Raw genomic sequence first — 42,989 nt, 5'->3', positions numbered from 1 at the left:
CCGGTCGAGTTCGAGGACGAGCACTACCGGCACAGCCCCGCGCCCACTACCGTCAGCGCGTCACTTCAGAGCCTCTACTGAACCCGGCACGCGACAACGCTCCGCGTGACGATCCCGCACTGGTCACGCTCCGCGAGCCCATCATCACGCGGAGCGTGACCAGAATGGGATCCGGCTGTGGTCACGCTCGGCGTGACGATCCGGATCCTGAAGCCATACGCAGCCGCCGGTTCGCAGGCCCGACAGCGACGACCTGTAGATGACCACACGGATGGTTCCTTGCACTACCTGTCCGTCGCCATCAGGGCCCAATGGGCAGCTCACGGCCTACGCGTCGGCGTGGCATCACTCGGCACCTGGGCCGGTAACGAGCAAGCGGTCAGGTTGCCGCTGTTGACGGCGCTATCAAAGGTGGGCTAATCGGGGCTTGCGTCTTTCCAGACACGGCTTGCGGGGCGGTGGCGTTGCCGTTCGACTACAAGCCGGCGCAGCATCAGTCCCTGAGCGCAAGGGGTCCTGGGTGACGCACACAGAGCTGAGACCACGGTCTAGCCCGCCAACGAGAAAACTGCCGTTGCGTTGGAGTCCAAAAGAAACATCCGCCAAAGATGTCTGTGCCACCCCGCGTTCGTCACACCATCGGGCCGACAGGCACAACGGGAGTTCGAATGACTATGCCGGACACGTCCTCTATCGCCAGCGTGTGGGTCGCCGACAAGCCAGGCGGTGTGCCCCGTGTGCCCCATCAGGCCCGACCACAGGACCGGGGCACGGGCGCAGACGGTTCTACTGCGGCAAGTCTGGCGTCCTCCCGGTCAACAGGTCGGCAATGCCGCGTCCTTATTGTGGACGATGTTGCCGAGATGCGGGAACTGGTGCGGCTGCAGCTGACGATGCGGCCGAACGTGGTCGTCGTTGGAGAGGCTGAGACGGGAGATGCAGCCGTCAGCTTGGCCGCGCACCTACGTCCTGATCTGGTCATCCTGGACGTGTCGATGCCCGGGATGGACGGCCTGCAGGCACTGCCGCGCATCCGAACGGCCACGCCGTCGACCCGGGTGATGGTCATCTCGGCACACCACAACGAGGTCATGGAGGATCAGGCCCTCGAGGGCGGGGCGGTCGCGTACCTCGTCAAGCCGGTGCGGTCACGTCAGCTGCTTGCGATAGTTGACTATCTGACTGACGAGGAGACCTGACAGCCAGTCGGCGATCGCCAACGGTCACCTAGCGCACCGTGCCCGTCCCATGCGGGAGACGGCGTGACAGAATCGTAGTGTGGTGACCGACGCGAGCAACCAAGACGACATCCATGCGTTGGAGGAGAACCTCGCGCGCCTTGACAACAACCCCGTCATGGCCTCGTTCCCGCCCAGCTCTGTGTTCGCGTTCGACACACAGCTTCGCTTTCTCGGTCCGGCGACCGGTGGTGACGCGACTACTTTCACCCGTGGGGTGATCGCTGGCCGAACGATCGACGAAGTGTTCGACCCAGCTTGCCTGGCGAACGTCGAGCGACACTATCGGGCAGCGCTCGCCGGCGAGCGCGTCAGTCTCGTCGTGCCTTACCTGGGTCGGCACTATTCTCACCAGTTGACTCCTGTCGCGGGGACTGATGGCGAGACGGTGGCAGTGGTGGGCTTTTCCACCGACGTCACCGAGGCCCGTCGCGTGCAAGCAGAGCTCCGCCAGTCTGAGCAGCAGCTGCGTCTGACGGCGTACAACGCTCCGATCGGTCAAGCGATCGTCGACCTCGACGGGCACTGGCGAACTGTCAATCCCGCACTTGCCGCGCTGACCGGGTACACACCCGAACAGTTGCTCGGCATGACGTTCCAAGACATCACGCATCCCGACGATCTAGACCTCGACCTGGATCTGTTGCGACGGCTGCTTGAACGTGAGATCGACTCCTACCGCATGGAGAAGCGCTACTTTGACGCCGCCGGCGACATCATCTGGGTGTTGTTGTCGGTGGCCCTTGTGCGCGACGACGACGGCGACCCGCTGTACTTCGTCTCGCAGATACTTGACATCACGCGGCTGAAGCAGCACCAAGCAGCACTGCAGGACCTCACCGCGATGCTGGCTCACGACTTGCGCACACCCACCGCAGTGGTGGCCGGCTCTGCGGAGACGCTGTTGTCGGCGTGGGATGTCATTGGCGATGCAGAACGACGAGCGGGGTTGCAGCGCATTTCTGACGCAGCCGACAGGATGTGCGAGCTGCTCGACAACTCTTTGACCACCTCGGCCCTCGACGCCCGGGGGCTGCGCGTCCAGCCAGCTTGGGTCGATCTACGCCAGGTAGTCCGCGAGGCTCTCGACATGATCGACTTCCGCAACGTCATTGTCACGACCTCTGACGTAGGGGACCACCACGTGTGGATGGACCGCGGTCATCTTCAACGAGTACTGATTAATTTGTGCACGAACGCCAACAAATACGGCGGCGACCGGTTGACGCTGGCCTCAAGAGTCGTCGACGGCGCAGTCGAGCTATGGATCAGCGACAACGGACCGGGCATCTCGGCTGAGTTCGTGCCACGCATGTTCGAGCGGTTCACGCGTTCAGCTTCCGCCGTCGCGGGTGCGGAGCGTGGCAGCGGCCTCGGCCTGTACATCGTGCGCGACATCCTGACTCTCAACGCAGCCAACATCCAGTACCACGAGACCCCCGGTGGCGGTGCGACATTTCGTCTTCAGGTTCCGGCTAAGCCTATTGCGCCCAAGGACTAGTTCACCCGCGAATGCCTCGGTGTCGTTCGTCGCATGATTAGGCCGGCGCGGCGGGTGTCAGATGGACCGAGACCTCTGGTTTGGCCGAAGTCCCCATACGAACCCTGCCGACCAGAGGTTCTCGACGTCTCACGCGCACACCCCACTGACCGCTCTCGGCCGCACCCGGCGGCCCAGTCGATCGTCGAATGCGGATGGAGGAGCGTGATGCAGCGGTACGTAACACCCTTCGGCCAGTACGACCGCGTGGACTCGCCGATTCCGATGTCCTCGGCAATCTGCTCTAACAACACCCCCGACACACGGGTACGAGCCATAGCCATAGCCACAGCCAGAGCCACAGCCACAGCCACGACATCGTCGTGAACTGTCGGGGAAACGGAGCAGGCAAGGCAGACACCCTCCCCTCCGGCGCCGAGCACCAGAAGTCAGTTCCGCCCGCGACAGGGAAGGCAGCCGCCTGGGCGTGAGCCGGGACGCGGCTGGAGAGTTGCGTCAGCTGCGGCGCCGCGCCAAGCTGCTCGAGGCGGAACACGTCGTCCTGCGGCGGGTTGGGGCCTACATGTCGCAGGCACCCGAAAGCTCGGCGCCTCCTGAACCGACCAGGGCATGGCCGCGCTGGTTACCCGTAGGCAGCCGACAACGCCACAGCACCACGCTGTTCATCAGGGCCCCGGTTCGCCGGGGGCGAACGGCGAGTGAGGCACTGCTGCGTTCGCGGCGCCACTGGCCAGGGTTGCCCGACAAGCGTGCCTTGGGCGATTCCTCACTGGGTGGCGGGTCGGCTCGATACGGTGCGGGCGTGCGCGTAGACAGCTCCACCCAGGACGGCCGTGTGCGGCGCCGGCTGCTCAACATCGAGCGTGTGCTCGACGCGCTGTGCCAGCTCGGCGCCGATCAGCACGCCGACCTCGGGGTTGGCCAGATCGCCCAGAGCTCGGGCGTCTCGGTCAGGTCCATCAACCGCTTCTTCCCAAAGCGCGAACAACTGCTGGTCGCGGCGCTCCGACGACAAGACGAACGCAACGCTGACCTTTACGACCCGCCGGACGCCGACGGCGCCGACCTGCGAGACCGAGTTGTGTTGTACGTGGATCGGCGGCTGCACCTGCACCGGCAGATGGCTGCCGCCGTCTACGTGACCGCATCCGCTGACGCGTCTATGCACGAGCTGCGCTCGACCTGGCGCACCCACCACGCCCATACCGAGGGGCTGACCCGCGCCTTTTTCGCGCCCGAGCTCGAACGCATGAGCGTCGCGCACCGCGCACGAGCCCTGAGGATCATCGACCTGCTGTGCCAGCACGCCTCCGTCGACACGCTCCTGAAAGAGCAGGCTTTAGACGTCCACGAGGCCCGCGATGTTCTGCGATGCGCCGTCGGCGTCATTGTCGAGGACGCTCTGGCAGCCAGCCGGCCGTCTGAGCTCACCCCCTGACCCCGACGGCTCACCCCAACACCCGTCCCACCCATCGGACATACGGGGAGGAAGCGGCGCCGGCGCACGGCTGCACGCCCGGACGACCCGGACGTGTGCGGCGGGTCCGTCACGACCCGCTTGGGTCTACGTGTGGCGCATCCACGGAGAGCATGACTGATCGGAACTCTGCGGCAGTCACGGGTGCGGCCGCCACGACCTTGCCGCAAAAGTCGGACCCGTTGGACATGACCTAGACCCCGTCATCAGGACGCGCCACTGCGGTGGCCGCGGCTCGCATCTCGAACCGCGGCCACCTCCGTGCACCGAGCTGGGCCCCTGACCTGGGCACGTACCGCCGCCAGATCCACAACGCGACAGCCCACGCGACCAGGACGCGCCCGCGGGCTGGGGTTCACGGGGCCTGCAGCGTGCCAGCGTTGTGGTGCTCGACGAGCCGACGGGCCACCTCGGCTAGACGCGTGTTGGACGTCTGTGACAGTTTGGCGAGGAAGTCGAAGGCGCCCTTGTCGTCGAGCCGGTAGGTCACCATCAAGATTCCCATGGCCTGGCCGATGATGCTGCGAGTGTCCAGGGCCCTCTCCAGCTGAGAGATCTTCTGTGACGCCGCGACCGCCAGCGCGCTGCTGGCTGCGAGCGCCTGTGCGGTCGCGACGTCGCGACTGTTGAAGGCATCGGGCCGCATGGCGTAGAGGTTCAGGGCGCCGCTGTGCCGGTCGTGATCGAATAGCGGTAGGCACAGCATGCTGCGCACCCCAAGCGCCTCCAGCACCCGGTCGCGCCACCTCGGCCAGCGTGGGTCATCCGCGAGGTCGATGACCCTCACCATGCGGCCGTCCTCGGCCGACGTAACGCACGGTCCTTCACCCAGCTCTGTTTGCAACTCGTCACCGAGACGTGACACCTCATCAGACGTCGCAACCGTACGCACTTGAGCAGCGGTGGTCACGGTGATCCCCGCGCTCGAGCAGGTCGCCAGCACCTGTACACCGAGGTCGACCACGCCCTGCAGATCCGCGCTTGTCCACTCGTAACCCTTGCCATCGCGCAGCAGCGCATCGAGACGCTTGACCACCTCGTCCGACGCTTCGCCCACACCGTGATCCACGAAACCACATTCTAGTCAATCAGCGCACCCGCCCTTCGCGGTCCCGCCCCAAGTTCAGCTCGACGAGGGCCCGAGAGCCAGAACGTGGTCAGCGGCAATTCGGAGCCGCCGGGTGCCCGTGAGCATGACGCCTTAATTGCTCGCCGCGACCCGGCCCCCGGCGGAATCCGGCCCCAGCCGCGTAGTCCGACACCGGCCACGGCGAGTCCTCTCGCGAGGTCACGTCGCCGTCAGGTCCATCGACCTGCTCGTGGCCCCCCATCGCTAGGCCCGCTTGCGCTGCGCCGCGGCCGCTGGTCAATCACCACGCTTCCCGTCGACGGTCACCTTCAGGCAATCCCACCGGCTCGCGGTCGTTGGCGTCGCCGGGAACGTGTTGTCGCAGCCCCTAAATCATCGGTGATACCGACACACGGGGCCGAACGCCATGCTGAGCTACACCCCCCTGCCCGAGCTCATATGGTCGGTCCAGGCCGCCGAGCTGCTCGACGTCTCACAGCGGCTCGTCAAGGCTTGCAGTTGCACGGCGCACGCGTCGGCCGCGCTGGCCCCGCGGAAACCCTCACCCGGAGGGTGGACAGTTCGCCGATCCCCACCGGTAGCGCGCCGGTGAAGGATCCCGCACCGGCACGCTCCGCGAGCCCATGGCGCAACGGCTACGTCGAATCGTTCAACGCACGGGTCCGCGACGAATGCCTCAACATCAACACCTTCTGGTCCCTGGCCCAGGCCAGGGTCGTCATCGCCGACTGGAAGGTGGACTAAAACGCCCGTCGGCGGCACAGCTCCCTCGGCTACCAGCCCCAGCGGTCTACGCAGCTGGCTGCACCCACCGATGAACACCGACTCTCACAAGACCTGGATCACTTCTCGGGGTCCTGCCAGTACGTCTACACGGCAGGTGGCCTAGGCATGGCACTGCGGACGCCGCTTCCCAGTCGGCGTCCGCAGTCGTGGTGCTAGATCAGCCGTTCTCCGTCACCGTGGTGCCCGGGTGCCGCTGAGCGGTGCCCTTGGTGACGTACCGACCGCTGATCGCGGACCGGTAGGCCTTGCCCGAACCCTTGTTGCCGCCGGACTCCGCCACGGTCGTACGCGGGCTGCGCGTCGCCGTCGCCTTGGTGACGTACCGCCCGGTCCTCGCCGAACGGTAGGACTTCCCTGAACCTCGAGCCATGAGTTCCTCCTGGAACTCTCGTGCAGGAACTTCGTCGAGTAGTCTTCGCGCTGCTACCCGTGACGGCTCTTCGACTGGCTCCTGCTGGTTGGAGAGCCTCACCCTTTTGTGGGGCTCCATCACCTGGTCGTTGTTGACCAGGTGACGTCTCTGCATAAGTGCCGAAGCGCCGGTTACCCCCCGGACTTCTTCGGACTTCTTGCCACGTAGCGGCCAGAGGCCGCACTAGCCACGATCCGCCGCGACACATTGTTCGAGACGGTACGTCGAGCGGCCTTCGCCGATCGCGTTCCAAGCGAGCTGCGCTCCACCTGCGCCCTGATCTTCTTGCTTGTCACCCCAACCCCTTCTGCTGAAGACCCTCACGCGCACGCGCGAGCATCCGCTCCACCGCCTTGGTGGATACCCCCAAGACACGTGCGATGTCGGGCTGCGTGTAGCCCTCCGCCGTCATGAACATGGCCTTGCGAACCCGGGGGTCGGTGATCTGGGCCATGGCTTGCGAGCACACGATCGAAGCAATCACGCGGCGATCGACAGGCTGAGTGTGCTCGGTGTGGAAGTCCATCTCGAGGACATCGTCGGTGAAGCCGTGGAGCCAGTCGGCGTCGACATCGGCCAGGAAGTCCCGGTAGATGTTCGGGAACTGGAAGATGCACTGGCCGATGAAGAAGGTCCTCAGCGAGGCGCCCTTCGTCGGGTCCCAGCGCCGGCGCATAAGCACCTTGTCCCGGAAATACTTGAGGGCCATCGCCACCGTGAAGTTGGCGAGGCCCTCGATCTCTTGCTGGGTGAAGTCCCGATCCAGGACCACCAGCCCGAAGCCCCTCTGCTTGCATCGCTCGAAGATGATCTTCTGCGCGATCCAGCTCTTCATCACCGCGTAGCCATACTTGGCCAGCTCGTTGGCGAAGTAGTCGTAGAGGTCGCCCTCGTACCTCGCCAACGCCAGCGCCGTCACCAGGTCCACGTCTCCTTGGAGCCGGTCGACGTTGTCCGCAAGGTCCTGGTGGTCGCCCAGCCAGTCCTCCGGCACCCAGCCGCTCTGAGGCCGTTGTAGTGGCTCGCCGGCGTAGCCGGGCTCTCCCGGCTCGCGCTCCGGCCTCGCAGCCATCCGTCTCTCCTCATCGGGCAACGGCAGCTCGCAAGCTCCCTGTCGTTCCCCTCTTAAGTGTCGCCAGAGCCGTTTCCCCCCGAACTTTCTCGAGGTTCTTCTAAGGCGGCTCTGACCTGCACCTTTAGTGTGCGCGCCGCTACTGACAGTCCGACAGGTCTACTCGGCGCGTCGCCTGCTCAGAGGTGACGGCCGGCGGGGTGACAGCCTTGACGACGCGACAGTAGGAATTGCCCGCGGCGAGAGTGGTTGCATGACTGAATTGCGCGGTGAGGAGAAAGTGGTCGCGGCCACGATCGCGGCGACGCTGGGCCTGAGGGTCGAGCAGCACGACGACGGTAGCCGCCCGGGCATGCACGATCTCAACATCTTGACCGCAGACGGTGGTCCGGGTGCCGTCGAGGTGACAGCAGCCGCTGACCCAGACAGCATCCAACTGTGGAAGCTGGTCAACGGGCGGGATGAGCGGTGGACTATTCCAGGCCTGCAAGGCGGCTGGATGCTGCATCTGCAGCCCACCGCTCGTGCCAAACGCCTGCTCAGGGAGCTGCCCGCCTTCCTTCAGGAGTTGGAAGGCCAGGGGATCACCGAGATTCCGACCCAACGACGGCGGCACGAGGTGCCGGAGTCTATCGAGGGGCGCGCACGGGTCCTCGGCATCGTCAGCGGAAATCAATCCGGCACCGACTTCCCCGGCTCGATCTACCTGACAATCGAGCGATCATCCGAGCGGACCGGTGGCGTGGTTGACAGCACCGGCAGTGCCGTGCCGGGCTGGGTCCGTGACTTTCTGCTGGATCCACACCAGAGCGACGTCTTGGGCAAGCTGGGACGCTCCGGGGCGAGCGAGCGACACGCGTTCATTCTGGTTCCGGGCTTCTCGATTGCGCCCTTTGGCGTCGTGGACATGCTTTGGAGAGACGAGGACGGCGTAGTACCGACAAGGTCACCTCACCTACCTGACCAGGTGACACACGTATGGCTGATGGCGTTCTGGGCCGTGGGGAGTGGGCTGCGCTGGTCGCCAGACCGGGGCTGGGAGCGTTTCGAGCGCCAATTTCACATCAAGGACTGACCTTGCCAATTCCTTGCCGTTCCACGATCCCGCACCGGGTCGCTCCGCGAGCCGGTGCGCGAGCCCGACCAAGAATGGCTATTTCGCAAGACGGCGCGCCAACTTCAGCGCCTCGCTGGCTTCGGCGTGAGGGCTGAGGCGCGAAACGAGCATCCACACGAACACGACAAGCGGTGCGAGGAGCATCGCCACAGCAAGGACGGCGACAGCGGCGTCGTAGGCCGCCGAATCCTCGCCAGCAACCGAACCGACGACCGCACCGAGGATGGAACCGGGGCAACAGATGATCAGGAACGCGAGGAAGGCGGCACCAGCAATCGGCATGCCCGCAGGTACACGCTGAGGCGCAGGCAAGACCGGGTTCGCGTTCAGCCGCGCGTGTTCGATGTGGGCACGGTGCTCGGGACTGGTGGCACGAACGTCGTTGAAGCACGGGTGTTTGGGCCACGGCCGCCCAAGCGCATCGAACCAGACCTTCGAGCCCGACTTGTTCTTCCAGAAGTAGACGCGCGCTCCGCAGATTGGGCAGGTGGCGTTCGGTTCCAGAGGCATTGGGTGTACCCAGACCTGCGCGACGGGACGCGGGCTCCGCGAACCCCGCCCACCGCTGCTCCAAGGACCCCCGCCCGAGCCGCGACTCACTGTGTGCGGCTGCACGTAGTGGTAGCCACCGTTCGGGCTGCGCCGGTAGTGGCCACGACGGTAGTGAGCCAAGTCGGTAGTCCTTTCAGTGGTGCGGCAATGCGACCGCATCAGTATCAGCGAGGACGCGGGAGCGTCACCGGTCTTCTCCCGATCTCCACTAGCCTGACTCGATCAAGCGCGGCGCCGGGCCGCGATGACTTCCGCCTGATATCGGTCGACCTCGCTCGACCAGCCGTGTTGGTAACGGCCGGTGGCCCCGTCCGCTGAGATATCCCGTGGAGAGGCAGGGCTGCGAGGAACGCCGACACCTACCTCGACGTCATCGCCCAGTAGCGCCGAACTCGTGAGGGTTCCGCGCGGCGGCTCGGCGGGGCGGCCGGCCGCCGGAGGCCGCCGCAGGCTTCCGGGCAGGCCGAGGACCCCTCAGGCCCCGGGCGCGGCTCACAACGCCGCTGAGCGCGCCGGAAACCCCCTCTCGGGGCCGGATCGGGTGCGTGCGCACGCCGCGGTTGTGTCAGCGGCATTCTGAGCGGAGTTGCCGTATTGCTCGGGCGGGCGTGGTGATGCCAGGCCTGGTGGGAGAATCGCGTGATGGTCGACGACGCTGAGGCCGGCATCGAGCCTGTCATCGAGCCCGGTTCGCCGCGGCGGTGGTGGGTGACGCGGCGACGTCGCAGTGGCGGCCGCCGTGCGGGTCGCGGGGCTGGTCTCGGGGCTGGTCTCGGGGCTGGTCTCGGCGTCGGGCACGGTCGACCGGAAGCGTGCTCGTTCGAGACCCCGTCGGGCAGTACGCCAGCACACGCTCGTGCGCTCGAGATCACCCGTCGGCTCGCGCGGCGAGCGGCGATGCCGGCGCCGGCGGTGGTGGTCGTCGCGAGCATCGGTCCCCGGCCACGGAGCCGAGGTCGGCAGCGCGGGGCCCTGGGTCAGCTGGGCCTGACCACGGCGATGCCGCGCCGCGATCCGGTGATCACGCTCGCGGCCGCGGCGTTCGACGTCGACGACGTCGACATGCTCGATCACCTGGTGGCCCACGAGCTGGGCCACGTCGCCTACCTCCGCTCCTGGGCCGGTCGCCGCTATCAGCGCGCGGTTCTGATCGGCCTGGTCATCCTCGGCCTGGGTCTGCTCGCGTGGTTCACGGGCGCCGTGGCGCAGGTCTCCACCGGCACCAACCCCTGGCCCTGGGCCGCCCTGGTGTGGCCGACCGCGGGCGTGCTGAGCCTGGCGCTGCTGGCGGTGCGGCGCCGACAAGAGCTCGCCGCCGACGACTTCGCGATTCGCCTCGCCCCCAACCTGGCTGCCGCCGGCGCGCTGTTCGAGCTCGAGGAGGGCGCCGGTGTGCTCGCGGAGTCACGGGCTTTCTCCCGGCTGCTCGCGCCGCATCCGCCTCCTCGGGCGCGTCTGGCACGGATGAGGAGGCAGCTCGCCCGCGCCGCATGAGCCGCGTCAGCGGGAAGCAGGCTTGGTTACCGGTCGTGGTCGTGGTCGTCGTCGACGAACTCGCCGGTTTCGGTGTCGACGGTGCGCCCGTCGACCACCGTCAGCCGCGGCGGTGCGGGTGGTGCGGCCCGCCGGGCGCGGCGGGGACGCTCGGCCGCGTCGAGGTCCTCGACGTAGCGGTCCTCGCGCTCGCGGCGCTGGGCCTGACTGGTGGCCTTCACGAAGCGGCTCCGGCCCGGCCAGGGCTGGTGCCCCTCCTCGCAGTGGTTGCGCAGCCGGAGCCGCATCCGGTCGACGAAGGCCGGGAGCGCGTAGCGGTGCCAATCCTCGAGCGGGTCGCTGCTCAACGCGAGCGCGGCACGACGTCGCTGGTCAGCGAGTACGGCGATCTCGCGGACCAGGTGCGGGTGGTGGGTCCAGCAGGGCGGCACGGTGCCGGCGAGGTCCCAGCTGTGCTCGTGGTTGAGCCAGAGCACGAACTCATCCAGCCAGGCCCACAGCTGGTTGCGCAGCTCGGGGTCGACACACGTGGCCGGATCCCACGGCCTGGGCAGCTGTGACGGTGGCCCGATCGCCTCCTTCTGCTCGGCGGTGCCGTTGACGGCCAGGTGCAGCTCTCGGTAGGCGACGTGCACCCGCTGCCCGGGACGTGGGAACGCGCGGACCATCGGCGCCGGCTGCTGGCCAGCGGCCTCGGGCTCGTTGCTGGCCATCAGTCACGCCTCCGGCGGTCGTCGCGACCCGACGGCGCACCGGCGGGGTCATCCCACTCCGACGTGGTGTACCAAGAACCGTGCCCGCGACGACTCGACGCGGCCTCCGTGGTCTCGCAGTGCCCGGGTTGGTCGGCCGCCGGCGCCGCCGAGTCGGCGCCCACCCGGGGGGCGGGGTCGCGGTCGAGTGTCGTGAGCCCGTGTCGCCGGGCCTCGACGAGCGCCGCGGTGGTGCGGGCTTCTGGGGTGATGACCATGCGCCGCCGGCTGGTGATCTGCTCGCGCAGCGTGCGCTGTTCGGCGAGGAGCTGGGCGCCAGCTCTGCCGTCGACGCAGCGGTGGAGTCGGGCGATGATCGGCTTGCCGTTCTCGGCGATGACTAGGGCGTGGCGCTCGGGGAGCTGGCGGACCTCCTCGGGTCGCAGGATCGGAATGTCCTCCCCGGAGACGGTGCGGCCGCCGCCGTGGTAGCCGCCGGTCTGCCAGCTGGTCCGCGAGACCCGGACGGTGCCGAGCAGGTCGCTGACTTCCTGGTTGAAGGCGACGTCCTTGGAGCCGCCGAACATCAGCAGCACGTTGGTCAGGCCGAGGACCGCGCGGGCCTCCTGCTCTCCGAAGATCGAGGTGAGCTGGGCGCGGGTCTGGGCGGCGTAGATGAAGCTGAGGCCCAGGGCGCGTTCGTTGGCCATCCGGGTGCGCAGGGTGGGCAGCGGGGCGGTCGAGGGTAGCTCGTCGAGGCAGGCCAGCAGCGGCGGGCAGAGCCGGCCGCCGTACGGGGAGGAGTTGGCCAGCGCGAGGCCGGTGTCGAGGACCTGCTCGGCCACCGCGGTCATCAGCGGGGAGGCGGAGGCGTAGGGGTCTTCGCGGCCCAGCAGATAGATCGTGCCGCGGCGGCGGATCACCTCGGTCAGGTTCGTGGCCGGCCGGCCGGGGCCGGGGATGCAGCGGTTGCGGATCTCGGCCTGGAAGAACAGCGACATGGCCTGCTGCACCGTGGTGGTGGTGTTGCCGGCGGTCCGGTCGTCGCCGTGCAGCGCGCCCTGGAGCAGGCCGTGCCAGAACGGGGCGGCGTGGGGGTGCTCGCGCAGGATCTCGGCGGGGTCGGTGGTGGCCATCGGGTTCGCCACCCAGCGCAGCACGTCCTCCAGGGTGCGGCCGGTCAACGCTGCGGCGTGGAAGTAGGACTGCAAGACCTTCGCGGCCTCGGCGGCGTAGAAGCGCGCGGAGTCGTCGCCGGCGCCGCCGTGGATCGCACCCTTGACGGTGCCGGCGCAGAAAGCTTTCGCCCGCCGCTCCGCGACCATCGGGTCGACACAGCCCTCGATCGGATCCCACACCAGCTCGCTGGCGACCCGCACCGAGCTCGTCGACGTCGACGAGCTGGTCGACGAGCTGCGGGTGGGCGGGTCGAGCAGACCCTCGGTGAGCCCGAACGGGTCGAGCACCACACAGGGCCGACCGCCGGCCGCTCGCGCGGTGAGGCTGAGCAGCAGGTCCTCGGTCTTGGTCAGCGTCACCAGCGCGGCTCCGGGGGCTTCCAGGAGCGCCGGGGTGAGGAGGTCGAGGGTCTTGCCGCTTCCCTGGGGTCCGATCACTCCCGAGGTTCGGTCCCAGGGCACCCACAGCTCGCCGCCGCGTGGCTCGTGGGCGGTCCCGATGCGCCAGCCGACGTCGCGGGGGTCCATCCCCAGCCGCGGCCGGCGTCGACGCCGGGTAGTCGGGTCCGGGCTCGTGGATCGGGCGCGGGTGCTCATCGGGCCTTCCTCTCGCCTCGGTCGCCTCGGTCGCCTCGTTCTCCTCGGCCGCCGCGCTGGAGCAGGCCGGTGCGTTCGGGGAGGAACCTCGCACTGAGGCCGCGTCCGAGCGCGGCCGCGCCGGCTTCGCTCTGCGCGTCAGCGCCGGCGCTCCTCACGATCTGCGGGTCCTGTCCGGCCCGTGGGCCGGCGTGCTTTCCGTACAGGTCCGGCCGCACGATCGAGGACACCTTGCGCAGCCTGGTCAGGCCGAGCATCTGCTCGGCCTCGACGCGAGTGGCCATGCCCTTGAGCCGGCCAGGTCCCCAGCGGCGTAGCGCCCAGATCGCGACCCACCCTGCCCCGATCAGCAGCAGCAGCTCAACGACGCCGATCCCGGTCCACACCAGGCCCGGCGAGGCCAACCCATCAGCGGTGTCGGCGGCGCCGGCGGCACCGGCGGCACCGGCGGTCTGGGTGGGGAGGCCTGCTGAGGCGTCGCCGCCGGCGACGGCGGGGATGGTCCGCCAGAAGGTGGCCTGGTCGACCGGCCAGGTCCAGCCCGCGCCGGCGAGCAGGTTGGCCAGGCTGCGGCCCAGCTGAACCCCGACCGCGAGGGCGAGCACCAGCAGCACGCACACCAGCAGCGGAATCTCCCACGTCCACGGGTAGGGGTCGTGGCGGCGGGCTCGTTGCAGTTGGGGCTGCGTCGAGGACTGCATCATGATCAGCGCTCCAGGTCCGGGTCGGGTGGACAGTCGGGTGGACAGTGGTGTGGGCAGTGGGGTGGGCAGGGGCTCTCACCTAGGACAAGGCGGACGAGGGGGTCCTGGCGATCACCGCGACGGCACCGATTTCTCGTGCGACGTCGAGAAGTAGTCGGTGGGCTCATCGGGTGTCCCGGGCGTTGTCCTCGAGCCACTGGCTCGGGTCGACGTTGTCGGCGCCGTAGATGCTGCCGTTCTTCAAGTGCACCTCGAAGTGCAGGTGACAGCCGGACACGTTCCCGTCTAGCGGGCTGTCGCCGCCCACCTCGCCGATCTGCTGGCCGGCGCGGACCTGGTCGCCGGCGTCGACGGTCAGGGTGTGCATGTGGGCATACCAGGTGGTCAGCGAGCTCGGACCGATGGTGACCTTGACCAGCCACCGCCCGGCCCACGACTGGCTCCGGTCGATCTCGATGGTGCCGGCGTGTGCGGCGACCACCGGGGTCCCGCAGGGGACGGAGAAGTCCGTGCCCGTGTGCCAGTTGGACCAGTAGGACCCGGACTCGTGCCAGTTGTGGGCGTCGGCGGCCGCCATCTGCGGGGGCACCGGGTAGACGACGTCGCTGGCCCCGAGGCCGGTGCCGGCGTTGCCGTGGACCGAGACGTGGACGTGGTCCATGTGCAAGTTGGTGGGGTCGGTGGCGCCCGAGGGGTGGGTGTAGGGCCGCCAGCCCTCCCCGTCGCGGGCTACCGACCAGATCTTCGCCCGCCAGATCACGTAGGTGACGCCGAGCTCCTTGGCGTGCTCACGGACCCAGTTGGCGATGCGGGTGCCCTCGGCCTCGCCGCCGGGGGTGTTCCAGGCGTTGATCATCACGTCGACGGCTCGCCCTGCGGGATGGTCCGAGCCCGGGTTGGCCGCGCGGTCGCCGACGCCGCCGTAGCTGTGGGCGCCGAACTCGGCGTCGACGCAGCGCAGCACCAGCAGCGCGTCGGGGGTCAGGCCCTCCTCGGCTGGGGAGCCGGTCGGTGGGCAGCTGGTGTCGCCGCCGCCGATGCTGGCGGTGACCAGCGGGTGGTCGCTGATCTTCTGCTGCTTGACCTCGTTGTCGACCTCGGCGCTGGTGAAGGTGGCGTTCGCGCCGAAGATGTGGTCGATGGGCGCACCGCGGGTGGGCGGCTTGCAGGGGTCGCTTGAGCCGCCGAAGGCGTTCGCGAGCAGCGGGGTGAGCTGGCAGTGCGCCCGGCTGGGGCCGTCGCCGCCGTCGTTGAAGTCGCCGACGATGAACACCGGCTGCCCGGACCCGACCAGCGGCTCCAGTTCGGCGGCCTGACGGCGGAGCGCTTCCTTGCGGTGCTGCAGCGCGGGACCGTTGGCGTTGGCGGGGTTGTGGATCGACCAGACCCAGATGCTCTGCCCGTCGACGCGGCTGGTCAGCTGGACCAGCGGCATCCCGACGTTGTGGCCGCCGAAGTACGGGATGGGCACGAGTCGGGCGTTGGTCATCTCCCAGGTCGAGGGGTCCCAGGCGACCACGTTCTGCTTGCCGCTGCGGGGGTAGACCTCCCAGGTGGTGTCGTTGGCCAGGGCCTTCTGTTGGGGTGGGTGGACCTCCTGCAGGCCGGCGACGGTGGCGCCGCTGGCGCGTAGCGCCCGAAGTGCCTTGGGGAGCCGGACGTCCCAGGTGGCGAACCCTGCTCGCTCCTTGCCGCCGCCGGCCTGGTTGTCGGCGTGGCCGGCGCCGAGGAGGTTGAGGGTGCCGATCGTGTAGGCCACGTCGCCCTCGGGCTCGCAGTCCTCGCGGGCGGCGGCCGCGTCGGTGGCGTCGAGGATGTTCAGCGGGGTGCCAAGGTCGCCGCCGGTGAGGACTGCGGCGATCTCCTGGGCGGCGGTCTCCCACTGCGCGTAGGCGTCGGGGTAGCCGGAGCGCTGCACTGCCTGGGCGGCCTCGGCGAGCGGCATCAGGGCCCAGCCGGGGATGTCGAGCAGGCCGGGGTTGCTGGTGTGGTCGGCGCGGCCGAAGAAGGCCCGGGTGGCCAGCCGCGGGTTGGTGACTTGGTCGTGGCTGCCCCAGCCGGTGGAGGGACGCTGTTGGAACAACCCGGCGGAGTCGCGGTCGCCGCCGTCGAGGTTGGCCAGCTTCGACTCCTGGATCGCGGTGGCGATCGCGATCTCGAGGGCGCGGCGTGGCAGGTCGAGCTCGTCGAGTGCGACCTGGCCGATGGCGATCGCGTTGTCGGCCTGCTCGGCGCTCATGGTCGGGTAGTCGGAGGAGAACTTGATCTCCATCAGCCGGCGTCGCACCTCGTCGCTGGCGACGTCGCCCCTCTGGTCCATCTGACGGTCGCCGGCGGCGGCGGTGAGGGTCGTGGAGTCGCCGTTGCTGCTGGCCCCGCTGAGACCGCCGACCTCGAGGTCGGCGGCGATGAGCTTGTGGTCGCTGTTGAGGTTGCGGGTCCACTGCCGGGTCGGGGTGGCGACCGAGGACTGGTAGAAGAGGTAGTCGATGATCCCGCCGCCGTCGTGGGTCGACTCCTTCCCGAGCTGGTCGAAGGTGGCCTTCATCCCGATCGCGCCGAGCATCTTGCGCGGGCCCCACGGGTCGTTGGCGGTGTACTGGGAGTTGAAGTCGCCGCCGATGAAGACCGGGCCCTGGGCCGAGAGCCGGGTGACGAGGTCTTGGACCTTCTCCAGGCCGGCGCGGTAGAGCCGCTGCCGTTCGGGCTTGTTGGGGCCGTACTTGGCCGGGTTGATCATGTGGTGCAGCGAGATCATCGAGACCTGGCCGAGCCCGCCGTCGCCGTTCTCGGAGTCGACGCCGGTGCTCCGCAGGGTCACCCAGGTCGCGCCGCGGTCGTAGTCCCATTTCTGCGGGCCGCGGGCCACCATCTCGACGCGGCCGGCGTCGACCTTGGCCCACCTGTCGGTGCGCCACATGACGACGCTGCCGTCGGCGCCGCGGTTGGGGGCGCGGTAGAGCTGGTAGCCGGGGCGCTTGAGTTCGCGGTTGGAGCGGCGGCCGACCTCGTTGAGGGAGACCAGGTCCGGGCCGAGCCCGATCGTCTGGTCGAGGTCGGCGTTGAACGCGGCCAGCGGGAGGCTGACCTTGATGTTGGCCTGGGCGACGCGGACGGTGCCCTCGCCGGCGAACGGGACCGTCGGGGTACCGGTGCGCTGCTGTTGGAGGCAGTCGGCGGCCGCGGTGGAGAAGGTGACCATCATGACGGCCACGAACAGGGGCGCCATCATCAAGAACGCCAGGATCGGTCCGCCGATCCACGCCGCCTTCTTCACCTGTTCACACCCGCCTCGGACCGTTACGGTCGTCTCGTCGCCTCATCGCCCAGTCGCCATCCAGTCGCTCGATGCGCGGGCGCTCAGGCGGCGTCCTCGATGGCCTCGTTGGTGTAGGTGAGCTCCATCTCGACCGGGTGCAGGACGGTCTGGACCTTGTAGGCGGACTCGCCGACCAGCCACAGCGCGCGGCCCTTGCCCTGCATGGCCCAGCCGGTGACGAGGTCCTGGGCCATCGGCCCGAGGCCGAGCATGGTGTCGAGCTCGCGGGCGACACCGACCTTCTGGCCGTGCAGGATCTTCACGTCGGCCAGGTGCAGCAGGTCCTTGGCGATGGTGGTGGCCTGGGAGCCGACGTCGCCGGCGGAGAGCAGGTCGCTGGGCTTGTGGGCGACGGCGAACTGGATGTCACCGCCCCGGCCGGCGACACCGCGCGAGAGGCGCAGGTCGGCGTCGAAGGACTTCACGGCCTCCGGCCCGAGCCGAAGCTGGCGCCAGGACTCGTCGCGGACCACGATCCGCTGGTCGCCGGGAGCGGCGATCTCGCGCATCCCGCGTCCCCAGCTGTTCAGACACAGCAGCGCGATCCCGACCGCCTCGTCGCCGAGCGGCTCGAGACGGGACAGGCTGAGGGACTGGATCGGGGCGGTCCAGTCGACGTCGACGGTGGTGTGGTCGTCGAAGAGGCCGGCCAGGGTGCCTGAGACGAGCTGGCCGAGCGCGTCGCGCAGCAGCCGGGTCTCGTCGAGGAAGTGGCGGGTGGAGGCGTAGCGGCAGCGGGCGACCAGGTCCTCGGTGGGGTTGTCGAGCAGGTGCCAGACCTGCGGGATGGTGGTCTCGGCGAGCTCGGTCTGCCCGTGGGCGTACCCGGTGAGGGTCTCCAGGGCGGCCTTGACGACCTCGGCCTCGGTGGGGCCGAACGGCACCCGGTGTTCCCCGATCCGCATCGAGCCGACCAGGCCCCGGACCAGGGTGAGCCAGCGGGCGAAGATGATCGCTGCCCGCCGTTGGGCCTCGGCGGCGTCGAGCTGGTCCCAGCCCTGACCGAGAGGGCCCTTGGCGAGCGGGTTGATCCGCGCCGGCAGGCCGTGGCCGATGGAGAACGGCTCGACCCCGTAGGCGCGGCACAGCCGCTCGTACTCGTCCTTGGGGTCGCCCAGGATCAGCACCCGGTAGCCGAACTCGAGCATCCGGTTGCAGAACGCCTTGGTGGTCGCGGACTTGCCCAGGCCGGGCTTGCCGAAGGAGAAGATGTTGGGGTTGGTCACCGGGAGGTCCTCGCGGAGCACCCAGCCCAGCGGGTCGGCGTAGAACGAGCCGCCGGAGAGCTGGTCGATGCCCATCTGGGCGCCGGTGGGCGGCAGCCCGGGCGCGGAGATGAAGGGCCACAGCACCGGGGCCTGATCCGAGGTCATCCGCCAGGTCGAAACCGGCGCGGCCGCCGGGGACCAGCCGCGGCCCGACTTGCGGGCGCCGCGGCGCGCGACGTAGCGGAACAGGCGGGGGTCCTTGACCCGCGGTGCCGGGACGGGGGCTGCGGGCAGGTCGTGCCCGAAGTCGGCGAGCAGCCGGTTCATGTCCCGTCCGCCGCGTGCGCGACCGCGGCGAGGGCTGGTGCTGCGGGAGGTGCTGCGGGAGGTGTCGGTAGCCATCAGGCGTCTCCCTTCCGGGTGAGGCTGACGCCGAGCGGCACCGCGGAGGCGGCGAACCCGGCGTCCTGGGCGAGGTCGAGGCGCAGCGGAGCGAAGCCGGCGCGGCGGACCGCGGCGTCGAGGCGGCGACCGAACTCGGTGACCCGCGCGGTCTTGGGGACGGTCACGGTGCACACCGCGTACGGGCGGGTCATCGAGTTGCCGCGAGCGAGCTTGTAGTCCATGCCGTGGGCCTTCGCGGCCTCCTCGCGCTGCTTGGCCCTCATTCGGACACCGGCCTTGGCACGCAACGCGGAGCCGAGGTCGGCGGCCCACTCGGAGTTGGCGGTCTGCCGGTCGGCCGTCGACTGGCGCAGGATCGGGTAGGCGACCATGAACGAGCGCCGCTCCCCCGGCTCCCCGGGGGTCAGGACCGGCGCGAGCGCACCCATCGCGGCGCCCTTGTCGGGCAGCTTGATCGTCGAGCTGATCGAGTTCCACGCATCGTGGCTGTAGTGCCTCACCACCGGATCGGCACCCGAGGGACCGGCCATCGCCCACGGCACCTCGGCGTTCACGGTCGGGTCCTTCTCGGCGGCCGCGAGGGCGTCGATGATGCCGACCCGGTCCGAGGGAGCGAACCCGGTACGACAGGCCAGCGCCAGCTGGGGCGAGGTGAGCCACGAGACCGCGGTCATCGCCATCCCGCCGCGCAGCTGGGCCTCGACCTCGCCCATCAGCAGGTAGAGGGTGCGGGCCCGGCCCTCGAACCCGCCGCCGGACTCCTTGGCCTCCTTGGCGATGCGGGTCTCGGGGACCACGATCGTCACGAACGCTTCGGTCCGCACCGAGGCCTGGGTCAGACCGCGGGCCAGGTCCTCGTTGATCTGGGTGGCCAGCGCGGGGGCGTTGGCGCGGCGGTGCCGCTGCACCCACAGGTCACGTTCGGCGCCGTCCTCCGGCACGGTGCGCACGGTGAACAGGACCTCGTCGATAAGCTCGGTGCGGGCCGCCAGGTCGAGCAGGTCGGTGAGCCCCTGCCCGAGCCGGGCGCGCTCGTCGGACTCGGCCATCCCGATGCCGGGGTGCACGATCGCGGCGGTGACCGCCCAGGTCTTGGTGGCGTGGTTCTGGATCACCGCGACCCGGGCCAGCGCCGGGCCGTGCGGTGGGCCGTCGTGGATCTGGACGCCTTGCAGCACCCCGGGCAGGTCGGCGGCCGCGAGGTCCTCCGCAGCGCCGGCGGCTGCCCGGGAGCCGAAGCTGGTCCACCGCATCAGCCCGCCCAGGGCGTAGGCGATCGAGGCGGCCAGCCATCCGGTGGCCGAGCGGCCGCGGACCGGGACGACGGTGATCACGAAGATCAGCGACCACAGCACCAGCAGCAGGCCGGCCGAGAGCCAGGCGTTCTCCTTAACCGACCACAGCACCGGCATGACGCCGATCGCCAGGACGGCCAGCTGGGGGCCGGAGAGGCCGAAGAACCAGCCGATCTTGTCTCGTGAGTAGTCGGTGTACGTGGTGGCCATCACCAGGCCTCCTTCTCGATCAGGTCTCGGTCGCGGTCGTCGTCGTGGGCGTTGTCGGGGTCGTTGTCGGGGTTGTCGGGGTGCGACGGGCTAGCCGCCTGAGCTCGCAGCGCGAGCCGGGCGGGCCGATGGAGCGGGGTCAGACGGGCACGGGCGGTACGCCGCCGGCGGCTGCTGCGCCACCACCACCAGCTGCGCCGCCGCTGGTGCCGCCCGCTCCCCCGCCGCCGGGACCGCCCTTGGGCGCTCCGGCCGGGGCTCCGTGGCCGCCCTGGTCGCCCTGACTGCCCTGGCCTCCGCCGGGTCCGGCGGCCGGGCCGCCGGGGCCCGCGCCGACCGTGGCCGGGTTGGGGACCAGGGTCGAGGGGTCCGGACCGCCGGGGTAGCCGCCCTGCCCGGCGTCGCCGGGATCGCCCTGCCCGTTCGAGCCTCCGCCGGTGCCGTCCTGGCCGCCGCCGGGGGTCCCTTCGCCGGTCGGGCGCTGGGGCTGACCGCCCTGGCTGCCCTGCCCGTCGCGGTTGTTGCGGATGCCGGAGAAGTCGGGCTGGTAGCCGTTGTGGCCCACACCCATCTGCTGGGTCTCGTCCGCACCGATCGCGGCGCCCTTCGCGCCGATGTTGGCGACCATGCCGGCGCCGGCGCCGAGCGCGGCCCCGACCGGGCCGAGCGCGCTCATCGCGCCCGCCACCCCCTTGGTGAACCGAGAGCTGGTGTCCTCCTCGGCACCGGACTCCCCGGACGAGCGGCCGCTGGAGTCGGTCTGCGAGGCCACGTTCGATCCCGAGCCGCCGCCGGCGCTGGCGCCGCCCCCGCTCAGGAGGCCCTGGACGCCGCCCACGCCGGCGAGCCCGGCGCGGACCGAGGCGCCCGAGGGGGTGCCGGGGTCGACGAACGCCAACAACTTGAACAACGCCAGCGGGGCGACACAGCTGATGCAGATCAGCACCACCGCGGGCAGCGCGGTGCCGATCGCCTGCTGGGTGGTGTCGGTCAGGCCACTGGCCACGCCGGTGGCCAGCTGCACGCCTATCCCGAGGACCAGCACCATGATCACCGGGGTCAGCGCGGCCGCGTGGAACCACCGCAACGACTTCCAGAACCACGAGCGCCCGGCGTCGGAGACCAGGCCGGCGGCGGAGATGGCGCCGGTGGCGGCGAGCACGATCAGCGCTGCGGCGCGGGTCAGCAGCACCAGCAGGTGGCCGATCGCGGCGATCCACAGCACCATGCCGAGCAGGCCGAGGACGGTGGCGACCGTGGCGTCGGTGACGTCGTCGGAGGAGAAGTCGGACCAGGGGTCCCACTCGGGCCAGGAGTCGACGCCGAGCAGGGCCTTCATCAGCGCGCGGGTGAGGCCGCCGCAGGCGGTCACGACGATGACGCAGTAGCCGATCCAGGCAGACCACACCACGACGAACTGGCCGGTGCCGATCAGCATCGTGGCCAGGCTCTTGCCGTCGCGTCGGAACGCCGCGATCGCCAGCTGGATGAACGCCATGATCAGCACCAGGGCGCCGCCGATCCACAGCGTGTAGGCGTAGACATTGCGGCCCGGTCCGTCCTCGGAGAGGTCGGGGGTCAGGAAGCTGTCGGCGAAGTTCAGGACTACCTTGAGCACAAACAGGCCGGCGTTCCAAACCGCCAGCATCGCCGCGGTCCACGCGTCAGCGGCCGCCTTCGCGATCGCCTCGCCGACCTGCTCGAGCGGGTTCTCGATCAGGTCGCCAGGGTCGGGAAGGTTGATGTCCGGGGTGACGGCGTCGACCACGCCGCCGGCGACGTCCTGGACGTCGCAGCGGATGTCCGGCCCGATGCACCCCCGCGCGAGGCCCGGACCGGCCAGCGCGGACGCCTTGCCCGAGAGGTTCGCGCTCGACGACATGGTCGTCGAGGCGAGCCCGGTCTGGACGGTCGAGCCGGCCGCGGCGGTGGAGGCGGGGGTGGCCACGCTCCCCGACGCGGGGGCGGTGCCCGCCAGAAGGGCGAGGACGGCCGCGGCCGCGACCAGGGCGACCGTCGTGACGACTCGACCGACCAGACCGGCGCTGGCGCCTGTGGTGGGGGCGGGGTGGCCGGTGAGGCCGCTCTCGGCCGGCTGCCGGGTGCTCGGGGTGGTGGACATGGCGTAGTTCCCTACTGCTCGTCGGCGCTCTGGTCGGAGCCGTCGCTGCTGGGTGAGTCGGCGGATGAGTTGGTGGATGAGTTGGTGGACGACTCGAGGAGCGGGGTCCAGCCGGCCTGCTCGAACTCGGGGGTCCCGAGCGGAGCGGTGGCGGGTGGGTCCGTGGCGAGGAGCCGGTCGCGGTCCTCGGCGCTGGGCTCGACGAGCTCCCAGTCGCCGCTGACCCCGCCGTCGTCGGTGGCTCGCTGGGTGTCGGGGTTCCAGGCCACGAGCTGCTGGCCGACGTATGCGCTGCGCTCGACCTGGCCGTTGGCCGTGGTGGCGCTGACCTCGTTGATGACCGAGACCAGGTAGCGGTCCGCTCCGTACTCCTCGACCTGGTAGCCGATGGGGGTCTGGGCGTAGCCGGCCGGCGCCAGCACGTCAGCGTCCTCACCGCCGCCCTCGCTGCCGGCCTCGCTGCCGGCCTCGACCGGGACGCCGAGCGTCTTGCGGCGCTGGGCGATCGCGGACGTGGCGAGGTCGTCGAAGAACGTCTGATCCGTCTCGGCCGCGTAGGTCCTGATCGTGGTCAGGGCGTCGTCGTAGTCCAGGCCAATCTGGGCGCGGTTGAGCCCGACGACCATGGCGGCGGCACCGTCGGCGGTGCGGGGAAACCCGACGGGGTGCCCGTCCTGGGAGGTCGCGGCCATCGGAAGGCCGGTGTCGGTGTCGGTCTCCCACTCCCCCGCGTCGGGGCTCGAGCCGGCGACGTCGGCACCGGGGTCGGTTCCGTTGGTGGTCGAGGAGCCCTGGTCCTCGCCGTTGCCGGTGGCGACCTTGACGCCGAGGGCGATCAGCGCGACCAGCGCGACGAGCACGGCCGCCGCGGCGGCAAGCACCAGCAGATGCCGGGCGCGGCTCGGTTCCTGGGCATACCTCACGAGGCACCCCCAGCGGAGGAGCCGTTCGACGAGCGGGTCGCGGTGGTCCAGGTCGACCAGCCGGCCTCGACGGCGGCCGGGCTTCCCGGCCAGGCCGAGGGTGCGGGTGCCGGTGGGGTGCCGGGGGCGATCATCCAGCGGCCGCCGACCCACTGCATGCGCTCGCAATGCCCGTAGCCGATCTGCACCTCCTGCTCGAGTGAGGCGGTGAGGGTGACCAGAACGCAGGCCAGCGTCCAGTCCGGGCCGTCGGTCCCCTTCACGATCGCGCCGGCCGGCTCGATCGAGACCCGGGCGGCCTCGTCCTTGGTGGCCTCCATGCCGGCGCCCTGGAGGAAGGCCCGGACGCTGGTGGTCAGCGGCCAGGCCTCCGCTCCGGTGCCGCCGGGCAGCGCCCAGGCCTGGTACACCTCGTTGGTGGTGGCCAGGCTCATCGACTGCAGCACGGTGGTCTCGATCGCGGCGAGCTGCCCGACGGCTCCCTCGGGGGTGTGGTCGAAGCCCGTCAGCACCGCGGCCGGGCCCGGCACCACCCCGCTGGGGACCTCGATGCTGTCCGGCTCGTCGGCGCCGGCGGGAGGCTTCTCCTCGGTCGGGTTGACCGCGCCTGCGGGTAGCGCGGTCATGGGTGCCTCGGCGATCTCGTCGCGCCGCTGCTGCCCGCCGGCCACGGCGCTGTACATCGCGGCCTGGTCGGCGGTGTCCTCGGTGTCCTCGCCTCCGGCGCCGAGGGCCTGCGCGACCGTGTAGCCGAGGCTGGCGAGCAGCACGACGACCGCGGTCGCGGCCCCGATCAGCACGGCGAGCAGTCGGCGGCGGCTCCATCCGCCGTCGGCGGTGGCGTCGAACGAGCTGACTGTCCGGGTGCCGCCGCAGCGGGTTCGGCTCCTCATCCGGCTGGTCATCGGTGCCCTCAGACGCAGCCGTTGCCGAGGATGCCGTCGAGCATCCCGGGCAGGACCAGGTAGGCGACCGCGGCGACGAACACCACGACCAGGCTGATCACGCCGACCTTCGAGGCGTGGGGCATCGAGAAGATGCGGCCGGCCACGATCGCGCCCAGGCCGATGATCAGGGCGAGACCGAACAGGATGATCACGCCCCAGACCACGTAGCCGGTGATCTCGTTGACCGGCTGGGTGGCTCCGGGCGGGGCCTTGGGGCAGATGGCCATCGGGGTCGGGCCGGCCGCGGCCGAGCCGGACAGGGCGCTGTGCAGCCCCAGGCTGAGCCCGTAGATCGACTCGGTGGCGCGGCTGACCAGCGGGAGGGTCAGGGTGTTGAGGCTGATGCTCATCGTGCGGTTCCTTCCGGGTTGGTGCCTGTCCCGTCGTGGGGCTCGGCATCGAGGTGGTGGGTGGTGCTCGCCGTCGCTTCCTCGTCCGCCGGCGAGACACCGGGGAGCTGCGGAAGGTCGTCGACGTCGTGAGGTCGGCCCGTCGGCGGCGCCCCGAGTTGGGCGCCGTGCTGGGCCGAGAGGGCTTCGCGGAGCAGCTGGTCGGCTGCCGCGAGGAGTGCGGGCGGCAGCGGGGTCGAGTTGAGGCCGGTGACGGCCAGCTGGCGGTCCTCGGGGATCTCGTGCACGCGCTCCTCGCGCAGCGCGGCCCGGGTGCGCGGTCCGGCGCTGTGCTCCACGCCCTTGGCCCACCGCTTGCGGCGGCCGCCGATGACGGCGACGAGGGTCGCCGGCGCGGCGGTCCCCCGGTCAAGGTCGTGCGCCTGCTCGTGCGCGTGGTCGTGGTGCTCGAGGAACTCGAGTGCGGCCTCCAGGCGCCGGAATCCGGGGATCGTGGGCCGGGCCACGACGACCACGACCGGTGCGGTCCGGGTGAGGTGTCCGACCCAGCTTCCGCTCGCGGCCAGCTGCCCGACGTCCCACCCGGTGTCGATGACTGTCAGCGCACCTGCGCCGGTCGGGCGCTTCGGCCGGGCCCTGCGCGCCGTCCCCTCACCACCGGACTCCGGGTCGTCCAGGGGTGCCGGGGCCGCGACCTCGTCGAGGCTGAGGAGGACCTCGCCGGTGCGCTCGAGCAGGACCGCCTCTCGCATGCCCTGCACCCAGCCGGACTCGTGTCGCCCCAGCTCGGCGGTGCTGGCGGCCGCCAGTCCCGAGGTGTGGGCAGAGGAGCACTCCACGACTCGGCTGGTCCCATCGGCCGTGCCAGACGCGGCCGCGGTCGCCAAGGCGATCGCGATCGTCGAGCAGCCCACCGACCCGGCGGCGGCAACGACCGGCACCACTCGCTCGCCCGCGGTCGGCATCCACCGGCCATTCGGGTCGGAGGAGACACGTCGACCCCTCAGCCCTTCGGTGAGGTCGCCGACGCCGTCTTCATCGGACTGGATGTCCTGGCTGCCCTGGTCGAGCTCGTGGTACTTGTCGGTCAGCTTCTCGTCGTACGGCTCGACCAGGGGGGAGTCGCCGGCGGCGGAGACGCCGTGGAGGTTGGGGGAAGCGGCGCGGCGGTGCAGCTGGCGGAACTCGCCGGCCTGCACTGCGGTCCACGCTCGCTTGAGCTCGGAGACTGCGACCGGACGGTTCGGCTGGACAGCCTGGCCGTCGGCCGACTGCGTGGAGGCGTTGGGCGTGGTCGTGATGCTCATGCGGTGGCACCTCGCAGGGCGGAGGCGCGCAGCTCGAGTGCGGCCCGTAGCTGGGTTGGGGGGACCTGGCGGAGCTCGGCCTTGGCGCGCTGGACCTCACGCAGCCGCGCCACGCTGTCGTCGAGGCTGGCCATCGCGGCCTCCTCGCTGCCGGCCACCTCGAACAGGGCGGCGATCTCTTCGACGCTCAGGCCGGCGTCGACGGCCGCGGCGACGCGCGCCCCGTCGAGGCGCGTGGCGAGGTTGGTGGGGAGGCTGGTCGGCACGCCAGCCGGGGGTGGTGTCGCTCATGCCACGTACCGATCGGCGGCCGCGGCCAGCGCCCGGATGCTGCGGGCGGCACGACGGCGGACGGTGGCCTGCGACATCCCGCGCCGGGGAGCGGCCTGGACCGAGAGCTCGTTGGAGGTGAGCCCGTAGTTGCTGCGTCGGACGCGGTCGATCTCGACCTCGCCCGCCACTTCGACCAGGCTGAGCAGCACGTCGCGGTCGAGCTCGCTGATCACGTCGTTCTCGCACGCCCACTCCAAGACCTCGGCGACCTCGAGCCGGCCGGCCGGCTCGGCGGGCATCGGAGCGAAGTGGGTAGGGCGGAGCATCGGGGCGTCCTCTCCGAACCGGGGTCGCCCGGCACGGCCGGCTGCGGTGATCCGGGCACGGTCGCCGGCGGCGAGGTGGTTCCAGAACATCGAGGACGGGTCGACCAGGTCGGTGGCGCTCCAGGCCCGGTCGACCCGGCGGACCTGGCCGGCGGTGCCGACCTCGCGCAGGCACCCGGTGCGGGTGTTCATCAAGACGTTCGCCGCAACCTTGCGCAGCCGACGCCACGGGAAGCTGCGCACCTCGATCCACAGCTGCGCGGCGACCATCAGCTTGACGTCGCCCTCCAGGCGTCGCAGCTCCCGGGCCAGCGCGCACGCCCCGGGCAACAGCACCCAGGCCAGCACCGCGGCCGCGGCGACGTCGTCTCCCCCATCGCTCGCGGCCCGTGTCGCGAGCGCGTGGAGGACCTCGTCCGCTTCGGCCGGCGAGGTCTCGGCCAGCCAGTCCTGCAGCTCGTCGAACGCGACAACCGACAGCCGCGGGTCCTGGTCGGCCCACTCTCCCCATGCCTCGCGGGCCTGGGCGAGCAGCTGCGCGTCGTCCTCCAGATCGAGGTACTGACTCACTCTCATCGCTGGTCCTTTCGCCGTGGTGACACGTCGAAAGGTCGCGGTCGTGCGTACCCGATTGCGTTCCCCCGAACGCTGATTTCAAGGGGGGAACGCGACTGCGTTCCTAGTCGTTTGTGCAGGTCAGAGCAGCGTTCCTAGGAAATCTCAGAAACTTTCCGCCAACCGCTTGCGTAGGCCCGAAACCGACACCATTCCGCGGGTCGCCCGCCGAGCGGAGCGTGTGTGATCGACCGCCACCCGCCGAACGATCGACCACCCGGCCGACGCGCCGAGTACCCTTGTAGGCACAGGTACTACTTTGAGGAGGTGGTCACGATGCCGACCGTCACCGGCGCCGAGTTCAACCGGCGGCCCAGCCAGGTCAAGCGCGCAGCTGAGACCGAGCCCGTCGTGATCACCGAGCACAGCCGCCCCTCGTTCGTCCTGATGACCTACGACGAGTACCAGCGCCTCCACAACGCCCCCGTCAACCTCGCGGAGTGGCTCAAGATGGACGACCCCGAGGGACTGGACAACGACGTCGACTTCGGACCCATCGGCTTCCGGATCGAGCCCGCCGAACTGTGAGGTATCTCCTCGACACCAACATCGTCAGCGAGCTGCGCAAGCGCCCCGGCAACCCGGGCGTCAACGACTGGGCCGCGCAGCAGGCCGCCACCGACCTCGCCATCAGCGTCATCACCGTCCTCGAGATCGAGACCGGCATCCTGCGCATAGCACACCGCGACCCCGCCCAAGCCGGCCGACTCACGGCCTGGTTCGAGACAAAGGTGCTCGGCGGCTTCTCAGAGCGCATCCTCCCCATCGACCTGCCCACCATCCGGCAGACCGCGCCGCTCCACGTCCCCGACCCTGCGTCGAGCCACGACGCGCTGATCGCGGCCACCGCCCAGGCTCGTGGCCTGACTGTGGTGACCCGCAACGTCGGCGACTTCACGCGCGCCGACGTCGAGGTCCTCAACCCCTGGTCGACCTGACGACGGAAACTCGCTCGGCCGTGCACGACGAAAGCGGGCCCTCCGACCACTTGGGGTCGAAGGGCCCGCCTTCGCGTCTCTCTCGGCGCCGGACCGGTTACTGGTTGAGGACCTGCAGCTCGCCAACGCGAATCTGAGTCTCGGCGACGTGGTCGATCGGGATGGTCCCGGTCTGGCCACCACCGGTCCACTCGACCACCCATTGCGTGGTCGCGGTGATCGTGTACCTGTGCCCGGGCTTGTCCCAGCTCGTGGTGGTGTAGCGGTGGCCACAGTCCGGCGAGCCCGACTCCCCGTACTTGTCCTCGTACGGCGTCCCGTCGGTCGTGCAGGTCACCTCGTTTCCATCGCCCATGCTCCACACCGTGGACTGGACCCGAGCTGTCGCGGTGACCGTCAGCGACCCGGCGGTCGCGGACTCGGTGATCGGGCCGAAGGTGTTAGCCGTCGGGTTCTCCACCCACATCCACACCGGCATCCCCACCAGGCCTATCCGGCCGGGCTCGTCCTCAGGCACGATCCCGATCTGGATCGGCTCGAGGTCCATCCGCTCCAACGCCTCCTGGGCCAGCGCCGCGGGGCTAGGCAGCTGCTCGGGCGGGTCGTCGAGCCACAGCGTGCGGCGGGTGCAGGTCGTGCCCTGACAGGCTCCAGGCTCGGTGCACTGGTACCAGGCCCCGTTGGGATTGCCGGCGGCTGGAGGCGGCGGTCCCCCGCCAGGAGCCAACTGGAGGTAGCAGCCGTAGCCGCTGTTCCAGACCCCGTCGGGCGAGCTGCACGGGATCTCCTTGCCCTGGTACGTGCAGGTCTGGGTGCCGGTGTTGCTACCGGTGTCCCCATCCCCGCCATCGCCCGGATTACCGGGGTTGCCGGGGTCAGTCGGGTTGATCACCACATCACCGTCATCCTCACAAGCCGGCCCCTCGCAAGGGTCGTCGGCTTGAGCTGGAGACACGCTCACCACCATCAGCATTCCGCCGACCACAACGATGGCCGCCAGCACTCGCAACAAGAACGTCCCGAGACGGCTCATCACTTGCACTCCCTTCCGGGGATCGTCTCGACCGCGATGTGCCAGCCGTCGGGCGAGGGGTAGTCGTAGTTGTAGACCTCGTAGGTCGCGAGGCCGGGGCTGATCTGGTTGGGTGCTGCGTCGTTGCCGTCCTTGTCGAGCGTCGTGACGGCGTCGTAGTTGTAACAAGCGCGGAGCGACACCTGAGCGTCGTTCTTCTTCGGGAACAGTTGGACGTCGGTGACCTTCATCCACTCGAAGGTCGTCGAGCCGCCGTTCGTTCGGAAGCCTTGGTCACGGAATCGCGTCAGGTAAGTGAGTTGGGCGGTCAGTTCGGGGTTCTGTAGATATGCCCCAAGGCGCTGCTCCGTGATGGTGGCTGCTTCGGGGTCGCCCAACAACTCATCCCTGAACGCAGTGAAGTCCCGGACCTCGCCCATCGCGCCCTCGGCCGCGCGGTCCTCTTCCGTCGCCGGCTCCGCCGTCGTCTCAGTTGGCTCGGACGGCGAGGGGGTGGAGCTGGTCTCGCTGGTCGCCGGGTCGGAGGGGAGGGTGTTGGGTTCGGTGTCGTCGTCGCCGCACGCGGCTGAGGTGATCAGGAGGGCGGCGGCGAGTAGCCCGGTGGCGATGCGGCGTCGTGTGGGGCGGGTCATGGTGTTCCTCCTGGTCCCGAGTCCAGCGGTTCTAGGGTTCCACGGCGTGGTGGTGGCTGGGGTTGTCTCATGTGGGGGCCTCCTTGCCGTGTGCTGTCTTCCGTGGCTTGGTCATCCGGTGGCCAGCCAGTCGTGGTTGCGCAGGATCGCTTCGGCGCGTGCGGTGAGGTCGAGGGGTGCTCGTCCGTCGTCGGAGCGGTTGCAGACCTCGTCGCGCAGGATGCGCTCGACCTCTTCGGGGAAGCCTTCGGCGGCCGCGAGGGCCGCTCGGTTGAGTTGGGTGGTGTCTTCGTCGGGGGCGGCTGTCGTGGCCTTCTCGACGGCAAATCGGGCTAGGTCGAGGTCGCCGGTGGTGAGGCCGTGGGTGGCGACCAGGTGGGCGACGTCGGCGACGGCGGCCTGCATCTGGTGGTCGGTGCGGTCGCCCTCGAGGAGCCAGCTCCAAGCGCCCTTGCGCAGCTGGTCGAAGGGTCGGCCGACGACGAGGTCGAGCGCGCGGCGCAGATCTTCGATACCGGCCGGCCCTCGGCTCTGGCCGCGCTTGTAGAGGCGGCGGAACAGGTCGGCGTCGACCAGGAGGCCGTCGTCGATCTGGTAGACGTTCACGCCGCGGGTCTTGGTGGCGGGCGCGTCGGTTGCGTCGGGGAGGTGCTTGGTGCCGGTGGCCGGGTTGGTGCCGAGCCAGTCGCGGACGACCTTGACGTAGCCGCGTGCCTTTGGGGCCTTGAGGTTGAAGGCGTCGGCGACCTCGTCGGGCGTGACGCCGTGCCGGCGTCGTAGCGCCAGGTAGGTGAGCAGCTCGGTGAAGTAGGCCTTGCGCTCGATGAGCGCCTTGCCGTGTGCCTGGGCCGCGACGGGGCCGAGCAGGGTCAGCTTGGGGCGGCCGCTGTTGGTCGCGAACCAGTCGGCTACGTCGGCGTCGAGGCCGGGGTCGGAGGCCTCGACCTCGGCGCGCACTCGCGCGGTCACCTCGGGCGCCAAGGCGGCCAGGTCCTCGGGTGTGGTTGCCGCGGCCGCGACGTAGTCCTCGTCTGGCGCGGTGAGGACCGACTCGGCGTAGTCCTCGTCCTGGTCGGAGTCCTGGTCGTCGCCATCGTTGAGGTCTTGCGGGTCTTCGTAGCGTGCGGCGCTCTCGGGGGCCGCGGCGGCCGATCCCTGGGCGACCTCGTCCTCGTCGTGAGCGCCAGCGTCGTCGGTGCGGACGGCGTACTCGAGGTAGCCGAGAGTGGCGGGCCTGGTGGGCTCGGCGTAGGGCGATGCGGCGGCCGCTGCTCCGGTTCCTGATGCCGTGCCTCGGGGGCGGGTGTATTCCGGTCGGAGGGAGCCGGACTGGGTGGCGTAGGCCTCCCAGCCCTCGTCGGCGTCCTCGTCGATGGGGATCTCGGTGTCGGTGGTGTCTTCGCTCTGTGCGAGCAGGGCGGCGCAGCCATGCGCCTCGTCGCTGGTGAGCCCGACGGCGACCAGGTCGAGCCCGGCGTCAGCGAGCTGGACACGGCCGGCGCTGGTCATGTGCAAGACCGTTCCGGCCGCCTCGCCGTCGGGGCTCTCCGTCTCACTGGTGCCGGCGATGACGACGGCGGTGCCGGTGTGGCCGGTGTGGTCGACGGCGAGCCGGACGAGCTCGGCCACGCCTGCTGCCGCCCGCGACGAGCGGGCGCCGGCGTCTGGCGTCTCGGCATCTTCGGCGTCGAGGCCGGCAGTCTTGTCAGCCCGGGTTGCGGTGACGTCGACCAGGATCAGGCGGGCGGTCCAGACGTCGGCGCCGACCTGTGCCGCGCGGCCGGTGACGACGTCGACGCCTGCTTGCGTGCTTCGGTCGATGGTGGCCACGGCGTCGGCGAGAGCATCGCTGGCGACGGCGCCGACCGGGTCCGCAGAGCCTGCCGGGCTGTCGGAGGTCTCGGCGGCGGGGTGGTAGTGGATGCGGTCGCGCTCCATGGGCGCGATCTCTTCGGCGATGCCGATGCAGTCGACCTGGATGCCGTCGGACCACGGATTCATGGCCAGCTCGGCGGCCAGGTAGCGGACGAAGTCGCGGCCGTAGGTCTCGTCTCCGGTGATGGTGATGGCGGCGAGCTCTTCGCAGTTGAGCAGCCACACGTCGCCGTCGTCGCTGCTGCCGATGGTGACGAGCATCGGGTAGGGGGCGGGCTGGTCGACGAGCTCCTCGAGCGCGGGTCCGAGGTCGTCGAGGTCGACGTCGGTGCGGCAGCGCCAGTGCATGCCGTCGGCGGTGCCTTCCCACGGGCTGTCGAGGTCGATCGGGTCGGTCAGATGGAGCACGAGGTTGTGCTCGTTGAGCTCGACCGCGGCCAGGGCGGGCATGGGGAGGCTTGCGGTGGACTGCTGGCCGGCAAGGCGGCGCAGCGCTTCGTCCATGAACTCGACGGTCGCGGCGGCCGAGGCGCCGGTGGTGTTGATGGTCTTCTCCACCGGCGCCAGCTCGGGGCCGGGGACGGCGACGGCACGCCCCGGTCGGCGGGCCCTCCACTGCGCCCGCCGGCGGGCCTTGAGGCCGCGGTACAGGCCGGCGGCGAGCACCACTCCCCCACCGGTGAGCCCGATCAGGAGCCACGGCGCGTCGAGTCCGCCGGCCTCGTCCGCGGTGTCACCGTCGCTCGCGCCGGCTTCGTCGACGCGCTCGCTCCCGTCCGCCTGGGTTCCGGGATCGACCTGGTCGGACTGGTCGGGCTCGGCCGGCGGTTCGGTGGGCTCCTCGACGGGCGGGTCCTGCTCGCTCGAGGGCGGGGTCTCCTCCCCCCGGTCATCACGGCCGCCCCGGTCGCCCCGGTCGCGGTCGTTGCCGTGGTTGTGGCCGGCGCTGGCGCCGTCGGCGGGGATGACCAGGGTCCAGCCGACGTCGATCATGTCGGGGTCGGTGAGCTTGGCCCCGCCGGGCTGGGTGATGTCCTTGGAGGCCTCGAAGATCTTCGGGTAGGCATTGGGGTCGTCGAGCTCGGTGTCGGCGATCTCGGAGAGGGTGTCGTGCGGCTTGACCGTCACCGTCCGCTCGCCGTCCTCGAGGTCGACGTCGACTGCACCGTCGCCGCTGGGCTTGTCGGGGTCGGGGACCTGGAGAACCCAGCCGACCTCGAGGAAGCCGGGGTCGTCACCGAGGAGGTCGCGGTTGAGTTCGACAATCTCGGGGTAGCGGGCGCCGTCGTCGAGGTGGGTGCGCGCGATCGACCAGAGCGTCTCGCCGGCTCCGACGGGGTGTGGCTTGGTCGCCGGGCGCTGCCGGTCGCCGCGGTCGCCCTGCTCTCCTGCCTGGCCGGCCTGGTCGCTTTCCTGGTTGCCGGCCTGGAGGTTTCGGTCGAACACGGTCTGGTCGCCGGCGCCGGTGCCGAGCGGGCCTTGCGTAGCGGTGGCTGCGGAGTGTGTGGGCTCGGCTGCGGCCGCCGGCGTGGTGCCGGGCTGCCCGGGCTGCAGGACGGCTGGCGCGGCGATGAACAGCAGCGCCGCGGTGGCGACGAGGCTGCGGGCTGCGCCCTGGGACAGCTGCAGTCCCGGCAGGCCGCGCAGCCGGGGTGCCTGGACGCCGCGGAGCTGGGCGACGACCTCGACGAGCACCGAGAGGGCCATGAAAGCCCATGCCAGCCAGGCGACCAGAGCGATCGCGCGGAGGAACAGGGTGCCGTCGTCGGGGCCGGTCAGTGCGGTCTGAACTTGGTCCCAGCTGGGCACCCCGCTGGGGAGCGGGTTGGCGCCGATCGCGACCAGCACGAAGGGCAGCCCGATGACGATCGCGAGCAGCCCGAGGGCGGCGGCCAGCCCGGCGAGTCGGTCTCGCAGGCTCGGGCGCGGACGAGCGGCAGGTTGGCCGTTGTGGCGGTGGGCGTTCACTGTTCGACGCCTCCTTCGGTGCGGATCATGCGGGCGGAGGCCTCGCCGGTCACGCGCATGCTGTCGAGGTTGATAATCGAGAGGAACTTGGAGTCGTAGGTGTCGCTGACCTGGACGACGATGGTGTCGCCGCCGCGAACGGTGACGGTGCCCTCGACGCCGGCCTGGGCCAGGTAGCTGTAGGCGGCCGCCTTGGCGTTGCTGATGCTGGCCTGCGGCAGTCCCCCACGGATCGCGGTCGACGCCTGCACCTCCTGAGCGCCGGTGCGGGCGGCCTGGGCGGCGACGTTGCGGGCCTGCTGCTGGGTGTGGACCTTGCCGCCGAGGTCGACGGCCATGCCGACCAGGACGATCATGATGAACGAGGCGGTGGCCATCCAGATGCTGATGGACCCGCGCTCGTCACGCACGCGGCGCCGGCGCGCCGGCCGCGCGGAGCAGGGCGGGGTGGTGGGTGTGGGCCGGCGTGGGCTCATCGGCGTTCCCGGTAGGCGTCGATGGGGCTGGTGACGGTCTCGGTGATCGTGCGCGAGCCGGGCATGCCGGGGACCGCGAGGTCGGAGAGCTTCACGGTGCAGCTGACGGTGGCGCGGACCTCGCCGGTGGTGCCGATCGGGGCGTTGAAGCCACTGGTGTCGATCTGGACGCTGGTGGTGGTGCACTTGACGTCCTGGTCGGCCAGGCTGCCGTTGGCCGCGGTGCGCGCGTCGGCCGAGGCCTCGCTCGAGGTGCGGGCGATCGAGGCGGCGCGGGCGGCGTCGTTGGCTGCGGTCTCGACCGCCTGCCGGGCCAGGGCGATCCGTCCGCCGGCGACGGTCATGCCGATGAACAGGCCGAACGCGGTGACGCCGATGACGGCCTCGATCGCGGCTGACCCGCGCTCGTCGCGTCGACGACCTCGACCACGCTTCGTGGTGGCGACGGTGCGCGGCTGCTCCGGGTAGGGTCGGCCGAGGATGAGCCGCGCGGCGATTCGCCGGATACGGGCCAGTGCCATGCCTCCTGCCAGGTTTGCTGAGCGACGCCTGGTGGCCGCAGGGGTCTGGTCTCTCACCGAGCTGTCTGGGTGGGTCGTCGTCGCGGTCATTGGGTCAGCCGTTCGACGGGCACCGAGGAGCTCTGGGTGATGGTGATCTTCCAGCCGGGGATGACCGAGAGGCTGTGGCCGGTGACGGTCACGGTGGCGGTGGTGGCGCTGCGCGAGCCACTCACGCTGGAGCCGGCGAGGGTGTCGGAGCCGCCGGCTTGGCTGATGAAGTCCCGGGCGGCGCCGACGCCGGATTCGCGTGACCCGTTCTCGCTGCCGGCTTCCCTGGCGCCTTCTTGCGCCGCGGCGATCGCCACGGCCCGGGCGTGGTAGTAGAGCGCGGCCTGCACGCCGGTGAACATCACCAGGAACATCACCGGCATCAGCACGATCATCTGAATCGACACCGACCCGCGCTCGTCCCGACGCCGGCGCGCGAACGACGACCTTGGCGCCCGCCCGGGGCGGTGCCGGTTGCGGTGCCGGTCGCGGTGCCGGTCGCGGAGGCGGGCGCGGTGCCGGGCGCGCACGTGAGCCCACACGAGAGCGGCTCTCGCGTGGGCTGCGTACCGGGCCGGCGTGCTCACGGTGCTACTTGATCTCCCCGGACTTCGACTTCACGTAGGCGGTGATGGCGGCGACGACGATCCCGACGATGACGATCACCGCGCCGGCCCAGATGACCTGCTCGATCGTCACCGAGCCCCGCTCGTCACGCACCCGGTGGCGGCGCGGCCCGAGCTGGTGGCGTTCGCGTCGGGCGATCGTGAAGGTGTCGAAGGCCCGGTCAAGACGGCCGCGGGTGTGGCCACTGAGTCGGGTCAGGAGGGTGAGGCCCCACAGGTGGAGAGCCAAGAGGAGCTTGATCATCGGGTTTGCCTTTCTCCGAGTCGGCATTGGGTGGTCGGTGGGTCGGCGGTTGATCGACGGATTGGTGTTAGCGGTGGTTAGCGGTGGTGGGTCTCATGTGGTGCCTCCGACGACGCGGAGCAGGGCCGGTGCGACGAGCAGTGCCATGAAGATGACGCCGACCAGGGAGCCGGGGATGTACATGCGCTCCGCGATCGCGTTGGCCTTAGCGACCTCGGCCGAGAGCATGGCCGAGCGCATCGCCGCGCCACGAGCGCGCAGGTTGCTGTAGACCTGGGCGCCTTCCTCGCCGGACAGCCGCATGATGTCGGCGAGGTCGTCGAGCTCGGGCACGCCCAGCTCGTCGGCGAGCTGGCGCAGCGAGTCCCACGGCGGCTGGCCGTTCCACGAGGAGCGGTTGAACTCCTCCGAGAGCCGGCGGAACACCCAGGTGTCGCCGACCTTGGCGGCCTCCTCGAGTGCCTTGCGAGACCCGGACCCTGACTTGCGCTCCAGGGCGACGAGCTCGATGTAGGCGCCGAGAGCGCGTGAGAACTCCACACGCGCCTTCTTGGCGTCGTCGTGGGCGTTGTAGTTGGGCAGGAACCACATGACCGTGGCCAGCGCGAGGGCACCGAAGGTCGGGATCACGAACGGCAGGTTCAACCCGATCAGGGCGAAGAACCCGGTGATCACCACGGGCATGAGCAGCCCCAGGATGGCGAAGATGACCTTCTCGCCGTAGAAGCGGGCGGTGGAGATCCGCAAGATCGCGAGCTCGCGGGTGGGGACCGCGCCCCACACGCCAGCTGGGAGCACCTTCATCGCCCACAGGCCGAGTCGCTCGCGGCCGTCGGGCTCCTCGTCGCCGTCAGTGCCGCGGCGCACCACTGCTCGGCGCCGGTAGGTCGGGGAGAGCCGGTCGAGTGCGTCGGTGAGGTCTGGGTCGGACGGGGCGAGGCGCCAGACCACCAGCGCGAGGCCGAGACCGACCATCGCGCCGCCGAGGAGGGCCAGCTGGAGTCCGGTGGTCATCGGGTCACCGCCTGCCCGTTCGACCCGGCGACTCGACTGTCTGCGGCGGGGCTGTACTCGGCGAAGACCGGCGGACCGGGCTGCTGCTCGGCGGCGCCATCGGGGCCGGGGCCGCGGGTGAGGTTTGTGTTGGTCTTGGTGGCGCGCTTGCGGCGGTTCTCCCGCGAGGTCTGGCTCAGGAAGCGGGGCAGGGGCTTGGCGGTGGCCATCGACCGCATCCAGATGAGGGTGGCCACGTAGGCCGTGAGCAGCACGGCGAGCACGACCTGACCGAGCGGGGTGCCGTAGGGCTCGATGTACTCACCGGTGAGCGCCAGGACGCCGAGGAAGCCGACGGTGAAGATGGTGACGTAGCGGGCGGTGGTGCGCGGCTTGGCCTGGTCGGCGTCGATCTGCCGGCGGGCGCGCACGTCGGCGGCGACTGACTCGGCCAGCCCGTCGAGCACGGCGGTGAGGCCGGTGCCGCGGCGGCGTGCGCCGAGGATGAGGTTGGCCACCAGCAGGTCGCCGGTGGCGTCGTCGAGGTCCTCGGCGAAGGCGCGCAGCGCCCGCTCGGTGGTCCAGCTGGCGTTGAGTCGGGCGACCAGCCGGGCCACTTCGGGGCGGATCGCCTCGGGTGCGGTGCGCAGGGACTTGATGAGGGCCTGGTCCAGGCCGCGGCCCGCGGTGAGTCCTGAGGACAGGGATCGCGCCCACTCCTCCATCGCCTCGAGTCGGTCGATGCGCGCCGAGGAGGGCGGCGTGGACAGCAGCACCGGCAGGCCGACCACCGCGGTCGGCAGGACGACAATCGCGATCAGCCACCCGGTGAGCAGAGCGACCACGACGCCGACGCCGAACCCGGCGAGCATCGCCAGCCGCATGGTGCGCGACATCGACCGGAACCGGTCGAGCAGGCCACCGGGCCGGCCAAGCGACCCCTTGCGAGATGGCCCGGCCGGTGCCGGCGGAACCTTGCGGAACCCGACCACGATCCCGATCAGGCCGGCCACGATCACCGCGCCGCCCAGGGCGGGCAGCAGTGCTCCGGTGGCGCCGGTCATGACCGTCCCCCTCCCCCGGACTCGCGCTCGCCGCGGTCCACTCCCCCGGTGTCGACGCTGTGGACGCTGTGAAGTGGCTGCAGGGCCGGGTCGAGCTGGGCCTGGGACTGCGCCTGGGACTGGAACTCCCGAGCCTTGTCGGGCCCGAACCCGTAACCGGCGAGCTCGCGGCGCAGATGGTCGGGAAGGATCGAGGGGACCGCGGGACCGCCGTCGGGATTCGGGGCGAACACGTGGGTGGTGGCCCAGCCATGCAGGTCCTCGCCCGGCTCGACCGCGATGATCTCGTTGACCCACCGACGCCGGCGGAAGGTGCCGTCACCGACCGGGGTGGTCTCCATGTGCATGTGCACGATGACGTCGATGGTCTCGGCGAGCTTGGCGTTAGCCAGCTCGGCGGTGACCTGCGGGCCGGCCTCCTGCGCGCAGGTGGCCAGACGCCGCATCGCGGCGGATGCGTCGCGGGCGTGCACGGTCGACAGCGACCCGGAGCCGGCCTCCATCGCCTTGATCATCGCCCACACCTCGGGGCCGCGGACCTCGCCGACGATCTGCCGCGACAGGTTGAACCGGAAGGAGTCGTAGAGCGCCTCGTCGAGGGTGAACTCCCCGGCTCGACGGCCGTTGATGCCGATCTCCCCGGAGCCGGGCCGGGCCTCCCAGGCGTGCACGATGAGGTGCTGGTCGGTGAGCTCGTTGAGGTGCAGCTCGTACTCGGTCTCGAAGGTGCCGATCGCCTCCCACGGCTCCATGCAGGCGCACAGCGCTCGGACCGCGGTGGTCTTGCCGGCGCCCTGGTGGCCGCAGACCACCACGCTCTTGCGGGACCTGATGCAGGCGCGGAGGAAGTCGGCGGCCAGGGGGCTGAACGTCTCGTTCGGGACCAGGTCGTCCTCGAAGGTCACTCGACGCAGCCTGTGCCGGCGGATGACCACGGACGGTCGCGGGGTGACCCACGCGGCCGCGGCGAGACGGGCGCCGCCGGGCAGGCGCATGTGCAGCCGGGGGCTGGACTCGGAGAACGTGCGGGCGGCGGTCTGGGAACGTTCGGCCAGGAACACCAGGTCGCCGACCAGCTGGTCGTCGCTCTCGGCCACGGCCGGCCCACGGACCAGGGTGCCGTCGTCGTACTCGAGCCAGACGTTGTCGCAGCCGGCGATCACGATGTTCTCGACCCGCTCGTCATCGACCAGCGGCTGCAGCCGGCCGAGACCGAACAGGGCGTCGAAGATGACCTTGGCCAGCTCGTTCTGCTCCACCACCGACCAACCGGGCCGGCCGTGCTCGACCTGCTCGGCGACCTCCTCGGTCAGCAGCTCCTGGATGATCGAGCGGCCCAGCTGGCGACGCGCCGGCTCATCGAGGCGTCCGTCGGCGGCCTCGAGCGCCGCGGTGAGCTGGTCAGAGGCCTGCGAGCGCAGCGCGGCGACCTGGTCCCAGTCGACCCGGGCGCCGACACGCGCCCCTCCCCCGCCACCGGCGCCGCCCGAGGCGGCGCTGCCGGCCGCGGGCGTGGCTGGTGCGGCGTGGGCACGCCGCCCCCCTGAGGAGACCTCCGATTCTCCGGCATGAGCGCGACCCCCAGGGGTCTGCGACAGCCCGGACTGAGGGCGGAGCGCGAAGTCGGACCGGACCCGACCCGGTCGACCGTCCTCGGGCCTCCCGGGGGCCTCGGCCGCCGCGCTCGCCTCCGCAGTGCTGGCGAACAGCGGCAGGTCAGTCGGGTCCTCGGGTCCCTCGTCGACCGGCGCCTCGGAAACCGGGGCGGGTCCGCGCTGTCCCGGACCGCCGGCTCGCGACGGGGAGGGCCGACCGCTCTGCTGAGGGTCCTCGGGGTGGTACTGGGGCTGCTGACCGTTGGTGTCCTGGGCCTCGTCGGCCTCACCCTCGAAGCGGTGATGCTGGCTGGACCACCCGCCGGGACCTCGGGGCGGAGGCGGAGGGACCGTGCCGCCGCGGCGCTGGCCGGGGCCGGCACCGGCACCAGGGCCGCTGCCGGAGCCTGATCCGGTGGGAGGTGTGGGGGGAGGGTTCGTCACCAGGAATCGGCCCCTTCGGTGCCGGTGGCCTCCAGGTTGGAGTGCAGGCCGGCGGCGTTGGTGTCGAGTCGGGCGCGGATCGCTTCGCCGGCGGCCTGGTAGGCGCGGGACAGCGGAGAGGTCTGCCACCTGCGGGGCGCCTTGGCGCCGTGGGAGTAGTAGTCGGCCCCCTCGGGCGCCCAGGGCAGCGAGGCGACGACGCCGGTCTGCAGGGTCTTGGCGACCTGACGGTCGGTGTAGGGGCGCACCCGCGGGACACCCAGGGCGCCGCCGCCCTTGGTGGCCCGGACCGGGGTTTTGGGCCAGCGTCCGGACTCGTCGACGAGCAGCACACCGAAGCGGTGCAGGCCGCCGGCGTTCTCGAAGCTCGTCCGCAGACCGTTCGCCCAGGAGCGGGCGCCGGCCAGCGCCGGCAGGGTGTTGCGCGTGACCAGCAGGGTCAGGTCCGCGCTCATGACGAGCGGCGCCGGCCACCCGGCCAGACCGAGGCGCCCGGCATCAACGATGACGTCCTGGCCGTTGGCGCGAAGCTCCCGCAGCACGGGGGCGAGCGGCTCCCACAGATTGATCAGGCTGCGGGCCTGGTCGTGGGAGCGGACCCCGGCCAGCAGGCTGACCGTCGAGGGCGGCCAGGTGCGCACGACCCGGGGCAGGGTCTCGGCGAGGACCCCCTGGCGATGGGCCAGGGCCAGGTCGATGAGCCCAGCGGTGGGCTCGACCTTGCCCTGGAAGTAGCCGGCGTAGATGCCCGAGCCGCCGGTGGGGTCGGCCTCGACCAGCAGCACCGGGCGGGGCCAGCTGAACGCGAGCCCCAGCGCGCTGGTGGTGGCGCCGGGCGAGCCGGAGGCGGAGGTGAGGACGATCGTGGCCATGTCGGTACCTGTCGACTCCCTGCTCAGCGCTCTCGCGAGTCCAGGACGAGAGCGACCTTGCGGGTCGCTGCCCGGGAGGCCAGATCGGCGGCCTCGCTCTCGTCGACCGCGACGTCGACAACGGTCTCGCCGGTCTCGGCCACTCCCCTGACTCCGACGACGGTGGCCTCGATGGTGACCGGGGTGGTGCCTTCGCGGATCTCGCCCGCCTCGCCTGGCGTGGAGACGATGCGGACCGTGTCGCCGGCGTAGATGGGCTCGGAGGGCATCATGGCCGAGGTCAGGCTGACCCCGACGATCGACTGGCCTTCGGCCGGGATCACCTCCTCGGTGACGCTCTCGGAGGTGACCAGGCTGCCGGCGGACAGGTCGACCGCGGCGCGCTGGCCGATCAGGTCGTCGAGCTCGGAGGCCGACAGCGGGTCCAGCGCGGGGTCGAGGCCGACCTGCACGGTCATCAGGTCCTCGGCCTCGATCACCTCGCCGCGGGCCACCGACTCACGGACCGCCACGACGTCCTCGGTCTCGCTCGTCGACAGGTAGGCGTAGGCCGAGACCAGGCCGCCGAGGCACACCAGCGCCACCATCGCCGCGATCAGGAGCGGGCGTCGTCGCTCCTTGAGCCGAGCCGGTGCCGGCGGTGGGGCCGGCAGGTGCACGTCGGTGCGCGCGCCGGCACCGGTGTTGCCGGGCCCGTTGGCCCCGGCGTCGCGCTGTGAGGGCGCCGAGTCGATGCTCATCTGGTCTCCCGAGTTTTCCGGTGGTGCATGCCTTCCCACTGACCGCTAAGGCGCCGTGGGGGGTCTAGCCGATCACTTGACCCTGAATGAGACTCCATCACACTAGTGCCGATATGAAACGATAGCGAGTGATCGTGGAGCCGTTTCTCCCGAGACATCACTGGCTCACACCCCCGCATCTAGTACAGACGGCTACTGGTTTCGTGCGGATCCATGGGACCACACGGGACCTACGCCGTGCCGAGCTCGAGCGGGGCCTGTGGATTACGCGCCAGCGGAGGGAGTCTTGGTGCTCAAGTTGCCGCCCTGTTGTCGATGCTGGTTCTGGGCGGCGCGGAACGCTCGTTCGACCTCGGCGCGAGAGACCTCGAACGTGCGCGCCAGGGCGTCGATCGTGCTGCGATCCGGCAGGCGTCGCCACCGGCCCTGCTCCCACTTGCGGTACGTCGGAAGCGACATGTGGATGGCCGCCACGACCTCGTAGGCGTCCAGGCCTGCCGCCAACCTCAGCGCGCGAAGGTCAGGCACCTCGCTGGCTGGAAGCACCAGCTGGCGCGGGTTGAGGTGCAGGACCTCGGCGAGACGGACCAGCAGGTCCGGCCGTGGCTGGGACAGGCCGTGCTCGTAGCGCCAGATCCGTTCGCCGCCGGCGACACCGATCTCGCGCGCCAGGTCGCTCTGCGTGAGCTTGGCAGCCTCGCGCGCCGCTCGTAAGGCACGAGCATCGAGGCGGGAGATCACGGTCCATGAGGCTAGTGGAGTCCGGGGGCTTTGGTTGATAGGTGGCCGACCGGCTGGCCCCCGCGAGCCTGCGGCAACCACGCGATGCCTGCAGTGAACCTCTGGGTTCAGGTGTGGCGCACGTCGACCGCACTCTTGACGCGCCATCCCTCGGCGTCCACGGCTTCGTTGTGGGTGCGGCTAGACGGCAGCCGATCGTGTGGACGACCGTCGCGTTGGCGGCGCGGGCCGCTCAGAACCATTCCCCCACTGGTCCCCCAAGGAGGCTGACCACCAGTAGCTCCGGTGTGGGGAAGCTCGGATCAAGCTGCGTCTGAACTGCGGTTTCAGTGAGTGGAGCCTAGGGGACTCGAACCCCTAACCCCCTGCTTGCAAAGCAGGTGCGCTACCAATTGCGCCAAGGCCCCGGGTGGTGCGGAAGAGCCGGCCTCTCAGCCCTTGCGGACCGGGTCGGTGGCCTCACGCCAGAGGTCCTGCTCGTGACGCGTGGAGTCCATCCGCTTCTTGGCCGCCACCGCGCCGGCGGCCGCGAGTGCGACCAGCACGAGCTTCTTCATCCCTGCCTCCTCCTGCGTCGTCCCCGACCGGAGACGAGCACCGACCCTACCCCGGCCCGTGGTCCCCGCTGCCGGCCCACCCTCACGCGGGCAGCTCGGAGCGGAGCCAGGTCTCGAGGTGTGACCAGTCGGCTCTCGTCGGAGGTGGTGGGCTGGGCGGTCTGGGTCGGTGACCCCGGTAGGTGTGGCCGGTGGGCGTCAGCGTGACGACGCTTCCGTCGAGCTTGGGTTGTTGTCGCACTCGGGCTGCTTCCTTGGCGTGGTTGCAGGCTTCGCAGAGGCCTTGGGCGTTGCTCGCCTTGGTGGGGCCGCGGTCGGTGGCTCGGCGAATGTGGTCGAGATGGCGGATGGGCGCGTCGCACCAAGGCGTGCGGCATCTCTGGTCGCGCAGGACGAGCAGCCTGCGGAGCTGGCCGGTGAAGGAGCGCCG

General features: G+C 70.5%; 39 protein-coding genes, 1 tRNA gene and 1 pseudogene (1 of these 41 only partly in view). 8 read left to right on the top strand and 33 right to left on the bottom strand.

Going from position 1 to position 42,989, the window contains the following annotated elements; translation table 11 throughout:
• Positions 1 to 845: 845 nt before the first annotated feature.
• The 3 genes from ACYU8I_RS04955 (at position 846) to ACYU8I_RS04945 (ending at position 4,177) form a co-directional block, all read left to right on the top strand.
• A complete protein-coding gene (locus ACYU8I_RS04955; RefSeq protein ID WP_460838092.1) occupies positions 846 to 1,199 on the top strand; it encodes a response regulator transcription factor in 354 nt (117 codons plus the stop codon).
• Positions 1,200 to 1,278: 79 nt separating this feature from the next.
• A complete protein-coding gene (locus tag ACYU8I_RS04950; RefSeq protein WP_460838091.1) occupies positions 1,279 to 2,739 on the top strand; it encodes a sensor histidine kinase in 1,461 nt (486 codons plus the stop codon).
• An 802-nt stretch (positions 2,740 to 3,541) separates the two neighbouring features.
• Positions 3,542 to 4,177: a TetR/AcrR family transcriptional regulator gene (locus ACYU8I_RS04945; RefSeq protein ID WP_460838089.1), complete on the top strand. Its 636-nt coding sequence runs from the start codon at positions 3,542 to 3,544 to the stop codon at positions 4,175 to 4,177.
• A 394-nt stretch (positions 4,178 to 4,571) separates the two neighbouring features.
• Here the strand turns inward: ACYU8I_RS04945 and ACYU8I_RS04940 are convergent, their stop codons facing one another.
• On the bottom strand, positions 4,572 to 5,285 hold the full coding sequence (locus ACYU8I_RS04940; RefSeq protein WP_460838087.1) for a GAF and ANTAR domain-containing protein: 714 nt from the start codon (positions 5,283 to 5,285) through the stop codon (positions 4,572 to 4,574).
• Positions 5,286 to 5,927: 642 nt separating this feature from the next.
• Here ACYU8I_RS04940 and ACYU8I_RS04935 point away from each other — a divergent pair.
• Positions 5,928 to 6,124: pseudogene (locus ACYU8I_RS04935) on the top strand (integrase core domain-containing protein); the annotation flags it as partial.
• 125 nt (positions 6,125 to 6,249) lie between these two features.
• Here the strand turns inward: ACYU8I_RS04935 and ACYU8I_RS04930 are convergent.
• On the bottom strand, positions 6,250 to 6,462 hold the full coding sequence (locus ACYU8I_RS04930) for a hypothetical protein (RefSeq protein ID WP_460838085.1): 213 nt from the start codon (positions 6,460 to 6,462) through the stop codon (positions 6,250 to 6,252).
• Positions 6,463 to 6,796: 334 nt separating this feature from the next.
• Positions 6,797 to 7,576 (bottom strand): sigma factor-like helix-turn-helix DNA-binding protein, encoded by a 780-nt coding sequence (locus ACYU8I_RS04925; protein ID WP_460838084.1) that lies wholly within the window; start codon positions 7,574 to 7,576, stop codon positions 6,797 to 6,799.
• A gap of 253 nt (positions 7,577 to 7,829) precedes the next feature.
• Between ACYU8I_RS04925 and ACYU8I_RS04920 the strand changes: the two genes are divergently transcribed.
• Positions 7,830 to 8,651 carry a hypothetical protein gene (locus ACYU8I_RS04920; protein ID WP_460838082.1) on the top strand — a complete coding sequence of 274 codons (822 nt, stop codon included), beginning with the start codon at positions 7,830 to 7,832 and terminating at the stop codon, positions 8,649 to 8,651.
• Between the two features lie 78 nt (positions 8,652 to 8,729).
• On the opposite strand, the gene ACYU8I_RS04915 is transcribed toward ACYU8I_RS04920, so the two are convergent.
• Positions 8,730 to 9,203: a hypothetical protein gene (locus ACYU8I_RS04915; RefSeq protein WP_460838081.1), complete on the bottom strand. Its 474-nt coding sequence runs from the start codon at positions 9,201 to 9,203 to the stop codon at positions 8,730 to 8,732.
• Positions 9,204 to 10,244: 1,041 nt separating this feature from the next.
• Between ACYU8I_RS04915 and ACYU8I_RS04910 the strand changes: the two genes are divergently transcribed.
• Positions 10,245 to 10,739 (top strand): M48 family metalloprotease, encoded by a 495-nt coding sequence (locus ACYU8I_RS04910; RefSeq protein WP_460838079.1) that lies wholly within the window; start codon positions 10,245 to 10,247, stop codon positions 10,737 to 10,739.
• 26 nt (positions 10,740 to 10,765) lie between these two features.
• Here the strand turns inward: ACYU8I_RS04910 and ACYU8I_RS04905 are convergent, their stop codons facing one another.
• The 13 genes from ACYU8I_RS04905 to ACYU8I_RS04845 all read right to left on the bottom strand — a co-directional run bounded on the left by ACYU8I_RS04905 (position 10,766) and on the right by ACYU8I_RS04845 (position 27,171).
• Positions 10,766 to 11,452: a hypothetical protein gene (locus ACYU8I_RS04905; protein WP_460838077.1), complete on the bottom strand. Its 687-nt coding sequence runs from the start codon at positions 11,450 to 11,452 to the stop codon at positions 10,766 to 10,768.
• Positions 11,452 to 13,206, bottom strand: coding sequence for a type IV secretory system conjugative DNA transfer family protein (locus ACYU8I_RS04900; protein WP_460838075.1), 1,755 nt, complete (start codon positions 13,204 to 13,206; stop codon positions 11,452 to 11,454). The genes ACYU8I_RS04905 and ACYU8I_RS04900 overlap by 1 nt, the downstream gene beginning before the upstream one ends.
• Complete coding sequence (locus ACYU8I_RS04895) at positions 13,203 to 13,910, bottom strand: hypothetical protein (RefSeq protein ID WP_460838073.1); 708 nt, start codon at positions 13,908 to 13,910, stop codon at positions 13,203 to 13,205. The genes ACYU8I_RS04900 and ACYU8I_RS04895 overlap by 4 nt, the downstream gene beginning before the upstream one ends.
• 163 nt (positions 13,911 to 14,073) lie before the next feature.
• Positions 14,074 to 17,187, bottom strand: coding sequence for an endonuclease/exonuclease/phosphatase family protein (locus tag ACYU8I_RS04890; protein WP_460838072.1), 3,114 nt, complete (start codon positions 17,185 to 17,187; stop codon positions 14,074 to 14,076).
• Between the two features lie 83 nt (positions 17,188 to 17,270).
• Positions 17,271 to 18,839, bottom strand: a complete 1,569-nt coding sequence (locus tag ACYU8I_RS04885) for an ATP-binding protein (protein ID WP_460838070.1) — start codon at positions 18,837 to 18,839, stop codon at positions 17,271 to 17,273.
• Positions 18,839 to 20,347, bottom strand: coding sequence for an SCO6880 family protein (locus ACYU8I_RS04880; protein WP_460838068.1), 1,509 nt, complete (start codon positions 20,345 to 20,347; stop codon positions 18,839 to 18,841). Before ACYU8I_RS04880 ends, ACYU8I_RS04885 begins: the two co-directional genes overlap by 1 nt.
• Positions 20,348 to 20,486: 139 nt before the next feature.
• On the bottom strand, positions 20,487 to 22,469 hold the full coding sequence (locus ACYU8I_RS04875; RefSeq protein ID WP_460838066.1) for a hypothetical protein: 1,983 nt from the start codon (positions 22,467 to 22,469) through the stop codon (positions 20,487 to 20,489).
• A gap of 11 nt (positions 22,470 to 22,480) precedes the next feature.
• Positions 22,481 to 23,392, bottom strand: coding sequence for a hypothetical protein (locus ACYU8I_RS04870; protein ID WP_460838065.1), 912 nt, complete (start codon positions 23,390 to 23,392; stop codon positions 22,481 to 22,483).
• Positions 23,389 to 24,285 (bottom strand): hypothetical protein, encoded by an 897-nt coding sequence (locus ACYU8I_RS04865; protein WP_460838063.1) that lies wholly within the window; start codon positions 24,283 to 24,285, stop codon positions 23,389 to 23,391. The genes ACYU8I_RS04870 and ACYU8I_RS04865 overlap by 4 nt, the downstream gene beginning before the upstream one ends.
• A 20-nt stretch (positions 24,286 to 24,305) precedes the next feature.
• Positions 24,306 to 24,689, bottom strand: coding sequence for a hypothetical protein (locus tag ACYU8I_RS04860; RefSeq protein WP_460838061.1), 384 nt, complete (start codon positions 24,687 to 24,689; stop codon positions 24,306 to 24,308).
• Positions 24,686 to 25,996 (bottom strand): hypothetical protein, encoded by a 1,311-nt coding sequence (locus tag ACYU8I_RS04855; RefSeq protein WP_460838059.1) that lies wholly within the window; start codon positions 25,994 to 25,996, stop codon positions 24,686 to 24,688. The genes ACYU8I_RS04860 and ACYU8I_RS04855 overlap by 4 nt, the downstream gene beginning before the upstream one ends.
• Positions 25,993 to 26,262: a hypothetical protein gene (locus ACYU8I_RS04850; protein WP_460838057.1), complete on the bottom strand. Its 270-nt coding sequence runs from the start codon at positions 26,260 to 26,262 to the stop codon at positions 25,993 to 25,995. The genes ACYU8I_RS04855 and ACYU8I_RS04850 overlap by 4 nt, the downstream gene beginning before the upstream one ends.
• Before the next feature lie 21 nt (positions 26,263 to 26,283).
• Positions 26,284 to 27,171, bottom strand: a complete 888-nt coding sequence (locus ACYU8I_RS04845; protein ID WP_460838055.1) for a hypothetical protein — start codon at positions 27,169 to 27,171, stop codon at positions 26,284 to 26,286.
• A 315-nt stretch (positions 27,172 to 27,486) separates the two neighbouring features.
• On the opposite strand from ACYU8I_RS04845, the gene ACYU8I_RS04840 reads away from it, so the two are divergent.
• Both ACYU8I_RS04840 and ACYU8I_RS04835 read left to right on the top strand, forming a co-directional pair.
• A complete protein-coding gene (locus ACYU8I_RS04840; RefSeq protein ID WP_460838054.1) occupies positions 27,487 to 27,738 on the top strand; it encodes a type II toxin-antitoxin system Phd/YefM family antitoxin in 252 nt (83 codons plus the stop codon).
• Positions 27,735 to 28,148, top strand: a complete 414-nt coding sequence (locus ACYU8I_RS04835) for a PIN domain-containing protein (RefSeq protein WP_460838052.1) — start codon at positions 27,735 to 27,737, stop codon at positions 28,146 to 28,148. Before ACYU8I_RS04840 ends, ACYU8I_RS04835 begins: the two co-directional genes overlap by 4 nt.
• 97 nt (positions 28,149 to 28,245) lie before the next feature.
• On the opposite strand, the gene ACYU8I_RS04830 is transcribed toward ACYU8I_RS04835, so the two are convergent.
• The 16 genes from ACYU8I_RS04830 to ACYU8I_RS04755 form a co-directional block, all read right to left on the bottom strand.
• A complete protein-coding gene (locus ACYU8I_RS04830; RefSeq protein WP_460838050.1) occupies positions 28,246 to 29,181 on the bottom strand; it encodes a hypothetical protein in 936 nt (311 codons plus the stop codon).
• Positions 29,181 to 29,813, bottom strand: a complete 633-nt coding sequence (locus ACYU8I_RS04825; protein ID WP_460838049.1) for a hypothetical protein — start codon at positions 29,811 to 29,813, stop codon at positions 29,181 to 29,183. Before ACYU8I_RS04825 ends, ACYU8I_RS04830 begins: the two co-directional genes overlap by 1 nt.
• A gap of 111 nt (positions 29,814 to 29,924) precedes the next feature.
• A complete protein-coding gene (locus ACYU8I_RS04820; protein ID WP_460838047.1) occupies positions 29,925 to 33,656 on the bottom strand; it encodes a LysM peptidoglycan-binding domain-containing protein in 3,732 nt (1,243 codons plus the stop codon).
• A complete protein-coding gene (locus ACYU8I_RS04815; protein ID WP_460838045.1) occupies positions 33,653 to 34,132 on the bottom strand; it encodes a pilus assembly protein TadG-related protein in 480 nt (159 codons plus the stop codon). Before ACYU8I_RS04815 ends, ACYU8I_RS04820 begins: the two co-directional genes overlap by 4 nt.
• Complete coding sequence (locus ACYU8I_RS04810; RefSeq protein WP_460838043.1) at positions 34,129 to 34,653, bottom strand: TadE/TadG family type IV pilus assembly protein; 525 nt, start codon at positions 34,651 to 34,653, stop codon at positions 34,129 to 34,131. The genes ACYU8I_RS04815 and ACYU8I_RS04810 overlap by 4 nt, the downstream gene beginning before the upstream one ends.
• An 86-nt stretch (positions 34,654 to 34,739) precedes the next feature.
• Complete coding sequence (locus tag ACYU8I_RS04805) at positions 34,740 to 35,090, bottom strand: TadE family protein (RefSeq protein WP_460838041.1); 351 nt, start codon at positions 35,088 to 35,090, stop codon at positions 34,740 to 34,742.
• Positions 35,091 to 35,274: 184 nt separating this feature from the next.
• Positions 35,275 to 35,553: a hypothetical protein gene (locus tag ACYU8I_RS04800; protein WP_460838039.1), complete on the bottom strand. Its 279-nt coding sequence runs from the start codon at positions 35,551 to 35,553 to the stop codon at positions 35,275 to 35,277.
• Between the two features lie 93 nt (positions 35,554 to 35,646).
• On the bottom strand, positions 35,647 to 36,567 hold the full coding sequence (locus ACYU8I_RS04795) for a type II secretion system F family protein (RefSeq protein ID WP_460838037.1): 921 nt from the start codon (positions 36,565 to 36,567) through the stop codon (positions 35,647 to 35,649).
• A complete protein-coding gene (locus tag ACYU8I_RS04790) occupies positions 36,564 to 37,610 on the bottom strand; it encodes a type II secretion system F family protein (RefSeq protein ID WP_460838036.1) in 1,047 nt (348 codons plus the stop codon). The genes ACYU8I_RS04795 and ACYU8I_RS04790 overlap by 4 nt, the downstream gene beginning before the upstream one ends.
• Positions 37,607 to 39,649: a CpaF family protein gene (locus ACYU8I_RS04785; protein ID WP_460838034.1), complete on the bottom strand. Its 2,043-nt coding sequence runs from the start codon at positions 39,647 to 39,649 to the stop codon at positions 37,607 to 37,609. The genes ACYU8I_RS04790 and ACYU8I_RS04785 overlap by 4 nt, the downstream gene beginning before the upstream one ends.
• Positions 39,646 to 40,521 (bottom strand): MinD/ParA family ATP-binding protein, encoded by an 876-nt coding sequence (locus ACYU8I_RS04780; protein ID WP_460838031.1) that lies wholly within the window; start codon positions 40,519 to 40,521, stop codon positions 39,646 to 39,648. Before ACYU8I_RS04780 ends, ACYU8I_RS04785 begins: the two co-directional genes overlap by 4 nt.
• 23 nt (positions 40,522 to 40,544) lie before the next feature.
• Positions 40,545 to 41,261 carry an SAF domain-containing protein gene (locus ACYU8I_RS04775; RefSeq protein ID WP_460838029.1) on the bottom strand — a complete coding sequence of 239 codons (717 nt, stop codon included), beginning with the start codon at positions 41,259 to 41,261 and terminating at the stop codon, positions 40,545 to 40,547.
• A 264-nt stretch (positions 41,262 to 41,525) separates the two neighbouring features.
• The gene (locus ACYU8I_RS04770) at positions 41,526 to 42,002 is read right to left on the bottom strand and encodes a helix-turn-helix domain-containing protein (protein WP_460838027.1); all 477 of its coding nucleotides are present in this window, start codon (positions 42,000 to 42,002) and stop codon (positions 41,526 to 41,528) included.
• A 334-nt stretch (positions 42,003 to 42,336) separates the two neighbouring features.
• Positions 42,337 to 42,409: transfer RNA gene (locus tag ACYU8I_RS04765), tRNA-Ala, on the bottom strand.
• A gap of 24 nt (positions 42,410 to 42,433) precedes the next feature.
• Positions 42,434 to 42,559 (bottom strand): DLW-39 family protein, encoded by a 126-nt coding sequence (locus ACYU8I_RS04760; RefSeq protein WP_460838024.1) that lies wholly within the window; start codon positions 42,557 to 42,559, stop codon positions 42,434 to 42,436.
• A gap of 82 nt (positions 42,560 to 42,641) precedes the next feature.
• A protein-coding gene (locus ACYU8I_RS04755) for an HNH endonuclease (protein WP_460838021.1) crosses the window boundary here: on the bottom strand, positions 42,642 to 42,989 show its 3' portion. Its footprint extends 945 nt past the window's final position; only the last 348 of its 1,293 coding nucleotides appear in the window; its start codon lies off the right edge, out of view; its stop codon occupies positions 42,642 to 42,644.

This window comes from Nocardioides marmoraquaticus, from assembly GCF_054777915.1.
Note: the sequence above shows the minus strand (reverse complement) of the source record. Positions and strands in the feature narration are given on the sequence as shown.

What these genes read in the sequence shown, in the direction of transcription:
- ACYU8I_RS04775 (WP_460838029.1), bottom strand. Translation starts at nt 41,261, where the DNA reads ATGAGCATCGACTCGGCGCCCTCACAGCGCGACGCCGGGGCCAACGGG.
- ACYU8I_RS04930 (WP_460838085.1), bottom strand. Translation starts at nt 6,462, where the DNA reads ATGGCTCGAGGTTCAGGGAAGTCCTACCGTTCGGCGAGGACCGGGCGG.
- ACYU8I_RS04875 (WP_460838066.1), bottom strand. Translation starts at nt 22,469, where the DNA reads ATGTCCACCACCCCGAGCACCCGGCAGCCGGCCGAGAGCGGCCTCACC.
- ACYU8I_RS04810 (WP_460838043.1), bottom strand. Translation starts at nt 34,653, where the DNA reads ATGGCACTGGCCCGTATCCGGCGAATCGCCGCGCGGCTCATCCTCGGC.
- ACYU8I_RS04790 (WP_460838036.1), bottom strand. Translation starts at nt 37,610, where the DNA reads ATGACCGGCGCCACCGGAGCACTGCTGCCCGCCCTGGGCGGCGCGGTG.
- ACYU8I_RS04885 (WP_460838070.1), bottom strand. Translation starts at nt 18,839, where the DNA reads ATGGCTACCGACACCTCCCGCAGCACCTCCCGCAGCACCAGCCCTCGC.
- ACYU8I_RS04795 (WP_460838037.1), bottom strand. Translation starts at nt 36,567, where the DNA reads ATGACCACCGGACTCCAGCTGGCCCTCCTCGGCGGCGCGATGGTCGGT.
- ACYU8I_RS04845 (WP_460838055.1), bottom strand. Translation starts at nt 27,171, where the DNA reads ATGAGAGTGAGTCAGTACCTCGATCTGGAGGACGACGCGCAGCTGCTC.
- ACYU8I_RS04860 (WP_460838061.1), bottom strand. Translation starts at nt 24,689, where the DNA reads ATGAGCATCAGCCTCAACACCCTGACCCTCCCGCTGGTCAGCCGCGCC.
- ACYU8I_RS04925 (WP_460838084.1), bottom strand. Translation starts at nt 7,576, where the DNA reads ATGGCTGCGAGGCCGGAGCGCGAGCCGGGAGAGCCCGGCTACGCCGGC.
- ACYU8I_RS04815 (WP_460838045.1), bottom strand. Translation starts at nt 34,132, where the DNA reads ATGAGCCCACGCCGGCCCACACCCACCACCCCGCCCTGCTCCGCGCGG.
- ACYU8I_RS04760 (WP_460838024.1), bottom strand. Translation starts at nt 42,559, where the DNA reads ATGAAGAAGCTCGTGCTGGTCGCACTCGCGGCCGCCGGCGCGGTGGCG.
- ACYU8I_RS04905 (WP_460838077.1), bottom strand. Translation starts at nt 11,452, where the DNA reads ATGGCCAGCAACGAGCCCGAGGCCGCTGGCCAGCAGCCGGCGCCGATG.
- ACYU8I_RS04855 (WP_460838059.1), bottom strand. Translation starts at nt 25,996, where the DNA reads ATGAGCATCACGACCACGCCCAACGCCTCCACGCAGTCGGCCGACGGC.
- ACYU8I_RS04910 (WP_460838079.1), top strand. Translation starts at nt 10,245, where the DNA reads ATGCCGCGCCGCGATCCGGTGATCACGCTCGCGGCCGCGGCGTTCGAC.
- ACYU8I_RS04780 (WP_460838031.1), bottom strand. Translation starts at nt 40,521, where the DNA reads ATGGCCACGATCGTCCTCACCTCCGCCTCCGGCTCGCCCGGCGCCACC.
- ACYU8I_RS04920 (WP_460838082.1), top strand. Translation starts at nt 7,830, where the DNA reads ATGACTGAATTGCGCGGTGAGGAGAAAGTGGTCGCGGCCACGATCGCG.
- ACYU8I_RS04825 (WP_460838049.1), bottom strand. Translation starts at nt 29,813, where the DNA reads ATGACCCGCCCCACACGACGCCGCATCGCCACCGGGCTACTCGCCGCC.
- ACYU8I_RS04900 (WP_460838075.1), bottom strand. Translation starts at nt 13,206, where the DNA reads ATGAGCACCCGCGCCCGATCCACGAGCCCGGACCCGACTACCCGGCGT.
- ACYU8I_RS04830 (WP_460838050.1), bottom strand. Translation starts at nt 29,181, where the DNA reads ATGAGCCGTCTCGGGACGTTCTTGTTGCGAGTGCTGGCGGCCATCGTT.
- ACYU8I_RS04840 (WP_460838054.1), top strand. Translation starts at nt 27,487, where the DNA reads ATGCCGACCGTCACCGGCGCCGAGTTCAACCGGCGGCCCAGCCAGGTC.
- ACYU8I_RS04880 (WP_460838068.1), bottom strand. Translation starts at nt 20,347, where the DNA reads ATGGCCACCACGTACACCGACTACTCACGAGACAAGATCGGCTGGTTC.
- ACYU8I_RS04800 (WP_460838039.1), bottom strand. Translation starts at nt 35,553, where the DNA reads ATGATCAAGCTCCTCTTGGCTCTCCACCTGTGGGGCCTCACCCTCCTG.
- ACYU8I_RS04895 (WP_460838073.1), bottom strand. Translation starts at nt 13,910, where the DNA reads ATGATGCAGTCCTCGACGCAGCCCCAACTGCAACGAGCCCGCCGCCAC.
- ACYU8I_RS04865 (WP_460838063.1), bottom strand. Translation starts at nt 24,285, where the DNA reads ATGAGGAGCCGAACCCGCTGCGGCGGCACCCGGACAGTCAGCTCGTTC.
- ACYU8I_RS04915 (WP_460838081.1), bottom strand. Translation starts at nt 9,203, where the DNA reads ATGCCTCTGGAACCGAACGCCACCTGCCCAATCTGCGGAGCGCGCGTC.